Raw genomic sequence first — 57044 nt, forward strand, 5'->3', positions numbered from 1 at the left:
ACTGAAGCAGACTACAGCAGAACATATGGCACTGGGACCTAAACTACTCGAAAAGCTTGACAAACTGTATGCGCCCGACAGCAAACTTGACCAGCACTACAATGGCAAGGACCTCACGTTCATCACTAATGAAAATGGCGAAGCTGTTACCTTATTCATCGGTAAGCGTTTGGAAGATGGTGCGATCTCTGGGGAGCGCTATGTTCGTAAAATTGTGCGCGACAACAAAACCGGCAAGGTAGTGCGCAGCCACTGGGACCTGAAGGGAAAAGTCACCAGAAGTAACTGACACTATAGTTCCTGCATGTCAAAATCTTTGCCGCGGCCATACCTGATCAGATCGTTCAGCATAAACACGTCCAGCGTATGCAGATCTTTCACCAGAAAGCTGCCTTCTTCGGGCATATCCAGCACCTGAAACTCAAAGCGCTCACCGTAATTCTCCATCACATACTTTTTCCCTTTCCTCAGGTTGTCAAACGATATGGCCATGCTGTGTATTCTTCTTGAATATTTTCGGCAAGTATAGGCAGGTTTCAGTTCAGTTCTTACCAGATAGGCTATCTTTGCCGAAAAATAATTTTAGGTGTTAGAGATCATATACGAGGACGAAAGCTATGTAGCAGTGAACAAACCAAATGGTTTGCTGGTGCACCGCACGCGCATTGCAGAAGAGAAAAAAGAGTTCGCCCTCCAAATGCTGCGCGACCAGCTAGGCTATCAGGTATACGCAGCTCACCGGCTCGATCGCGGCACATCAGGCGTGTTGCTCTTTGCTAAAAACCCGGAAGCAGTTACACCGATAGTAAAGGCCTTTGAAGAAAAGCAGGTAGACAAGGCATACTACGCCATCGTACGCGGCTATACTCCTGAAAAGGATATGATCGACAGTCCCATCCGCCCTGATAAAGACCACAAGCACAAGGCGCCGCAGGATGCCGTGACCCGCTACGAGCGCTTGGCAAAAGTAGAGCTGCCTATACCTGTCGGACGCTACAGCACAGCCCGCTACTCGCTGGTGAAAGTGGAGCCCGAAACGGGGCGCATGCACCAGATCCGGAAGCATTTTGCGCACATCAGGCATTACATTGTGGGCGATAAGCGACATGGCGACTGGCGGCACAACCAGATGTTCCGGGAACAATTCGAGTCACCGATCATGCTGTTGCACTCAGCCTCGCTGGCATTTGCCCATCCTTTCCAGGATAGTATTATTGAAATAAAAGCGCCTCTCCCACAACACTTTGAACGCTTGAGTCTGCAGTTCGGCTGGAAGGAGGCTTTGCTAAAAGAAGGGTTTGCACACGTACAAGCTACTGATTCAGGTATGGCGTAGCATCTGGTTTACCATTTCGAGTTGTAGTTGGGCTACAGAGGCATTGCGGGAATCCGCGTTCAGGGCGGTGAGTAAATAGGCCATGCGGGACAGGCGCCAATCCTGCACCACTTCTCCATTTCGTGACCGGTAGACGACTTTAAAATTCTCCTGGAGCGGTACATGCATACAATTACACACCTCGGTGGCGCGCTTTACCGCCTCACTCAGTTCCTGTAGGCTGTTGCAGCCTTGGTGCTCGAGCAGGTCGCTGGCGTAGCAGGTCAGGTTACTATCGGCCAAGCTGTCTACAAAGCTATCGATCGGGCTATGGATACTGAAATGGTCGATGGTCATTAACATGGCATTTGGCTTAAAATTCTACTTCGCTTTTTATACGCTGGCTGTCTTACGCTGATGCAGATCCCTGAGTCGCTCCATCAGGCCCCGCTCCTCTTCCGAGAGATGTACAGGCAGCTGCACTTCTATCTTTACGTACAAATCGCCGTGCTGGTCTGCTTTGCCGTACACTGGCATCCCTTTTCCGCGCAGGCGCAGGGTCTTGCCATTTTGTGTGCCGGCTGGTATTTTAAGCTTCAGCTTGCCGGTCAGTGTATTTACGTGCTCCTCCCCTCCCAGTATGGCGGTATACATGTCGAGGTTCAGTTTCGTGTGCAGATCGTCGCCCTGCCGTTCAAAGTCCGGTAAAGACTGCACCTGCACCCGTATATACAGATCTCCGGCCGTACCACCCGCCCCCGCCGGACCACCTTTGCCTTTGATCTTGAGCACCTGGCCATCCGACACGCCAGGCTTCGTGGTAATCCGCAGCTGCTGACTGTTGACAGTTAATAAACGGGAGGTCCCACTGTAAGCTTCCTGCAACGTGATGAGCATCTCGGCTTCGTAGTCCTGGCCTTTGGGTGCGCGCCTGCCTGCCCGGAAGCCACCACCCTGTTGCGAGAAACCTCCTCCGAAGAATTGCTCGAAGAAGTCAGAAAAGCCGCTTCCTCCTCCAAACATATCGCCCATATCGCCTTCGTAGTAAGTGCCTCCTGCGCCGGGCCTGCCCTGGTACTGGCCGCCCTGCTGCTGGAATTGTCGCCAGTTGGCACCTAGTTCGTCGTACTGCTTTCGCTTCTGTTCGTCTCCCAATACTTCGTAAGCCTCACTGACGTCCTTGAACTTCTCTTCGGCCGCTTTGTCGCCTTTGGTCTTGTCCGGATGATACTTTTTGGCTAAAGCACGGTAGGCCTTTTTGATATCGGCTTGGGAGGCAGATTTCTCAATGCCCAGAATCTTATAATAGTCCTTGTAGTCCATGCTTGTATAGGTATAAAGGTCAGTTACAGGTATAAAACGCAATCCTGCACCGGGGGTTAACAGGTATAAAACAAAAAGCACCGCCCCGGAGGACAGTGCTTTTGAGGCTTGAGGAAAGCCTGGACTTTAGATGGTGTCAGTCACGACAAGTAGCGCGTAGATCACACCCGGAATCCAGAAGAGGAGCGTCAGGATGAGGCTGATCCAGAACTGAGTGCCTATACCTACGTGCAGGAACACAGCCAGTGGAGGAAGCAGTACAGCCAGAATAATTTTGATGATACTCAAATCACCGCCACGGTCTTGCTTCAGCGCTTCGCGAATCTCTCTCTTAAATTCTTTTTTCTCAGCTTTTGTCATACTGGCAAGGCGCTCCTTCGCCATGGCTACTGCCTCAGCTTCTGTCACCGTCACCTTTTCAGCAGTAACAGGGGCGATCGGGGCAACTTTTGGAGCAGGCGCAACAGGAGCGGCAGGTTTAGCAGCACTCGCTTCCAGCACAGGTTCGGCTACTGCTTTTTCTGTAGCTTTTTCTTCAGCTGCAGCCATAGCGACTTCACTCAGAGAAATCTCAGGGGCTACCTCCTGCTTTGGCGCAGGCTTTTTCATGTCGTTATAAGGCGCCTGCTTATGGCCGGCAAATTCATAGTATTTGGCTGAGCTACAGGCAAACATCAGTTGCGCGGCTACAAGAACAAATACCAGGTTAAGTAAATTTCTGATCTTCATAGTTTTAGATTTTAATTTATTAAAAATAAAAAGAGTGATCCCTGTTTGGGTATTAGCTAATGAAAGAGATAGTGCTAAAGTTATATGCAAAACTCTTCATATATAACATTAGTACTGTATTACAACATATTTTGTTCTCTAAATAGTATGCTTCGAAAACAAAGCACCGTTTCGGTTAACCAGTTCCTGAAGCGTACGGGCCAACAGCATCTGTAATTCCTGCCAGCGAGCACCGCCTTGCTGCGGGAATTTCTGGTTTACTTCGAGTTCGATGCCTACATACTCATTGGCTGTGAATTTACGCCGCAGGTATGTCGGAAAGCCATCAGCTATACCTAGGTATGGGTAGTTGAAGCGGACCAGCAGGTCTTTGTCTGCTTTGTTGAGGGCGGCTTTCCATTCTTTGCTGAAAGTCTGTTCGTACTTGCGTTTCGGGTCATAGAGCAGTCCAATGTCAGCCTGGCGCTCCTCTCCGTTCAGCACCGGTGTAAAGGTATGCACAGCCACATGCAGCACGCCCCTTCCCGCCGATACAAAATCCGATACCATTTGCTCTACCTGCTCCCGGTAGGGTTTGTAGTGTTTTTCAAGCAGCCGCTCCTTTTCAGCAGGCGGCAGTACCTGGGTATAAGTTGAGAAAAGCTTGGCATGATGGAGGGAACGGTTCAGTTCCACCAGCAGCCGGCTGGTTTCAGCATAGAAACCAACATCAGCAATGGGTCTCAGGGTATTGTACAGTTCCAGTGCACCGATGTCGGAGCCCTGGTGTGTTTCCAGTATTTCCTCGTGCCTCTGAAAGAGTGGTGCATAGGCAGCTGGAATCAGATTTCCTCCGTGTTCACAAGTCAGTAGTAATCTCAGCATGGCTTTTCAGGTATAAAAACGCTGCCTTGTTCCAGGCAACGTGCAAGGCTCAGGTATACCCGCCGGATATCTTGCTCACCGGGGTTTTCGCCCATTGCCTCTACGATGCGCTTGGAAAGGCAGCCGCGCGACAAAATCACATTAAGGGCATAGGCCACACAGGGCTGTTCTTCAAGGTTGAGCGTTTCGGCTACAATGTGCTTCCACAGTTCGCCTACCGTGCAGTTGTCTTTACAGTCGAAGCCAAAGCAATCGATAAAGTCACGGTCGTTGATGACAACCTCCTGTCCTTTGCGTACCACCTGCAGGAAGAGGTCCGACAACCGGTCTTCATCCCACTGTTTTAGTTTCTCTATGCCCACCCAACGCTCGGCTACCAAAGCTTGTATGGCAGCCACCACAGCTTGCAGCACGGCCAGATCAGCGACCGGACTCTCCTGAATGTCGATGATGCGGATCTCGATGGCACTGCGGTCGAAGCGGGCGATGGCTCCGCGCGAGTTCAGGAATTCTTCCTGCAGCACGTTATCCGGATCGAAAGGCGCTACGGCCTCATACATCCTGTTCAGGATCTGCTCCTCATAATCTTTTTGGGTGAACACAGCCTCGGGCACTACCTTGCCGGCAATATTCGGAATCTTGCTCTGGTTTTGGCGGTATACCTCCAGGCGAGTGTCCAGCATGCCAGAGACTTTACCGTCTAGCACAGGTGAGGAGGCGGCCAGGGCAGGTATAAGCGGCAGCACCATCCGGATGGCAGCGTGCAGTTTGCCAAACTCTTCGTCACTACCAAACGGTAGGTTCAGGTGTGTGCTTTGCAAATTGGCCCAGCCGTGTCCGCGACAGTCAAAAATTCTATTGTAGGCTTCGTACACCGCATTGTGCTCGTGCGGCCAGAGTTTGGTTTCCTTAAAAGGGTCCATGAGCGGGTGGGCACCTGTGGGCAGCAGCATGGCGTTGTGCTTTTCGAGCAGCTGGTTGATCTTCCGGACATGCTCCTGAAAATCATTTTCCAGTCCTTCTAGGGTATGGGCGGGCGACTGTGTTTTCAGTTCCACTACGTGCAGAACCAGTTCATTGGACCAGGCCATTTTGCCAAACTCCACATCCGACACATAGGCACCTACCTCATCATAGATCAGCTGGTCGGTGATGGGCCGTACCTGCAGGGTGTCCCGGTCCACGATCATGTATTCCATCTCCACACCATAGCCTTCAAACAGGCGCAGTGTCGCGGGTTTAGTACTCATCTGTTCTAACGTTCTTGTAGTCATCTATGCGTTTCTTTATGGATTTAAGGATAGCGGTATAAAGCTCTTTTTTGAGTATCTGATCTTCGCAACCGGCGTCGATGCTAGGGTTATCATTCACTTCAATCACATAGGCTTTTCCGTCAATCTCCTTTATATCCACTCCATACAGCCCGTTGCCGATCAGGTTCGCCGCCTTAATGGCCGTGTGCAGCACTGCGAAGGGCACCTCCTCAAACGGTACCGTTTCGTGTTCACCTTCGGTATCGTTCTTTTTTCCACTCCAGTTATAGATCTGCCAGTGTCCCTTGGCCATGAAGTACTTGCAGGCATAAAGCGGCTGCTTGTCCATAATACCAATGCGCCAATCAAAATCCGTTGGTGTAAATTCCTGCCCGATGATCAGCTCAGAATCTACCAGCATTTCGTCCAGTTCCCGCTGCAGTCCTTCGCTGTCTTTGGCCTTCACAACACCCTGCGAAAAAGAGCTGTCTGGTTTCTTGAGCACGCAAGGTATACCCAACTCCTGCTCCACCAGATCGCGGTTGTCTTTGTGGATGATCATCGTTTTAGGTATAGGCACTTTGGCTTTGGTGAGCAATTCGGCCAGGTATACCTTGTTGGTGCAGCGTAGGATTGAGATCGGATCATCGATCACCACCAGCCCGTCGGCATACGCTTTACGGGCGAATTTGTAAGTATGGTGGTTCACCGAAGTAGTCTCGCGGATAAAGAGTGCATCAAACTCAGCCAATCTGCGGTAGTCGTCTTTCGTGATCATCTCAACATAGAAGCCCATGCTCTCACCAGCCTCTACAAAATGCTGCAAAGCTTTCTTATTGGACGGCGGTTCCTTTTCATCCGGATCAACCAGTATGGCCAGGTCGTATATTTTGTTGCGCCCGATTTTAGCGCCAGAAAAGCGGTGCCTCGCAAAATAGGACTTCGCAAAACGCAGCAGGTAGCGCCAGTGATGCTCCGGGACGTCGTTGATAGGTATAGCCGAAATACTTTGTAGCACCCATTCATCTTTATAGACGAACTGCGCCCGCAGGAGCGGCGCCTGGAACAGGTCGTGCAATTGCTTGCAGAGCTTCTCGTACTTTTGCGCCACATTCTGCCCGAAGTAAATGCTCAGGGTAAAAGACTTGGACCGCAGACTACCCAGCGTTTTATGGATCAGGTCGTTGAGCTCCACGGTAATGGCCCGCACAATGGTCGGGCTTTTGAGGTCCTGCATGGTGGCCACGCTAGGTATAGGCTTGTGTCCTCTGGCCTCGGCTAACAAGGACACGTAATAACCGGCACTCTGGTATTTGTAAGAGCGGCACAGGTTAAAAATTCGGGCATTCTTTATGTCCGTATAGGCGGTATCTGTCAGGTAGGTTTGCACATCCACCACTTCCACGTCTTCAATCGCCACATCCCAGTCTTTGGGATAATCCACTACAACTATTTTTCGCATGGTTTATTCGTCGATGGGTTCAGAGTCCACTGGCTTGATAGCCAGCAGGTTAGCATCAAAAGTAGCCATGCCCAGCATGATAGAGTTGAGCAGGCGCGATGCTTTCACCTCGTAGTAATTGTTTTGAAAAAAAGGATTCTCCTGATAAGGATCTGCTACCACAATCTGTCTCTGATCATCGGCAAAGCCACACAGCACCACAAAATGCCCCATCGGGTAGCCGCGCACATCGTCGTAAATGGAGTTGCCGGCTTCATCGCTCGTTTCCCGGGAACTTTGGTACAGGTAAGTGGCACTGAGTCCTGTGAGCAGCGGAATACCTTTTTCAAAATACTCCCGCAGCAGCCCTTTGGTCAGGTCAGTGCAGCGCAGCTCACCGCCCCTTTGCAGAAAATCAATGTAAGCCAGGGTAGCCCGTTTAAATTTGCCGCCTTTTTTAAAGGCCAGTTGCTCCTCCAGTCTCACGATGATCTCCTCATTGGTGAGCAGAAACCAGGTAGGATCAAAAATATGCAGGTTGTAGGTATAGATGCGGGCCTTATAGCCCCGCTTGAGGGCATGGCAGGCCAGCAATACCTCCAGTGTGCCGCCTTCGTCCAGGTATGGCACTTCTTTGATGACCTCGCTCAGCGAGATGGGGTCTTTGAAATAACGATACACCGCATGCAAACTGGTAGGTCCGCAAGTGGAGTCATCAGGTTGCGTATGGATCTTGATCGGAATCACAGGCAGCTATTTTGTGTTGCACTTAATATCAGTGTGCCTGTTATACGCGGACTATGAAAGAAGTTATCTGTATTTTAGAAAGAAGAAGTAACAGTATGCCGCAGAATCAGTGCCATTTCTCCACTCAATAAATCAGGTTTAAATTGGGGAATATAAGTCGAAAACGTATCTTGTCTTTTACATAACGCTTATTTAGTATGAACTGGGCCTATCGGATTACAAAACGTGATAAAGTGGCATTTGCGCTGGGTTCAGTGTTTGCTATCATTATTCTGGCGAACTGGTTTGCCAGCTACAGCATTGGACGGGTGAGTAACCAGTTCAGCGAGGTATACCACGACCGGCTGGTGCCTTCACTGGTTATTTCGGATGTGATGGAACGCTACTACCAAAACCGCCTCACCCTGGAGGATCATATTCTTTCAGGCTCTGCCTCAGAACATGACAGTCTGCACCAGCTTGTGGTGGCAAATACAGTAGAGATCGACGCGCTGATCGATCAGTTTGAAAAAACATACCTGATCGAGCGGGAAAGTGCCGGGTTGGCTACTTACAAAAAGGAGTTTGGAAAGCTTGTGGCTGTACAGGACCGTATCCTGAAACTAAGCAGTGAAGGGGAAAAAGCACAGGCGGAACACCTATACCGGACAGAAGGGCATCAGGCATTTTTGCACCTGCTGGAGCCACTGCACGAACTGATCAAATTGCAGGGGGAAGTGGGAAAGGAATTGTACCAGTCTGCTGACCGTCAGGTGAAAACGCTGAAAGTGCTCTCATACCTGGTCATCGGTATGTCGGTGTTCATCGCGCTGTTGGTCGGCACGCTCCTGCAGGCTACCCGGAAACTGAACAACATCAAGCCGCAGAATTATCATCTGAACTGAGGAAGTTTGAGAGTTAAAGAGTTTAGGAGTTTAAGAAAATAGGGCTTAGTCCATACTAAAAACATCAAAGGCTTGCATAGTAGCAGGCCTTTGATGTTTTCAAGGTATAAGAAATTGAATAAGCAGAGCACTAGCCTTCCAAAAGTTTTTCTAATTCATCATTCCTCAACACTCGAACTCTTCAACTCTTAAACTTATTTCACCAGCTCGCTCAACGCCTGCTCTGCCCTTTCGAATTGGAAGCCGCCGATGGCCTGTTCCATCAACACGGCAATTTCCCCATTGCAAAGATTGCCGATACTGCCTTCGTGGGTATGGGTGACAGTTTCGGGAACGGTGAAGGTGCCTGCTTCAATTTGTTCGCCCACTACTTTATAGGCATCCCGGAACGGCATTCCCGCCAGCACCTCTGCATTGACTGCATCTACACTGAATGCATACTTATACTTCTCTTCCTCCATGATCTGATCGCGTACCTGCAGTTGCGGCAACATAAAAGTCATCATCTGCAGGCAGTTTTTCAGCTCGGTGATAGCCGGGAAAAGCGATTCTTTGAGCAATTGCAGCTCCCGGTGGTAGCCGGACGGCAGATTAACAAGCAGCATCGAGATTTCGGTTGGCAGCGCCTGCATCCTGTTGCATTTGCCGCGCATGATCTCAAACACATCCGGATTCTTCTTGTGCGGCATGATGCTGGAGCCGGTTGTGAGGTTGTCTGGCAGGCTCACAAAAGCAAGGTTCTGGCTCATGTACAGGCACATATCCATGGACATCCGCGCCAGCGTAGCCGCCACCGAAGCCATGGCCGTGCTCACCACACGCTCCGTTTTACCGCGGCCCATCTGTGCATACACCACATTGTAATTCAGGGTGCCAAAGCCGAGCAAGTCCGTCGTTAGCTGGCGTTTGAGCGGGAATGAAGAGCCGTAGCCAGCCGCAGAGCCCAGCGGGTTTTTATCGGTAATTTTATAAGCCGCTTGCAGCAGCAGCACGTCATCTACCAGACTTTCGGCATAGGCGCCAAACCACAGTCCAAAGGACGAAGGCATTGCTACCTGCAGGTGGGTGTAGCCGGGTAGCAGTTTGTCTTTGTGACGCTCGCTTTGCTCCTGCAGCACATCAAACAAGGCTTTTACTTCCAGTACAAGTTGCTGCAGTTCGTAGCGCAGGTATAGCTTCAGGTCCACCAGCACCTGGTCGTTACGTGAGCGGCCGCTGTGAATTTTCTTACCGGCTTCACCCAACTTACGCGTCAGCTCCAACTCTACCTGCGAGTGGATGTCTTCCACGCCTGACTCAATCTCAAAATCTCCCGCCACGATGCGATGATAAATGGCTTTCATCTCATGCTGTAAAGCTTCCAGATCGTCCTTCTCCAGCAAACCCACCTGCTCCAGCATACGTGTATGCGCCAGAGAGCCCAATACATCGAAAGCGGCCAACTGCATGTCAAATTCCGGATCGCGACCCACCGTAAATTGTTCGATCTCCTTTTTAACGTCGGTGTTCTTTTGCCAGAGTTTCATATTTTGATTGAGTGAGTTAGTGATTGAGTGAATGAGTGATTTTTTTCTGTCATTTCGAACTTAGTGAGAAATCTGATAGGTCTACTTGCCAAACTTTATCAGATTTCTCATTGCATTCGAAATGACAGGTAGCAGGTTCGATTCCCGCCCTGTTACTACTTTACTACCTTTTCGAGGATATCAATATAGAGCGCTATACCTTGCTCTATCTCGCGCAGGTAAATAAATTCGTCTGCCATGTGCGATCGGGCGGAGTCACCGGGTCCGAGTTTGAGCGAAGGTATAGAGAGCAGCGCCTGATCGGATGTCGTCGGAGAGCCATAAGTGCTACGGCCGAGCGCTATACCTGCTTTTACCAGGGGATGCTGCAAAGGTATAGAGGAGGGCTTGAGTCGCATGGAACGTGGCGTTACTTCTGCTTTTACGTTTTGGCGAATCACCTCCAACACTTCGTCCATGGAGTAGGCATCGGTCAGGCGCACGTCTACTGTAAATTGACATTGATCGGGCACTACGTTGTGCTGCGTGCCTGCCTGTATTATGGTCACCGACATCTTTACCGGGCCCAGGTGCTCGGAAACTTCCGGGAAACGGAAATTCTGGAACCACATGATATCCGGCAGCGACTCATAAATCGCATTCAATCCTTCTTCGCGGGCCGCATGCCCGGATCGGCCTTTAGCAACACAGTCAAGCACCAGCAAGCCTTTCTCAGCTACTGCCAGTTGCATAAGCGTTGGTTCACCCACAATAGCTGCCTCTAATTCGCCTAGTTCAGGTAAGATCAACTCCAGCCCATTTTTACCTGAAATTTCTTCTTCAGCCGTAGCTGCAAAAACCAGGTTATACCTGAGTCCGGTCTGCTCATAAAAGTAAAGAAAAGTTGCGAGCAGCGACACCAGGCAACCTCCTGCATCATTACTTCCCAGTCCATAGAGTTTACCATCTGCTACTGTAGCGGCAAAGGGGTCGCGGGTATAGCCGGTGTTGGGTTTGACAGTATCATGGTGCGAGTTGAGCAACAGCGTGGGCAGCAACGGGTCATAATGCCTGTTAAACGCCCAAACATTGTTCAGTTTGCGCTCTATTTTCACCCCTTTACTCTCCAGAAAACCAGCCAACAGATCAGCTGTTTTGTCTTCCTGCTTGCTAAAGGAAGGTATAGCGATGAGTTGCTTTAGCAGTTCCAGCGCCTCCAGGTATAAGTTTTCCTTATGCATGACTGAGCGTGATGGTAGTGCCTGAAAATTGACCGGAATTAGCCAGAGAAGGCAGCCCCTCCGCTTCCCCGATCAGCACAGCGCTCACGCCCTGCCGTAGTGCCGCAAATGCATTGTCCAGCTTGGGGATCATCCCATCCTTCACGACTCCATCTGCTTTCAGGACGCTATACCTGTGCTGATCAATATGCGGTATAACAGCATCATCATCTTCCGCATCTGCTAACACGCCTTTCTTTTCGAAACAGTACACCAGCTGTACCTGGTAATGTGGTGCCAGTGCGGTCGCTAAAACCGATGCAATAGTGTCGGCATTGGTATTGAGCAGGTTGCCATTTCCATCATGAGTGAGCGGAGCAAAAACGGGGGTAAGTCCGGCATCGAGCAGCGCACGTATGGCGGTGGCATTAATGGTTTCGGGACCAGCAATATCACCGGCAAAACCATAATCGACCGTTGTGACCGGGCGTTTAGTGGCAGGTATAGCATTGGCATCAGCGCCGGTCATCCCGATGGCATTGCAACCGAGCGCCTGTAGTTGTGCCACCACATTTTTGTTGATGAGTCCGGCGTATACCATCGTCACAAGGCGCAGTGTTTCAGCGTCGGTCAGGCGGCGACCTTCTACATAAGCTGGCTGTATACCTAACTGCAGACCAATGGTAGAGGCTATTTTGCCGCCGCCATGCACCAGCAGTTTCGGACCAGGCAGTTGTGCGAAATCCTCCAAAAACCGCTGCAAGCGTTCCGGGTTGTCTAAAATATTGCCGCCTATTTTAACGATGTACATGTTTTTTAATGAGTGAATGAGTGCGTTAGTGAATGAGCAATTCAGTTATTCTCTAGCATTCGCTTCAACACGGCCTGCGCAGCATATAGTCGGTTATTCGCTTGTTCGATAACCAGTGAGTTTGGCCCGTCCAGCACCTCGTGGCTCAGTTCCAGACCGCGGCGCACCGGGAGGCAGTGCATAACTTTGGCGTTGTTGGTCAGGGCCAGCTTTTCGTTAGTGATCATCCAGCCCTCACCGTCTGTCAGCACTTTGCCATATTGCTCGTAGCTCGACCAGTTCTTTACATACACAAAGTCAGCATCCTGCAAAGCCTCGTCCTGGTTGTGCAGTACCTGCGCACCTATCGTAAACTCTTCTGCCAAGTCGTAGCCTTCCGGGTTGGTGATAACGAGCTCCACATCCGCCTGCTGCATCCACTCAGCAAATGAATTGGCCACGCAATGCGGGATCGGTTTGATATGCGGTGCCCAGCTCAACACGACTTTTGGTCGCTTACCTGCAGCCGCCTGCTCTTTGATTGTTACAAGATCAGCCAAGCTTTGGAGCGGATGGCGTGTCGCTGATTCCAGGCTTACAATTGGAACGCCGGTCAGCGCAATGAATTTGTTCAGAAGGTCTTCGCTATAATCTTCTTCTCTGTCCTGCAGTTTCGGGAAAGAGCGGATGCCGATGATGTCGCAGTATTGTCCCATCACGGCAGCAGCCTCACGGATGTGCTCCACGGTGGTGCCGTCCATGATCACGCCATCGCGGGTTTCCAGTGCCCAGCCTTCTTTGTCAAGGTTCATCACCATCACGTTCATACCCAGGTTCATACCTGCTTTTTGTGTGCTCAGACGGGTACGCAGACTAGGGTTCATGAAGATCAGGCCAAGGGTTTTATCCTGCCCGAGCGATTTATGCGCGTAAGGGTTGTTTTTTAGTTCGAGTGCTTCGTTCACCAGAGCGGCTACGTCCTGCACATCGTGTACGGAAGTGAATTGCTTCATCAGGCAGTTACTTTTTTGGTAAGAATGGATGAAAAGGCTTTCAAAAACTGATCTATTTCCACTTTGCTGATTGTGAGAGCGGGTAATAGACGTAATGTGTTTTTGTTGGAAGAACTTCCCGTAAAGATACCATACTGGTTCAGTAGTTCTTTGCGGATGGCTGCGCAGGGTTCGTGGAGTTCTATACCTATCATCAAACCCTGTCCGCGTACTTCTTTTATACCTGGCATTCCTTCGAGCTGCTCTCTCAGGTAGTGCCCCATGATGGTGGCGTTTTCCAGCAGATTCTCTTTCTCTATAACCTCCAATACAGCCAGCGACGCAGCGCAGGCCAAGTAGTTGCCTCCAAAGGTTGTACCCAGCATACCATGACGTGCTTCTATTTCCGGACTGATCAGCACACCACCTACCGGGAAGCCGTTGCCCATACCTTTGGCAACCGTAATCAGATCTGGCTGTATGCCTGCATGCTGGTGCGCAAAGAATTTACCGGAGCGACCATAACCTGACTGCACTTCATCTAATATCAATAATGCACCAACTTTTTTACAGCCACCTTCCAGTGCTTTCAGGAAATCAACTGTCGGTATGTTTACCCCTCCTACACCCTGTATACCTTCTACGATGACAGCGGCTAATTCCTGTCCATGCTCCAGCAGCGCCTCTTCAAAAGAGGTTACGTCGTTAAACGGCAGGAAAATAATGTTATCGGTCTGGTTGATGGGCGCCACAATGCTCGGGTCGTCAGTGGCAGCGACAGCAGCTGAAGTACGGCCATGGAAAGAGGCCTTAAAGGAAATGACCTTTTTACGACCCGTCTGGAAAGAAGCCAGTTTCAGGGCGTTCTCGTTGGCCTCGGCGCCGGAGTTGCACAGGAAAAAGTTGTAGGCTTCATAGCCACTGAGTTTGCCCAGCTTTTCGGCCAGTTCCAGTTGCATCGGCATTTGCACGGCGTTGGAATAGAAGCCGATGTCGTATAGCTGACGCGCGATGCGCTTCACGTAGTGTGGGTGAGAGTGACCGATCGAGATAACGGCGTGGCCGCCGTAGAGGTCGAGGTATTTTCTGCCTTCCTTGTCCCAAACAGACAGACCGGCTGCTCTTACAGGTTCGATATCGAAGAGCGGGTATACATCAAAGAGGTTCATGGCTATGGAATTAGATGTAAGAGGTTAGAAAATAGGTATAGAACAGAGTTCTTGGGTATGTGAGCATTGTGGAATTGCTGGTTGTTGATTGTAATTTGTCTGAATTATGGCGCGAGCGTCCTCGCTCGTGACTTGCTATCGTGGGGCCTCCGGCCCCTTGTGCTAAACTGAGAAAACATACAACTGGGCCAGAGGCCCCTCTATACTAAACACGAGCGAGGAAGCTCGCGCTATAAAACTTTTAAAACGCTGCAGCTTTCATCTTTAAGCCTGTCGTTTCGTCCAAACCAAAAACCAGGTTCATGTTCTGGACTGCCTGTCCGGCAGCCCCTTTCAGTAAGTTGTCGATCAGGCTGGTGATCACGAGCATGTTGCCAAGCTTCTGCAAGTATAGCACGCACTTGTTTGTGTTCACCACCTGCTTCAGGTCCGGGTTTTGATCGGTCACCAGGGTAAAAGGGTGTCCTTTGTAATAGTCCTTGTACATGGCTTGGGCCTCTTCCAACGAAAGGTCCGACTGCAGGTATGCGGTAATAAAGATTCCGCGCGCAAATGGACCGCGGTAAGGTATAAAGTGAATGTCCGGCTGACCTTCAGACTGCAGGCTTTTCAGACTGTGCTTGATCTCGCGCAGGTGCTGGTGCTCCATCACTTTGTAGGTCGAAACGTTCTCAGTGCGCCAGCTGAAATGCGAAGTCGCGCTCAGGCTTTGGCCGGCCCCTGTAGAACCCGTGATACCACTTACATGCACATCGGTATTCAACAGATTTTGCTTGGCCAGCGGCAGCAAAGCCAACTGTATACCTGTAGCGAAGCAACCCGGGTTGGCAATGTGCTCCGCCTGCTGTATCTGCTCTCGTTGCAACTCCGGCAAGCCGTACACAAAGCTACGGCCATCGGCATTTACGTTGGCAGTAGCCGTACTTTCATTCCAGCGGAAATCCTGGCTCAGGTCAATGATCTTTGTCTCAGCCGATACTTCGTTTTCTGCCAGAAATTTGGCCGCCTCCCCATGTCCGGCGCATAGAAAAAGGACATCCACAGGTATAGCTGCATCAGCTGAAAACAGTATTTCAGTTTCTCCCAGCAGATCAGGGTGCGTGGCATAGACAGGTTTACCTGCCTGGCTGCGGCTCTGTACAAAAGCCAGTTCTACATTTGGGTGAAGCAGTAGTAAACGCAGCAGCTCACCACCGGCATATCCTGCTCCGCCTACTATACCTGCTTTTATACTTGTTGCCATTATAGTTCGGTATTGTTGATCTTGTGATACATCATGGCCTGGTTGCCGAAAATCTTCGAGAAGCCTTTCACATCCTCACCCGACCAGGCATTGTTCATTTCACCGTAGCTGCCAAACTTCGACGACATCAAATCATGCTCCGACTCGATACCCTCTACCTGGAAACGGTAAGGCGCCAGCAGCACGTGTACCTTGCCGGTCACATTCTCCTGCGTCTCCTGCAGGAAGGTCTCGATGTTGCGCATGGTTGGGTCGATGAACTGTCCTTCGTGCAGCCAGTTGCCGTACCAGGTTGCCAGTTGGTCTTTCCAATAAAGTTGCCATTTGGTAAGCACGTGTTTCTCCAAAGTATGGTGCGCCTTGATGATCACCATCGGGGCAGCTGCCTCAAAGCCAACGCGGCCCTTGATGCCGATGATCGTATCGCCCACGTGGATGTCACGGCCAATGGCAAACGGACCCGCTATACCTTGCAAGGCCTGAATAGCCTGTACCGGACTATCGTATACCTGGTCGTTTATACCTGTCAGTTCACCTTTTACAAAGTGCAATGTTACGCGCTCTGGTTGCTCTTTGGTTAGTTGCGTTGGGTAGGCTGATTCCGGCAGCGGCTGATGCGAGGTCAATGTTTCTTTGCCACCCACAGAGGTACCCCAGATGCCCTTGTTGATCGAATACTGCGCTTTTACGAAGTCGTATTCCACACCGTGCTGCTTCAGGTATTCAATTTCTTCTTCACGCGACAGTTTCATGTCACGGATCGGCGTGATGATCTCGATATCCGGAATCATCACATGGAAGATCATGTCAAAGCGCACCTGATCGTTACCAGCTCCGGTGCTTCCGTGGGCCACATAGTCAGCACCCAGGGCTTTAGCGTGGCGCGCGATGGCCATGGCCTGCGTCACGCGCTCGGCACTCACTGACAAGGGATAGGTGTTGTTCTTCAGCACGTTTCCGAATATCAGGTATTTGATGCAGCTCTGGTAGTAGTATTCTGTTTCGTCCAGATTGGTGTGCTGCGTCACGCCCAGGTCGTAGGCACGCTGCTCGGTCTGCTGCAGTTCCTCTGCTGAGAATCCGCCGGTGTTTACAAGCACAGAGTGCACTTCCAGTCCCTTTTCTTCTTTCAGGTACTTTACACAGTAAGAGGTATCCAGGCCGCCGCTGAAGGCTAAAACAACTTTCTTCTTCATAATATGGGTTAGATGCTTGTCGGGTTAGTGTTTTGGTTTCCGTGGCTTTGCGCAAAGGTGCCATAGCCCACTGGTATAGACGGTTCTTCCACAGGAGTCAGGATTTGGAGCTGCTCACGGGCAATCGGTTTCTGCTCACGTGCCGGATCGTAGAGCATGGCGGTGCAGAGGCAGTTGCTGCGGTTCTTCATCACCAGAATCTCATAGTTCACGCAGCTCTTGCAACCGTTCCAGAAAGCGTCGTCGTCGGTAAGCTCGGAATAAGTAACCGGGCGGTAACCCAGGTCAGAGTTGATCTTCATCACGGCCAAACCAGTGGTGAGGCCGAAGATCTTTGAATCCGGGTATTTGGTGCGCGACAGTTCAAAAATTTTGTTCTTGATCAGTTTGGCCAGACCGCTTTTACGAAGTTCCGGCGACACAATAAGACCTGAGTTAGCCACGTACTTTCCATGGCTCCAGGTTTCGATGTAGCAGAAGCCAGCCCAAACGCCGTTCACGTCCAGGGCAATCACGGCCTTACCTTCCAGCATTTTCTGGGCAATGTACTCAGGGGTACGCTTGGCTATACCTGTACCTCTGGCCTTGGCCGAAGACTCCATTTCGTCGCAGATCTGCTGCGCATAGCTGGTGTGTTGCGCAGTGGCAACGGTAATGATAAAAGGAGATGGATTCATTATAGAAATTATATACCAGGCTATGCTTGCACATAACCAGCTGATACAGAATTAGAAATAATTGAAACAATGCTCTGAAACGGATATACGGCTGCGCATACCTTCATCAGGCAACAATCACTCATAAAAAAATTGGGGAAGAATGACTACCACATGGGTAGTCGGGAAGCACGTCGGCCTAGGGCCTGTAACGGACCACGGCATTAATAGCCCTCAAAACTATCCTGGCAGACAGAATAGAAAAAGACGCACCCTTCAGAGAAAGGTGATTTACCATCGCAGATGATAAAGTCGGCTTTTTTTTCATTTCAATTTGTTGGTTCAAATTTTATAAAAACAGGTCTTTGCCTGTTCCAGAAAGCAAAGGTTTGCAATTAATATCGGTATCTACAACAATTAGTTGTAGATTATGATAAAATTTACACCTTACTACAAAATGTTACAACATATAGTTTAAAATATCTCTGTTTCTTTGAAATTAGCATCTAAATGCTGTGCTGGTAACAAAGCGCACTACTCAAAATTTTAGCGGCTTTGCGTATCTTGCAGCGCAATGAAGAATTTATCACTCAGCGTTATCATCGGCCTTATCTTTTCCGCCATCGGCACGGCCTCCCTGTTCCTGACTCGTGACCCACTCATGGCGGCCATTTGGCTGAGCTTCGGCAACGGCCTTATCCTATCCAACCTGCGCTTCAGCAAACCCGATGCGGCCGGCAATTTGGTGGCTGCCCCTATACCTAAAGTAAGGTTCTATGTCGGCATAGGCCTGATTGTAATGGCGGTGATTTTATTGGGGGCGCAGGTATACACGGATATGCAGCAGGCCTAAGTTAGATCCGGCTCTGTAAAACCATCTCTACGTTTACCAATTTGGAGTCGCGCTTCAGCTTTAGTCTTACCTTTCGGCCCGGCTTGCTTTCGAAGAGCTCCAGCAGCTCGTCCAGCGCCAGTTCTGTGCAATCGCGGCCGTTGATGTTGATGAGCTGGTCGCCGGGCAGCAGTCCGCTCGCTTTGGCAGGTGAATCCTCTATGACATGCGACACGATATAAAAATTGGCTCCGGGCAGTGGCGTGCTGATCTCAAAACCGGTCATGTTATAGTAAAACGGTTCGCTGTATTTGCTGTTGGGCATTAGCACCATGCGCTCGTGCGGATAGTCAAAGATCACGGTGAAACGCTTCAAAATATCCGAGCCTATGTTACCGTTGCGATTCGCCAGGTTGAGCGCCGCTTTGATTGACTCCTCATCCGGATAAGATGCCGGCAGATCGCGCAGCTCGTACCTGCCCAGCGAAAAACTGTTGATGCGACCGATCTTGCCATTGATATCCCCGCTCAAACCCCGACCCAGGTAGGCTTCCATCACTTTAGGCGGTAATTGCAGACGCTCATCAGTTGGCAGGTATAGCGATATCGAGTGGCTCGCGCCGGTATCGATCACCAGCTTCACTTTAATGGAATCCCCGTTATGCTGCCGTACATCCGCCTCCACGTAGGCTTTGGTGTTCTCAATGTGGAGCGGATATACCTCACCCTTTTTCGGAACCTTGAGTTTCGTGTCTGGTCGGTAAAGCGTGAGAGTTTTACTGCTGTAGTTTATCTTGACGATGAAATTCCGGAAGATGTCGTAGCCGATGATGCCGTGTATGGCCATCCCCATGCGGGTAGAAAGGTTAAAAACATCTTCCATCAGCACGTATACCTGGTGATTGACGCCTACTATACCTGGCATGCGCATAACGTTGCCTCTCGAGTAGATCGCCTCCATTTCATGCCCGCTGCCCAGCCCCTGTATGCTAATGCGACCGGCCTCGTTCAGACTGAGCGAATCAGAATAATTCAGGCGGGTGATCAGCGTGTTTTTCACACCGGAGTCCAGAATGAAATTCAAGGGTTGCGAGTCGTTGATCTGCACCGGGATGATGATCAGGTTATGGACCAGCTTGAAAGGAAAAGTGATGCTTTTGCGCTTGGAGGTGAAGTAGACAGTATCGCTGGCAAACGCCTGCCCCATCGCTTCGGAAAATGACAGACAGAAGCAAAGACAAAGCAGTAGAAAGGCAGAAAACCTTGTCATGGGAAGACCTACGTAAGACACAGAGAATCAGTCTTATCTATATACGTAGATTTTAAGACAAGATAGTATCGATACTGAATATTGTTGTTTTAGTGCAAAAGAAACAGGCCTGACGCTGTGGCTCGCAAACTTCAGACACGCAGCAGACGTCCGGAAGGTATAAGTTCAGCTCCATACCTGCTGAACTTATACCTTCCCGAAGTATTCATCGGCAGCCCAAGGCAACTCTTCCTATCCGCCTTTAAAAAGGGAAAACTGTCTTTATGTCCTATACCCGTTATCTCTACCTCTGATTAAAGTTAAGCAGCGTCGCTATACCTATTCTGAAGCCTATTTCCTGGAAGCTGCGGTCGTGGAAAGAAGCTGCCGTTTCGATGCGGAACACCCGGAACACATTGTCGAGTGAGTAACCTACTTCATAGTAGTGTGGCGAGTGCTGCGTTTTGAGGTAGTTGAGGAAAACGTTTTCCTTTATACCTGTGAAGCGCACTTCCGGAATCTGGGTGAGCAGGAACTTGCGGAACTGGTAGTGCGTGTGTGCAGAGAAATAACTGCCGTTGGTGCTGTACTGGTAGTAGTCGAGCAGGCGGAACGAACCGGCCGGTTTCAGGCTACTCAAAATAGTGCGGTTGCCGTCGAAGTGGTTGTAGTCCATGAAGTACATGCGCTTGCTATTCAGGAAAGTGCCGCCGCGCAGTTCAAACTCCAGCTTGCCCCGCACCCCAAACGCCAGCGCATGGTTGATGCCCAGCTGCACCTGATCGAAGTTCACATCACTCCCCAGTACACCTGAAATACCTTTGCGGTACATGAAAAGCAACTCCGGCGAGCGCTCCATGATCGGAATTTTGCGGCCGTTGTATAGTCGATAGCGTTGCACAGGGCGGTAACTCAGGTTAGCCTGAAGCACTAGCGCCTCGTGTTTCGGAAACTCGGTGCTTTCCATCTCTACATTGTCCGGCGTGCTGGGGCTAAAGGTCCTGTCTTCATCAGTGTAGAAGAAGCTGCGGTCGGTGTTGTTGTAAAGCTGGTTGCGCTGCGACCACTCCATATTTCCGCTCACTTTCAACCAAACCGATGGCTTATACTCGAAGCCGGTCTCCACAAAACTCTTCTCATAGATCTTCATGTAGTTGCGGCGGAACAGCAATGTGCTGAGCGTGTTGATGTGCGGATGGATTGGGTTTTCGCTATTGAACTGCTCCACAAACTTACCTCCTTCCAGGTATAGCAAATGCGATTTTCCTTTGCTCCTCACTGAATGCGCCATGCGAGTCTTGGCATAAAACGTTTCGCTATCGAAGCCATATCGGAACGTAGGTGCTACTTCAAAACTGCGGCGCAGACTGTCGTACTGGTGGCGCAGCTTGCCGCTCAGGTTCACGTTCCAACCTTCTACCGTGTTGTAGTATACATTCGTGAAAGTCGGATCGATGTTCACGCGTGTGCGTGGTGAAAGTCTGTAACCCGCGCCCATCACCAGGTCTTGTGGCTTGAATTTTCTCTTTTTGATAACCTTAGTGGAGTCTTTGCCTGTCAGCTCAGCCGATTTGATCTGCGCCAGAGAGTCATCGCGTTGGTAGCCTTTGAGTTCTTTGTCACTAAGCGGCACAGGGCGCACCGAATCCCAGTAGGCAGAGTCGCGTTTGGTGGCCAGTTTGTCTACCGTATACCTGCGCTCCGACACTACTTCCGGATCTTTCTGTTCTTTCAGGGCTTCTTTTTCCTGCTGCACAATGAGTTGCCGGAATTGCTTGCGCGTCAGTTTATCCTGGTTGGCCAGCACCTCCAGGTTGGGGTTTTTATTGCTCGACTTGATAGCGGCTATGGCTTCGGGTACTTCTTCTACTTTCTCATCGATAATTTCTTTCGGGGCCACCAGCTTTTTGTTGAGCACCACCTGGTAATCAGAGCTGGAAGCCAGGTAGCGGAACTCACCACCAAAGCCCATCACTTTGCCAGAAAAATGAAACTGGTGCGTAGTCGGCATCCAGACAGTTGGCGCTACTTCGGCATAATTCTGCTTCACCTTGATCGGGAAGCCCATCATGCTGGTTCTAAGGTCGAGGCTGTGGATGGCCCAGTAGCCTTCTATGATGTAGATGTAGCCTTCAAACACATTATCGCCGCGGGAGCGTGGGGTCACCTTGATCTTGTTCACGTCGATGTTGCCTTCCTGAAAACTGCCCTCATATTGGAATTTGTAATAGGCAAAAGCAGAACGTGAAAGCGGCGACACCATCTCCACTACTTTATCATTGTAGAAACTTGCGCTCACAAAAGTCATCGGTGAAATACTGCCTTTGTTATCGCCCGAAGTGCGGATGGAGATCACCTTCTCCTCAAACTTGTTGGGTTGCGCAAACTTGATCTCGCTCACCGATTCGAGCGTATAGGCTTCGTTCAGCTTCACCCCTTCTTCTTTGAGTTTGTTTTTAAGAAAGAAAGGCGCATCGGTCAGTTCGCCGGTTCCTTTCACGTATACCTTCATCTTGTAGCTGTCGTACTGTAGCAGGTGGTATTTCTTTTTGGCAATAGCCTTGCGCATAATGGTATAAGCTGGGTCCTCCCCTTTGCCCTTCACCTGCACCTCTTTTAGGGCAAAGGACTGCTCTCCCAATCGGAAATCCTGCTGCACCCAACTATCTGTGATCTCGACCTGCACCTGCTGCGCTTCATAGCCGATGTATTTCACCACCACCGTGTGCTTTCCGGCTGGCAGCTTTATTTCAAAGTCACCGTTCGCGTTGCTCGACGAGCCGTTGTTGAGGTTCGTGATGTAAACCGAGGCAAATGGCAGCGCTTCACCTTTCTGGTTTTTGATGCTCCCGCGTATACCTTGCGCAGAAAGTGAGAACTGAAACAGGACAAATAAAAAGGTAAGCAGACAGGAAAATAAACGCATAGGAATATCTGGCTAATTAGTAAGCTTGAATGTCAGGAAGTAGTAAGGGGCTTAACTTTGTGAACTGGAACAGGGGTAGGTTTGAACACAGGCAAGGGAATGCGTATAGCACAGAAAGGACGCTAAATTAGTTTTCATAAAAAGGGATTAAGGTAGAAGCAGCAAGCAATAGAATTCTTACCGCAATATATAGTTAAGATGCAATTTAACATCTATCCGTTGCATGATATTTCAAAAAAATAAGGAAAAACCCGAAAAAAGAAACAGCTGCTATACCTGAGGACTTCCTACAGGTATAGCAGCTGTTATGAATTGCGTAAAGTTGGGCTATTCCTTCGGCAGGTATAGCGTCAGACTGCCCGGTTTGAATGCAGCTTCATCCAAGTGACCCATTTTAGAACGGTCATTTGTGATCAGGTGCAGGTGCATGAAAGTGTCGTGGTGGGTGAACACGGCTTTGTGCTCGGTCGAGAAGAAACCTAAAATGTCAACTGCCTCATTGCCCAGCGCATAATTCACCTGCCCTTGGTGAGCCTCTCCGGGATTACTGACCTTGGAGCCAGCCGGCAGATTGACAATGTGGATGGTTGCCTGCTCGATTTCGCCGCTCACCTTAAATGGAAATGGCCGTTTGCTATTTTGGGTTTCGCCATCCAGGTATAGCTCCAGTTGCTGCATGGTTCGGATGGAGTCTGGTAAAGTGCGCTCCTGCCAGGCGGGCACCCGGGCATAAACAAAAAATGGGGCTTTGGCCGCAAAAGTCTCTTTTACCTGCATGGTCGTGTCGCTCACCACCACCGATTTATAGGACTTCCCATCCATGATCAGCAACTCGCCCGCCAGGTATTCCACCGGTCCTAAACCATACAACTGCTCTTTCCCCGCAATCGAATCCAGATCGATCGTACCGGCCAGTTCGCCTTTCCACATCACGTTACGCATCGCTCCCACTACCTGCACTTCGCTGGCAGCAGTAGCCGCGGCCTGATCGGTATCTGTGGTGCAGCCGCTCAACAGAAGAGCAGTCATAAGACTGAAAGAGACAAGTGAAAAGTGTTTCATTTTTTGTTTTGTAAATGCGACCCCCACATGAGGCATCAGACAAATATAGCTTTAGTTTAAAACTTTGGCTCCGGACTCTACTTTCTTGAGATATGCAATGGCTTCGTCAGAGAAAATAAAGGGCTTCGATTTGTCTTTGCGGGCAGCTTTGTTGTAGAGGTGGATGATTTGGAACGGATTGTCCATATTCGAAACCAGCTTCTTGTTCAGCCCGTTTCGCTCAATCACATCGGTCATGTAGAAGCCGGGCACGTGACCACTCATACCTATCACCTGGTTTCTTATTTCTTTGCTGGAGTACTGCTTCTCGCCGGAGGCTATCTCTTTGATAGCGGCATCAACTTTGGGAAGGTGCTGTTTGCCCAGATCCAGCAAGTAGGTTCCCCACTGCATATCGCCCGGCATGTGGGGTGCAACCGCATATTTCTTGTCGATCAGATCAGGTACGCCTTCGTTCATCAGCAGTTCCAGCATCAACAGAAGACTCTTATCTTTTTCGGCCACATCATAGCGCTTTGGTTTGTTGAGCGTATGGTGCAACTCATGACCTCCCACCGCGCCGGGCTTCACCTGGTTGAACTTGTACTCGAGCCAAACATTAAGCACTATGTTTCCTTTATGAGCCACCGCATCGTTGCCCAGCGCGATTAGGTATACACCGGTTTCAGGGTTCTTGCTGTGCATGCGTTTTGGCAGCATACTGTAGCAGGTTTGGTACATTGTGTTCACATAACCCTCTTTATCGGCAGCCAATTGCGCCAGGTATTGCCGAAGCTCCGTTTCATGCGCTTTGTAGACGTGAATGCTGTAGGTCATGTAGTTCGCCTGCCGGTCCTGTAACCGGACTTGCAGGAGGCTGTCATGCTCAGGCATGTAAACCACTTCCATCGTCTTGCGAAAGTTATTCAGATAAGCTTCTTTGTAATTCTGGTTTTCGATGTACTGTTGGTTGCCTTCCATAGCCAGAAACTGCTGCCAGGTAGCATCGTGCAGTCGCTTACCTGATTTCAGGGTATCCACCAGTTCAAAGTAACGTTCGGCCGCCGATACATCCACCACCTGCGCTTGCGCAGCATATCCGGAAGCAGCTAAAAGCAAAAGGGTAAAAAGTTTTTTCATGTAGGTAAAAGTTTGTTTAGTTGATCAATCTGAATTGATACTGACTGGTGCAAGGTATAGCTTAGTTAGCTAAAGATGCTCAGACCCGCAGCGAGCCGCGGAATGCCCGGTTACTGTAGTAGGATTGCGCTCCGTTGTGGTACACAAACACATGGCCGTAGCGGAAATCAGCAAACAACGCTCCTCCGAGTTCTCTGATGTCGGCTGGTGTCTGGATCCAGCTCGAGGTTTTCTGATCGAACTTGCCAAGCTTCTGCAGCTCCCGATATTCCGTTTCTGATAAAATCTCAATACCCATTTCAGCAGCCATATCCAGCGCATTATTTTCCGGTCGGTGCTCTTTCCTGGACTCAAGTCCTTCGCGGTCGTAGCACACACTTTTGCGCCCTTTAGGACTTTCCGCTGCGCAATCGAAGAAAATGAATTCGCCGGTTTTTGTGTCTTGCCCGACCACATCCGGCTCTCCTCCTGTTGTCTCCATTTCGTACAGCGACCACAGTTTAGCAGGGTTCGCTTCCAGTCTGGCTTGCACATCCGCCCATGCTATACCTGTGTGGCGTTGCATGTTTTTCTCAAAGCGGGATTTGAGAGTGTCGAGAAGTGTTTTACTTTGCTCCGGCGTAATTCCTTTTGTATTTCCCATGGTGATCTCTATGTTTAAAATAGCTATTCCACACTAACGCTAAACTTGTCCTGCGTGCCGTACTTCTCTGGTTTTCCCAGCGAGACCAGCCACCTGTCGTAAGTTGCTTTGGCCAGCCATTGCACCACGTAATTATCCTTTAGTTCGCTTACCGCAGCAGCTTCTCCAGCCAGCTTTTGAGCAATCTCATAGAGTTCACTTTTCTTGCTGTGATGGAACACAAAAGCGGCATAAAACTTATCGATCGGTAGGCTGATTTGTTCGTCGTGGTAGAGTTGGGTGACTTGCATGAGTCTTATGCTGTCTCGCTCCGCCATGCTGTCTTCGAACAGGCCAAGGTATGCGCCAACGGTCATGCGGTCTGCCTGGTCTGTTTCATAAGCATACACTAATTTATCACTCGCATCACCTACGTTCACCACCGCAGGATCTAAGGGACGCAGCAGGCCAACCAACACACCCAAAGCGCAGATAGCTGTTATAGTTAAAGGCAGTGTCAGCCATTTTTGATCGAGGCTTGGGCGAAAAATCTTTGCTATACCTACTACCAACAAAGCTGTCAGGCACAGGGCAATGACTGCAAGCAACAGAAAGCTCGTCAGGCTATAGACATAAGAGAGTATGCCAACAGGTATAAGGAAAAGTAGCGGGGTAAAATACTTTTTCATTTCAGCTTAGGTTAACTGTGGCTTTTTAGTTTTCAGTTATTGAGAGAGTTTATCCAGCGCTTCTTTAAGAGAACTCACAAAATTGATTTGTTTGCCTTTATTGCTTTCATAAATGAAGTCTTGCACACTCTGGCGGGTATATTTTGAGAAGTCGCCTACTATAGCCAAACGGACGCGAAAATTGGAAAACTTTTGCAGTATTTCGCCTGCCATTCCGTTCTTCAGTTCAAAGAAGTCAGGTGTGATGTTCTTCTCGTGTATTATAATTCGATCAAATCCCTGATAGTAAATGCTTCCTAATAAATCCACTCCGTCTTCGATACTATTGATTATCCTGTCTTCCGAAGTCACTTCGGCTATTTTAGTGTCGTTTATAGAATGTGTTTCTATTTTCATGTTGTATGTTGGTTTGCGAGGGGCTGCTATTGCAATCCTCCTAACGTACTGGGCTTTGCGGTGGCGTAGCTGCCGTAAAGGTGTGGTTGTACAAATTTGTTCTTATACTTCTGCTAGTCTGTTTTGATAACCTAATGACTTAATCCTGCTTTGTATTTCGTTATCTATTTTCACTTTTGAGGTATAAAAGCCGAATGTTTTCAGTGATTTCGGAAGTGGCTTCACGAATAAGGTATCAAAGTCAAGCCCAGTCTTGTAAATCCATAGCCTTCTGAGTCTTTCTAATTTCTCTAATCCGTCCAAGAGGGATAAGGACTTACAATTCAGAATAATTACCTCTTCAAGGTGATGAAGCGTCTTGTCAAACACCAGTTCAGTTAGCTGGATCTGGTCTTCTATTTGGAGCTTTTTTAGCTTTCTAAAACAGGCAAGGTTCTTTAACTCATTAAAGCCTCTTACTCGTATGATTTCTAGCTCTTCTATATCATTGTCTTCTATTTCATTGATGTCGCTTCTGCTTCCCAATATCAATTTTAGAGTCTTCAACTTTTTTAAGTTGTTTATAAAGCTGATAGGTGCTTTGCTTATTGAGTTCAGTGATAGGTATTCCAAGTTGTTAAGCTCACCAAGTGCCTCTATGTTTTTTGTGTGACTGCAACAAATCAAGTACTTAAGTTTCTGATACTCTCTAAGGTACTCCAGGTTTAGAGCCTTTGTCCTTGTGTCGCAAAGCAACAGCTTATGCAGCGACTTCAAGTTTTCAGAATTCAGGATTTCAGTCTTTTTTAGCTCAAAGAAACCAAGGCTAAGGGTATGAAGGTGCTTCAGATTTGTTAGGAAAGACAGGTTCTTAGCATGGTAAAGGCAATCTACAAACAGGGACTTCACATCTGGCAGCCTTTCAAGAATTTGGCAGTCAAAGTATCCATTATCTTCATAATGCCCATAGAACCTAATCTCGAGTAACTCGCTGTTTCTTGCGCACAGCGCATTAAGCTCAGCAAGAATCTTGTCATCATAGACTCTTTCTGAAAACTGAATGACAACAGTTTTACCATCACTCAAGTCAGATTCTATTGAGTTAGTATCTAAAGAGGCTGGATTATGTATTCTGTTAAAGAGTATCATTCAATTTTGTACAACGTTTTGTACAGGCTGCGAATGAGGCATTGGCCGAACATGCTGCCTGTGCCTTGTTACTGACAGGCTTTCTTAACCATGTATAATTTGCAAATCGTATCCATGTTCATCTGCATAGATTGCAAGTTTTTCGATATTTTCTAACTCAGGTATTATTGAGTCATAAAACCTTATTTTTTTTAGATGATAATTTAGTCGTTCCCCTCTAACTTTTTCTTGACCATTATATATCAATTCATATAAAATAGGTTTCTCCTTTGTCAAATCTATACTTCCTCCCCATTTTTGATTTTCGTCATCATACCATTGAAAACTCGCTTTATCTTCCCATGCATTTAAATGCCCCCACCTTTCTGTTTTTTTCCTCCAAAAGAACCTTCCTTCTTCGAATTCTATAAATGCTTGACTTAATTGGTTACCATTCTCGTTGAAGATTCCTTCGTATGTGATTGGCCTAACAAATTCCCTTTCTCTTTTTTGAAAGGCAACTTTAATTGAATTGACACATCTAAGCACTTCTTCTGGTGAGAATGATGTATTCACATTTGCATTATTTCCATATGAATAGTCATTGGGCTTTGTAAGAAATGATAAATCAAGTTCCCTGTCGGCAATTTCCAAAAGGCTATTTTTTAATTTATCAAGGAAAATCAAGTCATTCAAAGCATTAATTGGATTCGATTGAGGCATTCCTTCTTCTTTAACTTCTATTACCTTTCCATTTTCTTTTCGGACGATAGTTGGTGTAACGTAAACTCCCATTTTATTCTCTATATATTTTGCTTGTCAGTAACTAGAGTATAGCAGGAGCACCTACTCCTGCTATCTGCACCATACCTAGCTGAACTTCATTCTTCAACTATTGTACTTATATAGCACCCTTACAATATAAGCATTTATCTAAATTTTCAACCCAATATTCATAATAATTTAACCTAGAACTCCTCCTTTTCAAAACCAATCTACCGGGCTAAATAACCCGTTTCATTGGTTCTGTCTAAATATTATTATCCTAACAAAACCTGCCCTTCAACCCTCTTTTTCGCCCGCTACCAGTGGCTGCATGTTTTCACCCGATTTGTATAAAAGCCACACACCATTTTAGCTAATCCTCACCTCTAAGAGCACTTTTCAAGACTAAAACGGGCTTTTTAGCAGAATTTTGAGTATATTCAAAATACCCGATACTATTAACCTTTACACAAACTTATACTATTCTAATACATGCACATTATTGACCTTACCATCTTCGTGCTCTATATGCTGGCTATGCTGTGCGTTGGTTTTTACTTTCTCAAAAAGAACCAGGGTGCAGACGATTATTATGTAGGAGGCCGGAACATGGGAAGCAGTCACATTGGTCTCTCAGTAGTGGCAACGGATGTAGGCGGTGGCTTTTCGATTGGTCTGGGCGGGCTCGGCTTCGTGATGGGACTCTCGGGTGCCTGGATGCTCTTTACCGGTTTGCTCGGTGCCTGGCTGGCAGCGGTCTTTCTTATACCCAAGGTCAAGCGCAATCCGGCTTTCGACAAGTTCCTCACCTTCCCCCAGATCTTCGGTCACTACTTTAACGCTCGGGTGGCGCTGCTGGCGGGCATCATCTCGGCCATCGGCTATACCGGCTTTACCAGCTCCCAGATTCTGGCGGGTGCCAAACTGGCCAGCGGCACCTTCATGAACCTCGACCTCAATACTGCTCTTCTCATCATGGGCATCATTGCGGTGGTTTATACCGTGATGGGTGGTATGAAAGCCGTTATCTATACCGACACCATACAATGGGCTATCCTGATGGGCGGACTCATCTTCATTGGTATACCTGTTTCATTTCTGGCAGTGGGAGGCGGTGTGGAGCAGATCAGCTTTGGCCAGCTCACGGACTTTGCCTGGCTTTCGGCGCAGTCCGGTCGCAGCATGGAGGCGATTCGCAGCACCTTACCGGCCGAGTTTCTCACGCTCACCAATATCACCTGGCAGCAAATCGTGAACTGGGCTATCACCATCATTCCAATCTGGTTTGTAGGTATGACGCTCTACCAGCGCATCTACGCCTGTCGAGATGAGAGAACGGCTAAACGGGCCTGGTACCTGGCCGGTTTATTTGAGTGGCCGATCATGGCATTTATGGGTGTGAGCTTAGGTATACTGGCCCGGGTGGCTGCTGAGCAAGGTATGTTCGACGCACTCGGAATGGGCGCCGCAGTAGACCCTGAATCGGGGCTGCCGATGCTGCTGCGCTCGGTGCTGCCGGTCGGGTTAATGGGCCTGATGCTCTCTGCCTATTTCTCGGCTATACTTTCTACTGCCGACAGTTGTCTGATGGCTTCGTCGGGCAATATTGTAACGGATGTGATTGGGCATTTCACTAATACCGACCCGGATTCGCCCAGGATGCTGCGCTTGTCGCAATTGATCACACTCCTTGTCGGAGCCTTTGCGCTTTGGCTGGCTACCAACATGACCAACGTGCTCGACCTGATGCTATACTCTTATGCTTTTATGGTGTCCGGCCTATTTGTGCCCATTATTGGTGCGCTGTTCTGGAAGCGACGCAGCAGCGTGGCAGCTTTCTGGGCTATGCTCGTGGGTGGCGCTACTACTATTCTGCTGCAGGTAACCATGAACACCGAAGGTCTCGTAAACATGCCGTGGTTCAATCTAAGCTTTAACTTGCCCTACGGCCTCGACCCTAATTTATTTGGTCTCACCGCTGCCCTAGTGCTTTACATTACGTTAACAATACTTTACCCCAATAAAACAGAAAAAGAGAAATGGCAGAAAACAACTCCGTCCAATACGAGATCCATACCCCAACCAATCACCAGCAACTAAACCGCGATGAGGTCCTTGATTTCCTGTTCCATCACCTGGACCAGTACGGCGACGCCCGCGAGGACATTGCCAAGTGCATGGACTATGCGCTGTCGGATGCAGAGGGCAAAGGCGGCTCAGTGATCGTGGCTCGGGAAGATGACAAGGTAGTGGGTGCGCTCATCCTGAACAATACAGGTATGAGTGGGTACATACCGGAGAACATACTCGTATACGTAGCTGTGCATGGCAACCAGCGCGGCAAAGGCGTTGGCAAAAAACTGGTGCAACTGGCAGCTGAGACAAGTGAAGGCAGCATCGCCCTGCACGTAGAACCTGACAACCCGGCCCGCCACCTGTACGAGAAAATGGGCTTCACCAACAAATATTTAGAATACAGACTTATCCGATAACAGCATGGCCGTCTTAAAACTGTGCCGCAAAAAACTCAGACACAACTATAACCACCTCGACCGGATTTTTCGTGAAAAGAACATCGACTGGGGCATTGTCACCAAACTGCTTTGCGGCGAAGAAACTTTCCTGAAGGAAGTGCTCGATCTGGGAGTAAAGGAGGTACACGATTCCCGCGTGTCTAACCTGATCGCCATCAAGAAAATGGCACCCGATGTGCAAACCGTTTACATCAAACCCGCCCCGAAACAAAGCATACCGGACATTATCCGCTACGCCGACGTCAGTTTTGAAACCGAGCTCGACATCATCCGGCTTTTGTCAGCAGAGGCCGTCAGGCAAAACACAACGCATAAGATCATCATCATGATTGAGATGGGCGATCTGCGGGAAGGCGTAATGGGCGATGATCTGGTGGACTTCTATGCCCAGATCTTTAAGCTACCCGGTATCTCCGTGATCGGTCTTGGTGCCAACTTCAACTGTCTGCACGGCGTGATGCCCACGCAGGACAAACTGATTCAGCTCAGCCTATACAAGCAGATCATCGACGCCAAGTTCAACATCGAAATCCCCTGGGTGTCGGGGGGCACCTCTGTAACGATCCCGCTGCTCTTCAACCACCTCATGCCGCGAGGTGTCAACCATTTCCGGATTGGCGAGGCGCTTTATTTCGGACTCAACCTGTTCACTGGCGAGACCTTTGAAGGTATGTACGACGATGTGTTTGAATTTTGTGCCGAGATCATCGAGCTCAACGAGAAACCCATGATCCCGATCGGGATGCTGGCCGAAAACCCCAGCGGCGAGAGCTTCGAAATAGACGAAAGCCTCTACGGCAAAACATCACACCGCGCCATTCTGGATGTCGGGCTACTGGACATCAACCCGAAATACCTGCTTCCCAAAGATCATGGTCTGAGTGTAGTAGGTGCCAGTTCCGACATGCTGGTAGTAGAATTGGGTGATAACGAGCAGAACTACAAGGTGGGTGATGTGATCAGCTTCAACCTCCGGTACATGGGTGCGCTCAGCATCATGAATTCCCGCTACATCGACAAACAGGTGGTGGAATGATGAATTCCTGAACTAAGCTAAATGAGCTATACCTGACGCCCTCCCTCCAATACATACCGGAGGGAGGGCGTTGCTGCTTTTAAATGGTTTTCGCTAATAGGTATAGCCGGGCCAAAACTTTTCAGGGCTAGCTACGTCTCTATGGTGAATCTGAATATGGCTATCTCTTTATACCTTGGCTGCTAAACCGACTTTGATCCATCGTATCGTTTACTCCTTCGAAAGTTTCGAACAGGTGCTGGCACGTGGAGGTACGTTTACTATGGTGGTCGCTTTGCTGGCCCTTTCGTGGCTCAACTCTCCCTGGGGTGCTTCCTGGCTATACCTGTGGGAAAACCCGCTGACCGTTACGTTGGGGACCTACAGCGTTCCAAAACCGATCGGCTTTTGGGTGCAGCAGGTTTTGCTAGCGCTCTTCTACCTGACTTTGGGAATGGAACTGAAACGCGTACTGCGCGTGGGTGAGCTGAAGGAATGGCCTGATAGAATGTTTGCTGTAGCTGCGGCTTCAGGAGGTATGGCTATACCTGCGGCGCTATACCTATACCTGGCTCCGGCAGCTGCGCAGGCCGGCTGGTCTGTAGTGGCCACGGCTGATGCAGCGGCCGTACTTGCGCTGCTGGCACTGGCCAGTAATTCCCTGCCGTTTTCGCTGCGCGTGTTCCTGTCTTCGACTGCCATCATGCAAGGTATAGCCAGTTTGCTGCTCAGCGTGATCCTCTATACCTCTATCCAAAACCTGCTGGCGCTTTCGGTTGCTACGGGTGTGTTTGGTTTGCTGGTAGTGTTGCGGGCGCTGCGCAACCGTACCATGTGGCTATACCTGTTGCTGGGCCTGGTGATGCTAGTCTGCTTTCTGCTGGCAGGTGTGCAGGGTGCCGTGGCGGGTGTGTTACTGGCACTTGTCATTCCGATTCATTCGAGGGTGATGGAAGAAGATTTTGTGACGACCACCGATACCATAATGGGACAGCTCCACGCCCTGCGCATGATGAAGCGCCCCGAGCCCGGCGAAGAAATAGAAGAGGATTTCCAGGCCGCTGCCTATACCCTGCGGGTTAATAGCACGAAGGCCCTGTCCCCGTTGCGGCGCTTGCAGCGAAGGCTTTTGCCCTGGGCAGCTTACCTCTCCCTGCCCCTTTTCGCACTGGCTTTTGTGCCCTTTACCTACAACAGCTTTGCCTGGCGTGACCTGCTTGGGCCTGTCCCGATGGGTATATTCTTGGCACTAGTGCTCGGCAAACCCATCGGCATGCTGCTATTTGCCTGGCTGGCCTCGCTGACAGGTATAGCGCGTATACCTGCCACCGTGCACTGGGGACAACTGACGGGCGGTATGTTGCTGTTGGGAGCCGGCTTTATGCTGTCGCTCTTTCAGGCGCAGCAGGTGTTTCCTGCCATCGAGCAGCTTACCCTCGTTAAAATCAGCATTTACGCAGCCTCTGCTGTGGCCGGCTTGCTCGGCCTGCTGGTGCTGGCGGTGGCTGGAAAAACAAAAGACCTGCCACACACGCAGGTATAGCAGGCCTTTTAATTAATAATGAATAATGAGCAATCACTAGTTATAATTCATTACTAATTAATCATTAGTCATTACCCAGCAAGGCGTCCAGAAAGCCGATCTCTTCTTTCTCTTTCTTGTACACGATCATCGGAACGTCGTCGTTGTAACGCAGGATCTTTTCGGTTGTGCTACCCAGCACAAACAGCGCGGCAGCCGATTTGCCCTTGGCGCCGATCACGAGCATGTCTGCTTTGGCACGCTTGGCCTCCACCATAATCAATTCGCCTACATCATCCTCGTTTTCCTGTTTTACAAGTCGGAGGGTTGCACGGTCTTTCAACGCAGGGAATCGGTCCAGCACTTGCTCAAACTTGTTGCGGGCGAAACCTTGCATGCGTTCATCAAAGTCTTTATAACTGATGCCCAGTGTGATGTAACCGGTAGGCACCTGGTAAACGTGCAGGCACGTGATGCGCACATCAGGTCTCAGGAGCGTTGAATTGAGCATACGCTCAAGCGCCATGAGGGAATAATCCGAAAAATCGACGCTGACCATAATGTGACTTAGAACGGTATCTTCATTTTCCGGCACAAACAGCACACTCACACGGCCGTTGCGCAGAATCTTCTGGGCCAGCACGCCGCTTCCGCGCATGCGGAATTTGCGTCCTACCACCACCAGGTCGATTTGGTTATCTTTAGACAGGTGCAGTAATTCTTTCAGTGGCGAGCCTTCCACTACCTGCACTTCTACCTGCACCCGGCTATCGGGTCCGAAGTAATGTCCAACTTTCTCAACAAGCGCAGTGCGCAGTTTTTCGTCGGCCGGCATCTCGTTTGGCATGCTTTCAAGCACCTCGTCAGGTATATCCAGGCTTTTTTCGGCATGGATGAAGTACACATGCTCTATTTCAGATATGGAGCAGAGAAAAGCCGTGTAGCGGATGAGTGTATCGTCCATCTCCGTCAGGTCGAGCCCCACCATAATACGTTTCAGCGAGTTCATGATAATGTTTGGGTTTATGGGTTAACATATGCTGCGCTGCTCTTTTTCGTACTCACCCCCTCTATTTCGCTCCCGACGTAACATTAAATGCGCAGATTGGTACTAATTGTTGTATCAGCTACGAATTTAATACGGATACATTTACAAACTAAGCATTTTTGATGTTTTTAGCTATACTCGCAGGTTTCCTGTTGGCATTTGCCGCGCCTCTGCTTCACCGCTGGCTAGGCAAGTGGGTATTAGTGCCTATGGCGACGTTGCCCTTTTCCATCTTCGTATACCTGCTCACGCTTACCCCCGCCGTGCTTGGCGGCGACAAATTAGGCGAACTGCATGATTGGGCTCCCTCTCTCAACATCAACCTGCACTTTTTCCTGGACGGACTCAGCCTGCTCTTCGCTTTGCTCATCACGGGTTTTGGCACCCTCATCATGCTGTATGCGGGCGGCTACCTCAAAGGTCATCCTTTGCTGGGACGGTTCTATTTATACCTGACGCTGTTCATGACGGCGATGCTCGGGCTTGTGCTGGCGGGCAACATTATTTCCATTTTTGTATTCTGGGAGCTCACCAGTATTAGCTCATACCTGCTCATCGGCTTTAACCAGGACAAGGAAAAATCGCGCAACTCCGCCCTGCAGGCACTGCTCGTCACCGGACTCGGCGGCTTGGCCCTGATGGGCGGTCTGATTCTGCTGGGCATGGCAGGCGGTAGCTATACCTTGAGCGAGCTGCTGGAGCGGGGCGATCTCGTAACAAACCATGCGCTATACCTGCCTGCACTCGTGCTGATCCTGCTGGGTGCTTTCACCAAGTCAGCACAATTCCCCTTTCACTTCTGGCTGCCCAACGCCATGGAAGCACCAACGCCCGTCAGCGCCTACCTGCACTCAGCCACTATGGTAAAGGCCGGTGTATACCTGCTGGCCCGGCTAACTCCCGTAATGGGCGGCACCGACGAGTGGCAGTATACCCTGATGCTGGTGGGTGGCATCACCACTGTTCTGGGTGCTTTGCTTGCCATGCAGCACGTCGACCTGAAAGCCATACTGGCCTATACCACCATTAGCGCGCTGGGGCTGCTCGTGACCATGACAGGTATAGGAACTGCTCCGGCTATGGAGGCGATGGTAGTTTTCCTGCTGGCGCACGCCCTTTATAAAGGCACCTTGTTTTTAGTGGCTGGCAACGTGGACCACGCCACCGGCACCCGCGACCTGACACAGCTCACAGGCTTGTCCGGCTCCATGCGCTACACGGCCATTGCGGCGCTGCTGGCAGGTATGTCCATGGCGGGTTTGCTTCCTTTTTTCGGATTCATTGGCAAAGAATTGCTATACGAAGCCACCCTCGAGGAAAGCTCCTTCCGGTGGATGCTTTTTGCAGTGAGTTTCTTCTCGGGAATGGTGTTCGTGGCCGTGGCCATCGCGCTGGGTTTTGGCGTCTTCTGGCGCCGCAGTACGAAGCCAACTCCCCTGCAACACCCCGACAAGCTCTTGCTATACCTGCCACCTGTTGTGCTGGCCTCCGCAGGACTTGTGTTTGGTCTGCTGCCGGGCTTTTTTGTGACGCCGCTGCTGCGCCGCGCAGCGGAATCCATGCTGGGTGTAGAGCAGGTGTTTGAACTGGCCCTTTGGCACGGATTTAACCTGGTATTGGGCTTGAGTCTGTTAACCATGGCGCTTGGCTACGTGGTGTACCGTTACGCTAACCGACTGCTGAGCTACGCCAGTAGATTAAACAAACTTTACCTTCTCGGGCCGGCCAATCTGTACCAACTCACGCTCAAGGGCTTTCTGATCGGAGCAACCAAAATTACCGCTACGATTCAGAACGGCTATCTGCGCAGCTACATTGCGGCCATTGTTACGGCACAGATTTCCCTGGTTGTGCTCGCGCTCTGGGACGATGGGCCGCGGCTGGAACTTGGCAACCGCCTGCATGAGCTCTCTCAACTGCGCCTGTACGAAGTGGTGCTGCTGCTCATGATCGTGTCGGCGCTCGTCTTCCTGTTTAAGTCGCAGTCCCGCCTCACATCCATCGCCATTATGGGTATAGTCGGTTACTCGGCAGCGCTCCTTTACATCTTGTTTGGTGCGCCGGATGTGGCTGCCACCCAATTGCTCATCGAAACACTTACGGTCGTGATCTTTGTGTTGATTCTGCACAAGCTCCCAACCTTCAAATACCTTTCGCACGCCACGGAGCGCTACAAATACGTGCTGATCTCGCTTACTTTCGGGGCTGTGATGACGTACGTCATCCTGATCGTCAAACAGTATCCGCTCGACTCGCAGTTAAAAGCCTATTACGGCCAAAACAGTTACCTGCTCGCGCATGGGCGCAACATCGTCAACGTGATCCTGGTAGATTTCAGGGCTTTTGACACACTCGGCGAGATCGTGGTGCTGGCCGTAGCAGCCATCGGGATTATGGCCATGCTGAAACTACGTATGCAAAAAGGAGACAAGCCATGAAAACCATCATACTCGCGACTGCCATTCGCATCCTCATTCCGCTGTTTATCATCTTCTCGGTCTATACCTTGTTTCGGGGCCACAACCACCCGGGCGGGGGCTTTATCGGAGGCCTCATCGGGTCCATCGCTTTCGTATTCCATACCATGACGCACGGCCCGCAACACACCGTGGACACTTTCCTGAAACTGAACCTTTACGGCTACCCGCGGCAGCCTAACCAAAGCCGCTCGCTCTACCTGATGCGGATGATGCGCGTGAATGTGTGGCGACGCAGGAAAATGGCCCGCCATCCGGACATAAAGCACCACATGGTCCGCATCGAATCTGTCTACATTATCGCTACGGGTTTGTTTCTGGCCGCCACCAGCGGTGTATTCGGTTTACTTTCCGGTCAGCCTTTTATGCACGCCTATTGGAGTGATTTTTACATACCTGTGCTGGGTAAACCGGGTACGCCGATAATGTTTGATTTAGGGGTATACCTGCTGGTAATCGGGGTGGTGCTCAAAATAACCTTTGTGATGTCAGAAGAATAAGCCATGGAACTCATACTGCCTTTTATTATCGGAATTCTTTATTCTGCGAGCATCTACCTGATCCTGCACCGGCACTTCTTCAAGCTAATACTTGGTCTGATCCTCTCCGGTCTGGCCACCAACCTCTTCCTGTTCGTCATCGGGCGCCTGACTCGCGGGGGCTCGGCCATTATCGGGCCGGACGAAAATGTAGCGGTAGAGCCTTTTGCCGACCCGGTGCCACAGGCGCTGCTGCTCACTGCCATCGTGATCGGCTTCGGCATTCAGTCCTTTACCATTGTGCTCATCAAGCGGGTATACCAGTCGTTCGGCACTACCGACCTCGACGACATGAGCACCACCGACCAGATAGAAGAACACCACTAAGCGCCCTCTATGAACCACCTGCTCATCATGTTGCCTATACTCATTCCGCTGTATGGGGCTATCCTGAGCCTCTTTTTCTGGCGGTCTGTGCGCGCGCAACAGTTTGTCGGCATCCTGGCCCAGGTTTGTCTGCTGATTGCTTCCTTTATGCTGCTCTTCGATATAAATGAAAACGGCATCCGCACCACCCAGGTCGGAAGCTGGCCTGCTCCCTATGGCATTACGTTGGTGGCGGACTTATTCAGTGCCATGATTGTGATCAGCGGTTCCATCACAGGCATGGCCGTTTACCTTTTTTCTATCAAGGGGCTGGATAGGGCGCGGCAGACGTTCGGCTACTACCCGGTGCTCCTTGTCCTGCAACTGGGCGTGTCGGGTGCCTGCCTGACGGGCGATTTGTTCAACCTCTTTGTTTGGTTCGAAGTGCTCCTGATCTGCTGTTTTGTGTTGATTGCGCTGGGCGGTACCAAACCGCAGTTGGAAGGAGCGATCAAGTATGTGACCATCAACTTTCTGGCTACCAATTTTCTGCTGGCAGGTATAGGAGTGGTGTACGGCACGCTGGGTTCGCTCAACCTGGCTGAGCTAGCTGTGCTCGTGCGCACGCCGGCTGCACATCCGGCCCTTATTAATATGGCAGGCATGTTTTTCCTGATCGCATTCGGTATAAAGGCTGCCATTTTTCCGCTGTTTTTCTGGCTTCCGGCCTCATACCATACCCCGCCAATTGCCATCTCCGCTTTTATAGCAGGCATCATCACCAAGGTAGGGATGTATGCGCTTATCCGTCTTTTCACGCTGATCTTTGTGACCGACCAGGATCTGACTATTCCGCTTTTCACGGTGCTGGCAGGTTTTACCATGGTGCTCGGGGTGCTGGGCGCCGCATCGCAGAACGATTTCCGCAAGATCCTGTCCTTCCATATTGTCAGCCAGATCGGGTATATGCTCATGGGACTGGCGCTGTTTACGCCCCTGGCCATAGCGGGGAGCATCTACTTCATCATCCACAACATCCTGGTCAAGACCAATCTCTTCTTGATCAGTGGTGTGGTGGCGCACCGCCATGGCACCTTCGCGCTCAAAAAACTCGGCGGCGTATACCTGCAGCAACCCTTACTGTCGGTGTTGTTTTTTATATCGGCCTTCTCGTTGGCAGGTATACCGCCCTTCTCCGGATTCTGGGGCAAGTTTATGTTGGCCAAAGCCGGCTTTGAGATCGACAGTTTTGTCATTGTGCTTGTTTCACTGGCCGTCAGCCTGATGACCATTTTCTCGATGACCAAAATCTGGAATGAGGTATTCTGGAAAAAGAAACCAGAGTCGGACCCTTTGCTGGAAGTGATGACGGAGCAGAAGCAGCTCCATAACCGCCTGCTATACCTGCCGGTCGTTATCATGACGGTGTTTATTCTCTTTATCGGGCTTTATGCCGAGCCGGTGGTGGCGATGGCACAATTGGCGGCCGAGCAGCTTCTGAACAGCGAATTATACATTAACGCCGTATTGAAAAGATAGTATGAAAACATTTATCGTCCATTTTCTGATCGCCTTCATTGGCAGCTACCTTTACTTCAAGTATGGTGATCCCCTTTTACCTTACAATGCGGTCTGGGCGGTGTTGGTGGCATCCTTTATCATGTTTCTGCTCTGGCTGACCACACCTTCTTACCACCGCTCCTACTTTCATAAACTGCCGCGGGCGATCAGTTTGATTGCCTTTTTCCTGAAAGAGTTAGTGGTGGCCAATTTCAGGGTTGCCTACGACATCCTGACGCCCAATTACCGCATGAAGCCTGCTGTGCTGGCTGTTCCGCTTTCTGTCACGACCGACCTGGAAATTACGATGCTGGCCACTATGATCACTGTGACACCGGGCTCGCTGATGATCGATGTAAGCGCTGACCGCAAGTTTATCTATATGCACACACTTTATGTAAAAGACAATGATGTGGAAGCCGCCAAGCAGGAAGTTAAAGACGGATTTGAACGACGTATATTGAACCTGACCCGATGAGCCTATTTTCCTTCACTCTCATATTTGCCATGGCTGCCCTCAGCATTTGCCTGGTATTGATCGGTATACGGTTTGCGCTGGGTCCTACGCTGCCGGATCGCATCACGTGCTTTGATATGTTTGTGTCCAACATCATTGGTATTGTGGCGATCTACACGGAGCTCACCGGCAACCACGACTTTATTGACGTAGCCATTATCCTGTCCCTGTTCGGTTTTCTTGGCTCGATCTCTTTTGCCTATTATCTCATGAAATCAACCCGATAGCCTATGTTCGAAAACATAAACTTTCTGCTCATCCGCGAAATCATCAGTTCGGTGCTCATCATCATGGGGGTGATCTTTATGTTGATCGCTGCCATCGGGCTTTTGCGCTTCCCGGACTTCTACATCCGCATGTCAGCTATCACCAAGGGGTCGACGCTGGGGGTTGGTCTCATTCTGACAGGGATGGGAACGTACTTTAATGAGCCCGACATACTATTAAAAGTGTTGCTGATTATTGGCTTTACACTCCTGACATCCCCGGTGGCAGCACACGTGATCGGGCGTACTGCTGTGCGCAACAAGATCCCGTTTTGGGAGCGTACCGACCTGGAGGAGTTTAAAGATTACCTGCACAAAGAGCACAGCACGCACCGCGACCACGAGCGGGACAACAAGCATTTGTAGCAGCAGGTATAGCAGGCTTAATGTGTGGGATGATGTAAAAAGGGCCGGATGGAGTCGGCATAAGTGTCGAAAGCTTCGACTGTGGTCAGGATGTGGTCGGGATACGTCAGGGCTGTTAGCTTGCCTCCGAATACGCAACCTGTGTCGATGTTGATGGTGTTGTTCTTCCAGCGCGGCTCCCGTACTGGCGTGTGCCCATATACCACTACCGCCACGCCGGAGTATTCTGCGGCCCAGTCGAGGCGAACCGGCAGGCCATGGGCATCCGTTTCCCCGGTGGTAGGCCCATACAGGCATAGGTCGCGCACCGATTTGCTGTGCCGCCCGTGCAAGCGCTCTTCCAGACCGGCATGTGCCACTACCAGGCGACCTTCATCCAGGATAATGTGGTGCGGCAAATGGCCCAGGAACTCCCGCACCCTTAAGATAAAAGCCTGGTCATAATTTTCGAGTTGGGCCATGGTTAGCTCCAGACCATGGCGGACCTGTACGTTGCGCCCCATCAGCTTGCGGTAGAGTTTGTCGTCGTGGTTGCCGCTGACGCAAAGGGCTACCTCCTGCTCTGCCATGTCCATGACCAGGCGCAGCACTTCCGGCGAGTTCGGACCACGGTCCACCAGATCGCCTACAAATACGGCCATGCAACCTTCGGGCGGTGTCACGCGGTACCTGCCTGCTGATTTGTCATCATATACCTCATATCCAAGCTTTTGGAGCAGCGCCAGTAGCTCATCAAAACAGCCGTGCACATCTCCAATGACATGGAAATGGCCGCGCAGGTCTTTCAGTATCAGGTTTCCACTTCTGTCTGGCTCGTGGTGCATAGGTCTTTATTGTATTGATTCTGGTTCGGTCTTAACCAATATAATAACTAAGAAATGGCCCTACAGGTTAGATTTCCAGTGTTATTTTTTTTCATAGCCGCCAGATTTTATACTTTTAGGACCGCAGATTTTTGTTCCAAACTTTAAGTGGTCTTTTTTTGTAAACCCGGCTGATCTTTCCCGTATAGTCCCACATGCCACAGCTCCGCAAGTATAAATTACCTCTCCTTTGGCTTCGCCGACATACCTCCACCCGCAATTTCATTCTGATTTCCAGTGTATTGGTTGGCCTTACAGCCGGACTTGCTGCCGTAATCCTTAAAACACTGGTGCACTACATTCAGCAGTTGCTGGCCTATGGCAACCGGTTGCTGGAGGAGCCGGTGTGGCTGGTGGTGTTCCCACTTGTGGGCATTTTACTGGTGGTGTTTCTTGTAAGGGTCATGTTTAAGGGGCAACTGGGTCGCGGCACAGCCAGTATTCTGCATGCTATTTCTCAAAAGTCGAGTTTGGTGGAGTCGCACAAAATGTACTCGCATGTGCTCACTAGTGGTATCACAGCTGGCTTTGGGGGTTCGGCTGGTTTGGAGTCGCCTATTGTGGTGACAGGCTCAGCCATCGGTTCTAACTTTGGCCGGGAATACCACCTCAACTACCGCGACCGTACGCTGCTGCTGGCCTGTGGCGCGGCCGCAGGTATAGCAGCTGTGTTCAATGCGCCTATTGCGGGTGTGCTCTTCGCTATCGAAGTACTCCTTGCCGACATTAGTATCGCTGCGTTTATACCTCTGATCATGTCATCTGTAGTGGGGGCCCTCTGTTCGCGCATTATCCTAAAAGAAGAGCAGCTATTCTTTGCTGATCAGTTAGGTTTCTTTGCCGCATCGCATGTGCCATTTTACATCTTGCTAGGTATACTCACCGGACTAATGTCAGTTTATTATAGCCGGGCAGCCTGGCGCATTGAAGCACTCTTTGAGCCCTTTCAGGACCAGCCTTACCGCCGTGCGCTCGTGGGCGGTGTACTGCTCGGCTTGTTGATTATGCTGTTTCCGCCGCTCTTTGGCGAAGGGTATGGAGCTGTTAAGCTATTGGAGAGTGGTAAACCTGAAGCACTACTGCAAGATAGCTGGCTTTCGTTTTTCGGGACGAATGAATGGTTGGTGCTGGGCTTTGTCGGGATGCTGGCGTTAGTGAAAGTTGCGGCTACGACCTTCACAATTGCAGGGGGCGGCAATGGCGGTAACTTTGCACCTGCTATGTTTGTGGGAGCCCACATTGGTTTCTTTTTGAGCCGCCTCACCAATATGCTGCAAATTCACAAATTGCCTGAAGGTAGCTTTACAATGGTCGGGATGGCGGGCATCCTGAGTGGCGTTATGCACGCTCCGCTTACCGCCGTCTTTCTGATCGCTGAAATATCCGGCGGCTATACCTTGATGATTCCGCTGATGATCGTGTCGGCTTCCGCTTATGCCATGGTAAAGTATTTCGAACCATTCTCACTCGACACGAAGAAACTGGCCCAGAAAGGAGAACTACTTACAGCGAACAAGGATCGCACTGTGCTTCACATCATGCAGATCCGTCACTTAGTAGAAACTGATTTTCACCCTGTCAGGTATACAGCCACACTGCGCGAACTGGTGGACGTGATTGCTCAGAGCCGCCGCAACCTATACCCGGTGGTGGACGAACAGCAAAAACTACGAGGCATCATTCTGCTCGAAGATGTGCGCGAAATCATGTTTAAACAGGAGAAGTATGACAAGGTACTGGTGACGGCACTGATGTCGGCGCCCCCTACCGTAGTGCGCCACAACGATACCATGGCCGACGTGATGAAGAAATTCGATGAAACCGGCGCCTGGAACCTGCCCGTTCTCCAGGACGAGCTATACCTTGGCTTTGTCTCCAAGTCAAGTATTTTTACCAAATACCGAAAGCTTTTGATCAAAACAACAGGCCACTAACACCTCAGCCTTATCTATTGGGGTCTTTAAGATCAGCGCCTATACCTTCGATGCCTGCCGCAGTTCGGAAACCACTGACAAGGCAGTCTTTCCAGTAGTTGAAAACGGAACGGTTTCTGGCGCGTACCACGTCAATTTCACCAGCACGGAGTGCTTCCCCTTCTTCTGGATTATCGGACTTGATAACAACTTTGTTGGCCACTTTAGAAAGGAGCTTCTTGGCCAAAGACTGGCGCTTGTCTTCGTCCTTAGTCAGCACATCTACTTTAAAATTTTGATAACGCACATTGAGGTTGCCGCTGGCTTTGTTGCGATACAGTTCCATCTTAAAATCGCTTTTCTGCAGACTGCCTTCTTTCACGCTGATAAACGTAGTCGGCTCCAAAATCGGATTAAGCACCGCCGGATCGGTGGGCCCGGCTGTACCCTGTATGGTATGGTAGCCATCCGGATCCAATAAGTTCAGCCTGATGGTGACGGCAAGTGGAGCTTTTCCATATACCTCCGTTTTTGCCTCTACCACAGCCGGAGACTTGGCGGACATCCGGTTTTTATCGTTGGTCACGTTGCTGATCGTTGCGTAAAGGTTTTCAAAGGTGATGATGCCTTTCTCTGTCGCCTCTTCCGCATGCTCTTCGTAACGAATGTGCATCCCCTTGACCTCTATTTTTTGGATGGTCAACCTAGTTTTCAGCTCTTGAATGATGTCGTGCGGGAGTGGTTTATTTCCCTTCACTGCAAAATTCTTCCTGTCCATGTACGCACTCAAAGATGGATTTTTGATCACCATATTTTTGGCTGCCAGGTTATTGTATCGGGAATGCACTTTGTAATCTACGCCACTCAGGTTTATTTCCGGCACCTCGAGTCGGATCGTCGAAACGGCTTTCCCTTTTAAACGTGCGAGGGCTGCGTTCTCCAATAGCGGAATCAGTTTCAGATTGCCGATGTTGAGCGTCCCGTCTTCCGTATTGGCTTTGAGCGCTGTTGCCTGAAGTTTATAAGTGCTATCTGGCAACCTGAATTCGGCCATGCCCGATTCCAGGGCAATGCGGCGGGTGTAGTAAGCGCGTTCTTCATCCAGAAAGGCGGTACTGTCGAGGTTGAAGTCTTTCACTGTCATCTTTAGATCTTCGAGTACGATCCGATCTGTTTTCGCATCCTGACCTTCCCGAATACGCAGAGAAGCCTCCGTTACTTCGATGCTCCCGATCTGCAGGTTTTTCATGATCCCATCTACGGCTTTGTGCAGCGGTTCATGACTTTCAGTAGTGTCCTGGCGCATTTCCGTGATCAGGATAGCGGGCTGATATACCTGCAGTTTGCTCAGATCGAGTGGTTTCCCGCGCAAAATCCCAAGGAAATTTATACCTGCCAGCACCAGCTTGTTTGTTTTAAGATCGATCAGGGTGCGGGGCGCCTTTACTTGTGTGGTGTCGCGCTGATTTGCTTCGTGGTGCTGATCCCATACCTCAAAGTCGGGCACCAGGTGGATGGAGTCCGCTATGATGCGTCCGCTTAGTAATGACGAATCGAGGCCATGCAGGTATAAGGTATAAAGCCCGTTCGATTCTGTTTTTACCCGCGACTCCAGTTCTTCCTGTAGCCAGGGGTTAAAATATAGTGATGTGATAAAGCCAATGAGGATGAAGAGTAGCGCAAGAATGAGGAGTAGCCATACCCACCATTTACGGAAGAGCGTTTTTATTTCCACGTTTCGGATTAGTTTCAGTTGAATACGAACACAGACATGATGTGTTCACAACCTTTCAGCCTGGCTTATGTTTTTGAATACAGCAACTACTGAAGTCGAGTGATGTAAATATGGAGTCAGTGAATATGCGAGCACCAGGAATGGTCGTTATGGATAGATCAAACCAACTAAATGCACAACTTTAGTTATGAACGAACGTTCAATCATTGTATATTTGAGCAAATGTTCAGGATACAATGCCCCGGTTTCAGGAAAAAAGAGAATACAGCATTAATAAATTGGTTGAAATAGCCTTAAGGCTATTCGCATCAAAGGGTTATGAAGCGACTTCGATCCGCAACATCGCCAGCCAAGCAGGCATGTCACTCGGCCTGCTCTACAATTATTTCAAAAGCAAAGACGAGTTGCTGGAAGAGATCTTTCGGCGCAGCGTGGAAGACATACACGCCTCCTTTGTACAAACTCCTGAACAAGGTGGCTCTGGTATAGAGCAACATATCCGGCAAACTGTGAAGCTACTGAAGGAGAAACAGGATTTCTGGAAGCTGCTGCACGGCATCCGGATACAGTCAGAAGTAGTCAGGAAATTGATGGACGGCATGCAAGAGCAAACAGCCTACATTGAAGACCGTATCCGGCAAAACCTGATCGAGGCAGGCATCCCCTTCCCTGACCTCGAAGCCAAGCTCCTCTTTGCCACCATCGACGGTATGGCAAGCCATTTTTTACTCTACGACAACTACCCCATCGATGACGTGGCTTCCCTCCTGATTATGAAGTATAAGAAGTGATTGTTGATTGATTTAAAGAACAATATGAAATCACCTAACTGGCTTGACCGCATTCTGTACCCTTTTGCGCATCATACGATAGAACTCCAAAGCGGACAATTGCATTATGTGGACGAAGGACGGGGCGAACCCATTGTGTTTGTGCACGGCACGCCTACCTGGTCGTTTGTCTGGCGACAGCAGATCAAGGCGCTAAGCCGAACCCACCGCTGCATAGCCCCCGACCATCTGGGTTTTGGACTGTCCGACAAACCAGTGGACTTTTCCTATACCCCCGAAGCACACGCACAAAACTTGGAGCAACTGATCGATCAGCTTCAACTGAAAGACATTACCCTGGTGGTACACGATTTTGGCGGACCAATCAGTCTAAATTACGCCCTCAGGCATCCGGAGAATGTCAAACGTTTGGTCATTTTGAATACCTGGATGTGGTCGCTGGAAAACGAAAAGCAGATGATGAAAATCAGTAGTTTTCTCAATGGACGCCTTGGGCAGTTCCTCTACCTGAACCTGGGCTTTTCGCCGCGTATGCTCCTGCCCAAAGGCTACCATCAGAAACGACACCTCAGCAAAGACGTGCACCAACATTACTTAAAACCGCTCAATAATAGCCGTAACCGAATGGGTACCTGGCACTTTGCGGTTGCGCTTAAAGAGTCAGGACCATGGTTTGCCAGCCTTTGGAAGCAGCGTGAAAAGCTTCGTGCTATACCTAAACTGATTCTTTGGGGAGAGAAGGACAATCTTCTACCGCTGCATCTACTTGATAAATGGAAACAAGCATTTCCGGAAGCGGAAGTAAAGCGTTTAGAGGCCGGTCACTTTGTGCAGGAGGAAAAAGGAGGAGAAATCGCTGATATGATTAAACATTTTATATAAAGAATATGTAATATTTATTGCAGATATAGTATTCTTTTTCATACCTTTATAGTCAAATTAAAACTATGAAAAAGATCATACCTTCAACATGGCTTTTAGTCATTGCATTTTTTACATTTTCATGTGACCAGAAAGATGATGAGAGCACCACGATCGTACCGAAAGTGGAGGCTAACATGGAAAGGACATTTAATTATCTGGAATCTGAGGAGGAAGAAAAAGCAGTCTACAGCCTTAGCTTGAGGGAGATGCAACTCTTGTCGGATGAAGAAAAACTACAGATAGATTTCGCGCCGTCCCGTCCGAATGGCAATGATGCCGTGGTATTTAATATCAAGCAAGCGGACCTTTTGAATGGCTATATCGGCACCTATCCAATCCGTTCACTTTCCAACAACAAAAAGGGACGTGCCGATATTACCTACTACCACTACTACAACAAAACAAGCAAAAGCGCTTTGTTCAGCAGTGGTAACCGGATGGAAGGCATGATTGAGATCACGGCATACAATGCCACGACTGGCCTGGCGAGCGGCAGTTTTGAAGTGATGATCAGCAATGTGACAGATCCTACCTCTTACGAGAGCAACCCGACTAAACCCCGCAAGTGCAACATTACGTTAAAGGGCAGTTTCAATAACCTGAAATTGGTAAACGCTCACTAAACAAATTTGCTTCTATATAAGGTATAAACCAGCCGCAAACGCGACTGGTTTTTATTTTTTATGACGCTCCTGCAGCACAGCCACCACATCGGCTAACTCCAGTCCGGTAGCTGCCAGCAGCACCAGTAAGTGGTAGAGCAGATCGGCCGCCTCCCCTTTCATGGTGTCCAGTTTGCCGGCCACGGCATCGATCACGGTTTCCACAGCCTCCTCGCCTACTTTTTGGGCAATCTTGTTCACGCCCTTGTCGAACAGGAAATTGGTATAGGACGCTTCCGTCGGGTTCGCCTTGCGTTGTTGTATCACCTCTTCGAGTCTGGCAATAAACTGGATAGCCGCCATGCGTTTAGCGGATGCATCTTCCCCAAAGCAACTGGTATCGCCGGTATGGCAGGTTGGTCCGTTGGGTTTTACCTTAATTAAGAGCGAGTCGTTGTCGCAATCTTCGGCGATATTAACCACCGTTAAGGTATGGCCGGAGGTTTCACCCTTGGTCCAGAGGCGGTTTTTCGAGCGGGAGAAAAACGTCACCAGCCCCTCTTTTTGCGTCTTATCAAATGCCTCCTGGTTCATGTAGCCCAGCATCAGCACCTGACTCGAATCAGCATCCTGTATCACGGCAGGTATAAGCCCGCCCATTTTATTGAAATCTAACATAGTTAGAAAGTTTAAAAGTTAGAAAGTCTAGGAGTTTTAAATGGTTAAATTGTTGTTTTGTGCATAATTAAGAAAGATTTCACTGCTTGATTATCAGTGCACGATGGACGGGCCGTGACCTGCTCGAATCGTGCATAAAAAACAATCAACAATTTAACCATTTAACAATTCAACAATCACTCATCCACTCCATCACTCAATCAAAAATCACACTCTCACGGCTATACCTTCGGCTTTAAGAAACCGCTTCAGATCAGGTATATCCAGTTCACGGAAATGGAAGAGACTGGCGGCGAGGGCAGCATCGGCATGGGCTACTTGGAAAGCGTCGGCGAAATGCTGCATGGTGCCGGCGCCTCCTGAGGCGATAACAGGCACGGAAACAGATTCTGAAACGGCCTTTGTGATGTCGAGTGCAAAACCGGCTTTGGTGCCATCGTTATTCATGCTGGTGAGTAAAATTTCTCCGGCACCGAGCTCCACCACCTTCCTGGCCCAATCCACGGTGGCATGTTCGGTTTCTACGGTGCCGGCGCGGGCGTATACCTTCCAACCAGTGGCTTCGGTATACTTGGTGTCGATGGCCACGGTTACGCACTGGCTGCCAAATCGAAGTGCCAAATCCTCCACCAATTGCGGATTGCGAATGGCAGCGGAGTTGATCGACACTTTATCGGCACCCGCCATTAAGAGCACCTCCACATCAGCCACAGCACTGATGCCGCCACCCACCGTGAAAGGAATATCGATGTGGCGGGCAATGTCGCGCACAAGCTCTGCAAAGGTCTTGCGCTCTTCGTTGGTGGCTGTGATGTCCAGAAACACCAGTTCGTCTGCACCCTGTTCAGCATACCATTTGGCTAGTTCCACCGGGTCACCGGCATCGCGGATGTTCTCAAAACGGACACCCTTTACGGTGCGACCGTTCTTGATATCCAGACAAGGTATAATGCGTTTGGTTAACATAAAAATCGCGCTAAGTCCTTTAATGTGATTGTTCCTTCGTAGATCGCTTTGCCAATAATAGCGCCTTTTACGCCGATCTCCTGCAGCTCTTCCAGATCCTGCACTGTCGTGACGCCACCACTGGCAATTACCTGGGCATCAGGCAAAGTGAGTTTCAGGTGACGGTAGGTGTTGGTGGATGGTCCCTGCAGTTTGCCGTCTTTGCTCACGTCGGTGCAGATGAACAGTTTGGCACCGGTTTTCAGGTAACCTGACATAAAATCCTGCAGCGGGTATTTGCTTTCTTCGGTCCAGGCGCTGATGGCGATGTTAGTGCCTTTGAAATCCGCTCCGATGATGATCTTGTCTGCGCCATACTGCAAGAGCCAGTTTTTTACCTTCTCCGGCTCCCGTACCGCTATGCTCCCGGCTGTAATCTGCGCAGCACCCGCATCAAAAGCCTGTTTCACCGCCTCGTCTGACTGCAAGCCACCACCAAAGTCGATAACAAGGTTGGTGTTGGCAGCAATGCTTTCCAAAACAGACAAGTTTACCGGTTTGCGGGCGCGGGCACCATCGAGGTCCACCAGGTGCAGGCGCTTGATACCACTGGCTTCAAAGCGTTTGGCTACTTCCAGCGGATTGCTGTCGTAGGTGGTTTGCTGGTCGAAGTCACCCTCGGTGAGGCGCACGCACTGACCACCGATCAGGTCAATGGCAGGTATAATCTCCATCATAAGGCAAGGAAGTTTTTGATGATCTGAGAACCGGCAGGACCGCTTTTTTCGGGGTGAAACTGCGCGGCGTAGAAGTTTTTATATTGTAAGGCAGCCGAGAAGGGCTCCGGATAAGAAGTCTGAGCAATGGTATACGCACTCAGCGGTACATAAAAACTGTGTACATAATAGGCGTATTCACCTTCGGCTATACCTGTAAATAAAGGCGATTGCAGCTTCTCAAGCTGGTTCCACCCCATGTGTGGCACTTTCAGGTCTGTTTGAAATCGCTTGACAGGCAAAGGGATGATGCCCAACATGTCCGTATCGCCCTCTTCAGAATGCTCGCAGAGCAACTGCATACCTAAACACACCCCGAAAAAGGGTTGCTCGAGTGTTGGCAGTAACTTATCCAGATTGCGTGCCCGCAGCTGCGCCATGGCCGAAGAAGCCTCTCCCACTCCCGGAAAGATCACTTTATCTGCCGCCTTGATCGTTTCAAAATCAGAGCTTAGCGTAGCCTGCACCTCCAGCCGCTCCAGTGCAAACAGCACCGACTGCACATTACCAGCTTTGTAATCAACTATAACGAGGTTCATTTATTTGATGACTAATAAATTAGTGACTAATGAATAATAGATAAAATAGAACGTGTTTAAAGCACCTGCAACCTTAGGCTTGCTTCAGTTTACGTTTCAGAATGGTTCGCAAAACGAAACAGAGAGAACACCTAATAGTTTTCAAGCAACTCCAATCCTGTCAATTCTTAAATCCTGATTCAGATAAACAAAAAAAGCCTGACTCGGTTCGGAGTCAGGCTTTTGGAAATATGTATTTAATACATTAAATCAAATCCATAGGCTAGCGGCTCCGAAACTTTTGTTTCGTGCATGATGATGGTGCAGATGTGCCAGTGTGCCTTTCATTGCTACAAATATAGGGTACGCCCAACGTAATACCATGCCTATACCTGATTCTTTTTTCTTGGCAAGCTCAATTACCTTTTCAGAATGTCAGGTTTTAGGTATTTTTGGAATATGAAAAAGATAATGATACTGGCTGGTGTGTTTGCCGTGACAATGGCGCAGGCACAACAGCGCATGACCCCGGAACTGCTTTGGAAGCTGGGTCGGGTTTCTGCAGAAACCATAACTCCCGACGGTAAATCCGTGATCTATGGCATCAGTTACCCCAATGTGGAGGAAAACAACAGCGAGCGCAACCTGTATGCTATACCTGTTACGGGCGGACAAGCAACGCAGCTGACCTCTACCAAGGGCGGCGAGAGCGTGGTGCACATAGATAAGGCTACCGACAACATCGTATACCTGCACAAAGGCCAGTTGTGGCAGTTAGCAGGTGGCAAGGGCGAGCCAAAACAACTGACCAACGTGGAAGGTGGACTAAGCAACGTGCGTTTCTCTCCGGATGGAAAACACATGTTGTTCTCCCGAGAAGTGGAAGTGAAAAAGATGCACAGTACCGACATCTACCCGGAGCTGAAGAAATCGGATGTCTATGTATACGATGACCTGAACTACCGCCACTGGGATACCTGGGAAGACGGTAAATTTCAGCACATCTTCTTCGCTAGCTACAACAACGGCCAGCTGGGCACGCCGGTCGACCTGATGAAGGGAGAGCCATTCGATGCGCCACAATTGCCTTTCGGAGGCAAAGAAGACGTGATCTGGAGCCCGGACAGCAAGGCCATTCTTTACGTGAGCAAGAAAAAGTTCGGTAAGGCCTACGCCGTAAGCACCAACACCGACATCTACCGCTACGATATCGCCAGCGGCAAAACTACTAACCTCACCGAGAGTAACCTGGGCTACGACACCCATCCTATCTACAGCGCTGATGGTTCTAAACTGGCCTGGCTGGCCATGGACGAAGACGGCAACGAAGCCGACCAGAACGAGCTAATCGTGCTGGACACAAAGTCGGGTAAAAAACACAACCTGACCAAGGATTGGGACGAGACGATCAACGGGTTTGAATGGAGCAATGATGGCAGCAAGATCTGGTTTGTGGCCCCAACCAAAGGCACGATACAGGTATATGAGATCGCGCTCACTAAGAACCTCGACAAATTCACTACTAAAGGTATACGCCAGGTAACGAAAGGACAGTTCGATGTGAACGGTATCGTGGGGCAGACTGGCAATAACCTGATCGTGTCGCGCAACGACATGAACCGTGCTCCGGAACTATACCGCCTGGAAACCAAGTCAGGCAAGCTGACGCAGCTGACCACAGTGAATGACGAGGTATACGGCAAGCTGGCGAAGAGCAAAGTGGAGCCACGCACGACCAAAGCCAGCGATGGCAAAGACCTCTTCTCATGGGTTGTATACCCACCGGACTTCGATCCGAATAAGAAATATCCAACGCTACTTTATTGCCAGGGCGGTCCGCAGTCGGCTCTCACACAGTTTTACTCTTACCGCTGGAACCTGCAGCTGATCGCAGCGCAGGGTTACATCGTGGTGGCACCAAACCGTCGCGGTATGCCGGGCCATGGTGATGAGTGGAACCGACAGATCAGCGGTGACTGGGGTGGTCAACCTATCCGAGACTACCTGTCTGCTATCGATGATGTGGCCAAAGAATCTTATGTGGACAAAGACCGATTGGGTGCAATTGGTGCGAGCTACGGCGGTTATTCCGTATTTATGCTGGCTGGTCTCCACGAAGGTCGTTTCAAGACTTTCATCGCCCACGACGGATTGTTTGACATGCGCAGCTGGTATGGTACTACCGAGGAGATGTTCTTCGCCAACAACGAACTGAAGGGTCCTTACTGGGAGACCAAATCACCTCAAAGCTATAAGGAGTACAACCCGATCGAGCTCGCCAACAAGTGGGATACGCCTATTTTGATTGTGCAAGGTGGTCAGGATTTCCGTGTAGGTATAGAGCAGGGTCTGCAGGCTTTCCAGCTAGCGCAACTCAAAGGCATCAAGAGCCGCTTGCTATACCTGCCTGACGAAAATCACTGGGTACTGCAGCCGCAGAATGCCATGGTGTGGCAGCGTGAGTTCTTCAAGTGGTTAAATGAAACGCTCGAGAAAAAAGCAAACTAAAACAGAAAGCCCGGTACCATTCAGTACTGGGCTTTTTTGTGCTTATATGGAGACTGTCCCCTCGAGGGGACTACAGGGGTGTTGGCTCCTGTATGAATTAACATCCACCTCCCCCTTCAAATGGGGACTTTTATATACGAATCTAAAAACTTTCCCGCAACTCATACGCCTGCCGCATCCGCTTAATCAAACGCTCCGATTCCTGAAAATTCACCGTCTGCTGTCCGTCTGAGAAAGCTTCCTCCGGCTTCTGATGTGTTTCGTAGATCACACCATCGGCTCCTGCCATGACGGCAGCCAGCGACATCGGTTCTACATGATCCCGCAGGCCGATGCCGTGTGATGGGTCCACAATCACCGGCAAGTGCGTTTTGGCTTTCAGCACGGGCACAGCATTCAGATCCAGCACGTTACGGTAGGAATTTTCGTAAGAGCGTATACCGCGCTCGCACAGCATGATTTTTTCATTGCCGTTCGAGAAGATGTACTCAGCGGCCTGCAGCAATTCTTCTATTGTTCCGGAAATGCCCCGCTTCAGCAACACGGGTTTCTGTGCTTCACCCAGTGCGTCCAGCAAATTGAAGTTCTGACTGTTACGGGCACCCACTTGAAACACATCCACATAGTCGACCATGTCCTCAATCTGTGATACCTGCATGACTTCGGTGATGATCTTGATGCCGTTCTGGCTGCAAAGCTGGTGAAACATGCGCAATCCCTCGAGTCCCATACCTCTGAAAGCATAAGGCGAACTGCGCGGCTTGAACACGCCGCCCCGCATGATCTTCACATTGTTTGCCTTCAGGTGCTCCACTACCAACTCAATCTGCCGCTCACTCTCAATGGAGCACGGACCGGCCATGATGCTGAAGTTGCCTTCTCCGATCACCACGCCATCGGCTAAATCGATTAACGTAGGATTGACGCGCCACTTGCGGGAGATCAGTTTGTACTCGTCTGACACGCGGTGAATGTCCGCCACACCCGGCAGCTGCCCAAGTGTACGGATGTCAAAATCTTTCTTGCCGATACCGACAATGTAGTGCGCTTCCTGTGTTCTTACTTCATTGGCATTAAAGCCGATACCTTTCACTTCCTGCAGTATAGCTTCCAGTAGTTCGGCAGGTATACCTTGCTGCAATTGTATGATCATACTGTTTCTTTCTGTCTGATGCTCTGAATAAATGTGCTGATGTTTTCGCTGAGGCTGCCCTCTTTAGCTATGGCCTTAATAAAAGCACTGCCAATAATGGCGCCGCTGGCATGGTGGCAGGCCTGGGCAAATGTTTCCTGGTTGTGTATGCCAAATCCGATGATGCACGGGTTGCATAAGCCCATCCCTTTCACCCGCTCAAAATAAGTAGTGTTAACCACCGACTGCCTCGAAGTACCACCCGTCACCGAAGCCGAGGATACCATATAAATAAAACCATTGGTGTGGGTGTCGATTTCACGGATGCGCTGCTCCGGCGTCTGCGGTGTTATCAGGAAAATGTTACTGAGTTTATACCTTTCGAATACCTCCTTGTACTCCCGCACATAGTCCGAAAGTGGCAGGTCCGGCAAAATCAACCCGTCTATACCTAGTTCGCTGGCTTTCTGCAGAAAGCGTTCCACGCCATATTGCATCACCGGGTTCAGGTAGCCCATCAGCACCAGCGGTATCTGGGTATGCTGCCGGATATCCTGCAATTGTGCAAATAACTTAGGTATGGTCATGCCGTTTCGGATCGCTACTTCGGAGCTTTGCTGTATGGTCGGGCCGTCAGCCAGCGGGTCCGAAAAGGGCATGCCGATCTCGATCAGGTCTACCCCGTTTTTCTCCAGTTCCAGTATAATAGGCACCGTATCTTCTAAATTTGGGAAGCCGGCCGTGAAGTAAACCGAAAGCAAGCCTTTTGGTTTTTGGGCGAATAATTGCTGCAATCTATTTTCCATCGAAGTTGAATCTGTCTAAGTAAGTTGCCAAATCTTTGTCGCCGCGTCCGGAAAGGTTAATTACCACCACTTCATCCGGCTTCGCGCCCAGTCTGCCGATTACTGCCAAGGCGTGAGCTGTTTCCAGCGCAGGTATAATGCCTTCGAGTCGGGTCAGTTCCAGCACGGCCTGCAGTGCTTCCTCATCGGTAATGCTTTCAAAAATCGCACGGCCTGACTGATGCAAATGCGCATGCAGCGGACCCACACCTGGGTAGTCCAGGCCTGCGGAAATGGAGTAAGGCTCTGTCACCTGCCCGTCTTCGGTCTGCATTAGTAAAGTGCGGCTGCCGTGGATGATGCCTTCTTTGCCCAGCACCGAGGTAGCGGCAGATTCACCGGAGTCTATACCTAAGCCAGCCGCTTCCACCGCGACAAGTTTCACTTCAGGCGTATCTAGGTAGTGGTAAAAAGCACCAGCTGCGTTGCTGCCGCCGCCTACACAGGCCACAACATAATTCGGATTCCCGCTGCCGGTTTTCTCCAGCAACTGCGCTTTCATTTCTTCTGAAATCACTGACTGAAAACGCGCCACCATGTCCGGGTACGGGTGCGGACCCACCACCGAGCCGATAATATAATAGGTGTCTTCCGGGTTGTTGATCCAATCGCGAATCGCTTCGTTGGTCGCATCTTTAAGCGTGCGGCTGCCGCTGGTGGCGGGCACTACAGTAGCACCTAACATTTTCATACGGGCTACATTAGGCGCCTGTCGTTCAATATCTACTTCACCCATATACACGATGCACTCGAGGTTCATCAGCGCACAAACCGTAGCCGTGGCCACGCCATGCTGACCAGCACCTGTCTCGGCTATGATGCGGGTTTTGCCCAGCCGCTTAGCCAGCAAAATCTGCCCGATAGTATTGTTGATCTTATGCGCACCGGTATGGTTCAGGTCCTCCCGCTTCAGGTAGATGTTCGTGTTATATTTTTCGGAAAGCCGCTTGGCCAGGTATAGCGGCGTCGGGCGGCCTACATAATCCCGTAGCAAACTCTGCATTTCCTCCTGAAAATCCGGCTCCGCCATGATGGTCAGGTAATTCTGCCGCAGTTCCTCCACATTGGGGTATAGCATTTCGGGAACATACGCGCCGCCAAACCTGCCGTAAAATCCGTTTTCGTCTAATGAGTATTTCATGTGATATTTTTATTTTGTCATTTCGGACAGCGGGAGAAATCTGATAGCTTTGGATCTGGATCGCTCCTGTCGTCGAGATGACAGTTAATTTAGTCTCTTTCCTTTATTAATGTGACTAACTCTTTCAGCTTCTCCACATCCTTCAGCCCTGGCTCCAGCTCAAAACCACTGTTCACGTCAATGGCGAATGGCTTTGGTCGCAGCTTCTCGAACTCTTTGCTCTGCAGGTTTTCCAGATTCAGACCCCCGCTCAGGAAGTAAGGTATAGGTGAGAAGTAGCCTTTGAGCATTTCCCAATCGAAGACCGTACCGTTGCCGCCAAAGTTGTTGCCACGCGTGTCGAAAAGAAAGAACTCGCAGTAACGTTCGTAGAGCAAGGTGTTCTCGAAGGAAAAACGATCATCTACCGAAAAGGCCTTGATCAGGCGTATACCTGTCTCCTGCAATTCCCGACATTGCCCCGGCGTTTCATGGCCATGTAGTTGCACCAGATCCAGTCCATACTTTTTAATAGTATCCTGTATAACCTCGGTCGCTTCATTCACAAATACCCCCACTTTGTGTATACCTGCCGGAAGCTCGGCTAAGATTTCCTGGGTGATATGGCCTTCGCAGTAACGCTTAGAGCCTTTATAAAAGATAAAGCCCATGTAGTCGGGTTGTAGTGCAGCGACCTGCCGGATATTATCCGGGTCGAGCATACCGCAAACTTTTATTTTCAGGTCTTTCATTCTGCCGATCGTTTGAATAGTGTTATGTGTAATTCGAGTTTACGCCTGCGCCTGCACTAGCGAATCGTGCTGTTGCAGCTGGCGCAGCTCCCGGATGAACTCAGCAGCGGCACGTTCCGGTCTGCCGTCAGTCATAAAGGTCTCCCCGATCAGGAAGCCATTATAACCCACCTGCTGTAGCTCCACCAATGTCTCAGGTGACTTCAATCCGCTTTCCGACACCTTAGTCATACGTGCCGGAATATGCTGCGACAGTTCCAGGGACAAGGCAACATCGGTCTGGAAAGTCTGGAGGTTGCGGTTGTTTACTCCCACAATAGTCACATCATCACACAGTGAAACTTCCAGTTCCTGTTGAGAATGCACCTCCAGTAAAACCTCCAGTCCGAAAGAGCGGGCAAAAGCGGCCAGTTGTTTTAGTCTGTCAGGTTCCAAAGCAGCCGCAATTAGCAAGATGGCGTCGGCTCCGATAGACTTGGCCTCCACGATTTGGTATTCGTCTACTGTAAAGTCTTTGCGCAGAATCGGGCAGAAGTTGTACTTGCGGGCGATCATCAGGTCTTCGTTCTTGCCCCCGAAATAGTGTGAGTCCGTCAGGATAGACAATGCCGATGCACCTGCCTGCATGTAGCCAATTGAGGTGCGTTCCACCGAAACGTATGGGTTGATATCGCCTTTGGAAGGAGACTTTCGCTTGA

At 49.9% G+C, this 57044-nt stretch carries 57 protein-coding genes (1 of these 57 cut by a window edge); 20 read left to right on the forward strand and 37 right to left on the reverse strand.

From position 1 onward, the window contains the following. Positions 1–25 precede the first annotated feature (25 nt). Positions 26–289, forward strand: coding sequence for a hypothetical protein (locus AC4QZR_RS08205; protein ID WP_494480474.1), 264 nt, complete (start codon positions 26–28; stop codon positions 287–289). A 2-nt stretch (positions 290–291) separates the two neighbouring features. Here the strand turns inward: AC4QZR_RS08205 and AC4QZR_RS08210 are convergent, their stop codons facing one another. After that, complete coding sequence (locus AC4QZR_RS08210) at positions 292–492, reverse strand: hypothetical protein (RefSeq protein ID WP_494480475.1); 201 nt, start codon at positions 490–492, stop codon at positions 292–294. A gap of 94 nt (positions 493–586) precedes the next feature. On the opposite strand from AC4QZR_RS08210, the gene AC4QZR_RS08215 reads away from it, so the two are divergent. Then, complete coding sequence (locus tag AC4QZR_RS08215) at positions 587–1336, forward strand: pseudouridine synthase (protein WP_494480476.1); 750 nt, start codon at positions 587–589, stop codon at positions 1334–1336. Here the strand turns inward: AC4QZR_RS08215 and AC4QZR_RS08220 are convergent. From AC4QZR_RS08220 to AC4QZR_RS08250, 7 genes are all read right to left on the reverse strand, one after another. Further along, complete coding sequence (locus tag AC4QZR_RS08220; protein WP_494480477.1) at positions 1322–1678, reverse strand: hypothetical protein; 357 nt, start codon at positions 1676–1678, stop codon at positions 1322–1324. The genes AC4QZR_RS08215 and AC4QZR_RS08220 overlap by 15 nt on opposite strands. A gap of 30 nt (positions 1679–1708) precedes the next feature. Next, complete coding sequence (locus AC4QZR_RS08225; protein ID WP_494480478.1) at positions 1709–2638, reverse strand: DnaJ C-terminal domain-containing protein; 930 nt, start codon at positions 2636–2638, stop codon at positions 1709–1711. Between the two features lie 126 nt (positions 2639–2764). Next, positions 2765–3367 carry a YqaE/Pmp3 family membrane protein gene (locus AC4QZR_RS08230; RefSeq protein ID WP_494480479.1) on the reverse strand — a complete coding sequence of 201 codons (603 nt, stop codon included), beginning with the start codon at positions 3365–3367 and terminating at the stop codon, positions 2765–2767. 138 nt (positions 3368–3505) lie between these two features. After that, positions 3506–4231 carry an N-formylglutamate amidohydrolase gene (locus AC4QZR_RS08235; RefSeq protein WP_494480480.1) on the reverse strand — a complete coding sequence of 242 codons (726 nt, stop codon included), beginning with the start codon at positions 4229–4231 and terminating at the stop codon, positions 3506–3508. After that, entirely contained in the window at positions 4225–5481 is a 1257-nt protein-coding gene (locus tag AC4QZR_RS08240) for a carboxylate-amine ligase (protein ID WP_494480481.1), read from the reverse strand. Before AC4QZR_RS08240 ends, AC4QZR_RS08235 begins: the two co-directional genes overlap by 7 nt. After that, entirely contained in the window at positions 5471–6946 is a 1476-nt protein-coding gene (locus AC4QZR_RS08245; protein ID WP_494480482.1) for a RimK family ATP-grasp domain-containing protein, read from the reverse strand. The genes AC4QZR_RS08240 and AC4QZR_RS08245 overlap by 11 nt, the downstream gene beginning before the upstream one ends. A 3-nt stretch (positions 6947–6949) precedes the next feature. Continuing rightward, on the reverse strand, positions 6950–7672 hold the full coding sequence (locus tag AC4QZR_RS08250; protein WP_253405747.1) for a C39 family peptidase: 723 nt from the start codon (positions 7670–7672) through the stop codon (positions 6950–6952). 197 nt (positions 7673–7869) lie between these two features. On the opposite strand from AC4QZR_RS08250, the gene AC4QZR_RS08255 reads away from it, so the two are divergent. Then, positions 7870–8556 (forward strand): MCP four helix bundle domain-containing protein, encoded by a 687-nt coding sequence (locus tag AC4QZR_RS08255; RefSeq protein WP_494480483.1) that lies wholly within the window; start codon positions 7870–7872, stop codon positions 8554–8556. A gap of 194 nt (positions 8557–8750) precedes the next feature. Here the strand turns inward: AC4QZR_RS08255 and argH are convergent, their stop codons facing one another. The 8 genes from argH to AC4QZR_RS08295 form a co-directional block, all read right to left on the reverse strand. Continuing rightward, on the reverse strand, positions 8751–10082 hold the full coding sequence (gene argH, locus AC4QZR_RS08260) for an argininosuccinate lyase (protein WP_494480484.1): 1332 nt from the start codon (positions 10080–10082) through the stop codon (positions 8751–8753). A gap of 155 nt (positions 10083–10237) precedes the next feature. Next, a complete protein-coding gene (locus AC4QZR_RS08265) occupies positions 10238–11302 on the reverse strand; it encodes a M20 family metallo-hydrolase (RefSeq protein WP_494480485.1) in 1065 nt (354 codons plus the stop codon). Further along, the gene (argB, locus tag AC4QZR_RS08270; RefSeq protein WP_494480486.1) at positions 11295–12092 is read right to left on the reverse strand and encodes an acetylglutamate kinase; all 798 of its coding nucleotides are present in this window, start codon (positions 12090–12092) and stop codon (positions 11295–11297) included. The genes AC4QZR_RS08265 and argB overlap by 8 nt, the downstream gene beginning before the upstream one ends. 41 nt (positions 12093–12133) lie before the next feature. Continuing rightward, positions 12134–13084 (reverse strand): Rossmann-fold NAD(P)-binding domain-containing protein, encoded by a 951-nt coding sequence (locus AC4QZR_RS08275; RefSeq protein ID WP_494480487.1) that lies wholly within the window; start codon positions 13082–13084, stop codon positions 12134–12136. Further along, positions 13084–14232: an aspartate aminotransferase family protein gene (locus AC4QZR_RS08280; protein ID WP_494480488.1), complete on the reverse strand. Its 1149-nt coding sequence runs from the start codon at positions 14230–14232 to the stop codon at positions 13084–13086. The genes AC4QZR_RS08275 and AC4QZR_RS08280 overlap by 1 nt, the downstream gene beginning before the upstream one ends. 241 nt (positions 14233–14473) lie before the next feature. After that, positions 14474–15475 (reverse strand): N-acetyl-gamma-glutamyl-phosphate reductase, encoded by a 1002-nt coding sequence (gene argC, locus AC4QZR_RS08285; protein WP_494480489.1) that lies wholly within the window; start codon positions 15473–15475, stop codon positions 14474–14476. Next, a complete protein-coding gene (locus AC4QZR_RS08290; RefSeq protein ID WP_494480490.1) occupies positions 15475–16671 on the reverse strand; it encodes an argininosuccinate synthase in 1197 nt (398 codons plus the stop codon). Before AC4QZR_RS08290 ends, argC begins: the two co-directional genes overlap by 1 nt. 8 nt (positions 16672–16679) lie before the next feature. After that, positions 16680–17348, reverse strand: coding sequence for a GNAT family N-acetyltransferase (locus tag AC4QZR_RS08295; RefSeq protein WP_253405769.1), 669 nt, complete (start codon positions 17346–17348; stop codon positions 16680–16682). 553 nt (positions 17349–17901) lie between these two features. Here AC4QZR_RS08295 and AC4QZR_RS08300 point away from each other — a divergent pair. After that, entirely contained in the window at positions 17902–18180 is a 279-nt protein-coding gene (locus AC4QZR_RS08300; protein ID WP_494480491.1) for a hypothetical protein, read from the forward strand. Between the two features lies 1 nt (position 18181). Here the strand turns inward: AC4QZR_RS08300 and AC4QZR_RS08305 are convergent, their stop codons facing one another. From AC4QZR_RS08305 to AC4QZR_RS08345, 9 genes are all read right to left on the reverse strand, one after another. Further along, complete coding sequence (locus AC4QZR_RS08305; RefSeq protein WP_494480492.1) at positions 18182–19429, reverse strand: aspartyl protease family protein; 1248 nt, start codon at positions 19427–19429, stop codon at positions 18182–18184. Positions 19430–19712: 283 nt separating this feature from the next. After that, positions 19713–22334, reverse strand: coding sequence for a DUF5686 and carboxypeptidase regulatory-like domain-containing protein (locus AC4QZR_RS08310; RefSeq protein ID WP_494480493.1), 2622 nt, complete (start codon positions 22332–22334; stop codon positions 19713–19715). A 327-nt stretch (positions 22335–22661) separates the two neighbouring features. Beyond that, positions 22662–23396, reverse strand: a complete 735-nt coding sequence (locus AC4QZR_RS08315; protein ID WP_494480494.1) for an acetolactate decarboxylase — start codon at positions 23394–23396, stop codon at positions 22662–22664. Between the two features lie 51 nt (positions 23397–23447). Beyond that, positions 23448–24515, reverse strand: a complete 1068-nt coding sequence (locus tag AC4QZR_RS08320; RefSeq protein ID WP_494480495.1) for a DUF5700 domain-containing putative Zn-dependent protease — start codon at positions 24513–24515, stop codon at positions 23448–23450. 79 nt (positions 24516–24594) lie between these two features. After that, positions 24595–25158, reverse strand: coding sequence for a DUF4256 domain-containing protein (locus tag AC4QZR_RS08325; RefSeq protein ID WP_494480496.1), 564 nt, complete (start codon positions 25156–25158; stop codon positions 24595–24597). A 23-nt stretch (positions 25159–25181) separates the two neighbouring features. Further along, a complete protein-coding gene (locus AC4QZR_RS08330) occupies positions 25182–25826 on the reverse strand; it encodes a hypothetical protein (RefSeq protein WP_494480497.1) in 645 nt (214 codons plus the stop codon). 36 nt (positions 25827–25862) lie between these two features. Beyond that, a complete protein-coding gene (locus AC4QZR_RS08335; protein ID WP_494480498.1) occupies positions 25863–26222 on the reverse strand; it encodes a DUF4180 domain-containing protein in 360 nt (119 codons plus the stop codon). A gap of 102 nt (positions 26223–26324) precedes the next feature. After that, positions 26325–27350, reverse strand: a complete 1026-nt coding sequence (locus AC4QZR_RS08340; protein WP_494480499.1) for a hypothetical protein — start codon at positions 27348–27350, stop codon at positions 26325–26327. A gap of 84 nt (positions 27351–27434) precedes the next feature. Beyond that, positions 27435–28124 (reverse strand): hypothetical protein, encoded by a 690-nt coding sequence (locus AC4QZR_RS08345; RefSeq protein ID WP_494480500.1) that lies wholly within the window; start codon positions 28122–28124, stop codon positions 27435–27437. 462 nt (positions 28125–28586) lie between these two features. Between AC4QZR_RS08345 and AC4QZR_RS08350 the strand changes: the two genes are divergently transcribed. The 4 genes from AC4QZR_RS08350 to AC4QZR_RS08365 all read left to right on the forward strand — a co-directional run bounded on the left by AC4QZR_RS08350 (position 28587) and on the right by AC4QZR_RS08365 (position 33186). Next, the gene (locus AC4QZR_RS08350) at positions 28587–30194 is read left to right on the forward strand and encodes a sodium:solute symporter family protein (protein WP_494480501.1); all 1608 of its coding nucleotides are present in this window, start codon (positions 28587–28589) and stop codon (positions 30192–30194) included. After that, positions 30134–30586, forward strand: a complete 453-nt coding sequence (locus AC4QZR_RS08355; protein WP_494480502.1) for a GNAT family N-acetyltransferase — start codon at positions 30134–30136, stop codon at positions 30584–30586. The genes AC4QZR_RS08350 and AC4QZR_RS08355 overlap by 61 nt, the downstream gene beginning before the upstream one ends. Positions 30587–30590: 4 nt before the next feature. Further along, positions 30591–31664, forward strand: coding sequence for an alanine racemase (locus tag AC4QZR_RS08360; protein ID WP_494480503.1), 1074 nt, complete (start codon positions 30591–30593; stop codon positions 31662–31664). A gap of 193 nt (positions 31665–31857) precedes the next feature. Further along, complete coding sequence (locus AC4QZR_RS08365) at positions 31858–33186, forward strand: Na+/H+ antiporter NhaA (RefSeq protein WP_494480504.1); 1329 nt, start codon at positions 31858–31860, stop codon at positions 33184–33186. 64 nt (positions 33187–33250) lie between these two features. On the opposite strand, the gene AC4QZR_RS08370 is transcribed toward AC4QZR_RS08365, so the two are convergent. Then, a complete protein-coding gene (locus AC4QZR_RS08370) occupies positions 33251–34174 on the reverse strand; it encodes a universal stress protein (RefSeq protein ID WP_494480505.1) in 924 nt (307 codons plus the stop codon). A gap of 161 nt (positions 34175–34335) precedes the next feature. Between AC4QZR_RS08370 and AC4QZR_RS08375 the strand changes: the two genes are divergently transcribed. From AC4QZR_RS08375 to mnhG, 7 genes are read left to right on the forward strand one after another with little or no spacing between them, the layout of a single operon-like run. Then, the gene (locus AC4QZR_RS08375) at positions 34336–36651 is read left to right on the forward strand and encodes a putative monovalent cation/H+ antiporter subunit A (protein ID WP_494480885.1); all 2316 of its coding nucleotides are present in this window, start codon (positions 34336–34338) and stop codon (positions 36649–36651) included. Then, positions 36648–37190, forward strand: a complete 543-nt coding sequence (locus tag AC4QZR_RS08380) for an MnhB domain-containing protein (protein ID WP_494480506.1) — start codon at positions 36648–36650, stop codon at positions 37188–37190. The genes AC4QZR_RS08375 and AC4QZR_RS08380 overlap by 4 nt, the downstream gene beginning before the upstream one ends. A 3-nt stretch (positions 37191–37193) precedes the next feature. Beyond that, a complete protein-coding gene (locus AC4QZR_RS08385; protein ID WP_253405792.1) occupies positions 37194–37556 on the forward strand; it encodes a Na+/H+ antiporter subunit C in 363 nt (120 codons plus the stop codon). A gap of 9 nt (positions 37557–37565) precedes the next feature. Continuing rightward, a complete protein-coding gene (locus AC4QZR_RS08390; protein ID WP_494480507.1) occupies positions 37566–39074 on the forward strand; it encodes a proton-conducting transporter transmembrane domain-containing protein in 1509 nt (502 codons plus the stop codon). A 1-nt stretch (position 39075) separates the two neighbouring features. Beyond that, positions 39076–39573: a Na+/H+ antiporter subunit E gene (locus tag AC4QZR_RS08395; RefSeq protein WP_494480508.1), complete on the forward strand. Its 498-nt coding sequence runs from the start codon at positions 39076–39078 to the stop codon at positions 39571–39573. Beyond that, complete coding sequence (locus AC4QZR_RS08400) at positions 39570–39839, forward strand: MrpF/PhaF family protein (protein ID WP_253405797.1); 270 nt, start codon at positions 39570–39572, stop codon at positions 39837–39839. Before AC4QZR_RS08395 ends, AC4QZR_RS08400 begins: the two co-directional genes overlap by 4 nt. A 3-nt stretch (positions 39840–39842) precedes the next feature. After that, entirely contained in the window at positions 39843–40244 is a 402-nt protein-coding gene (mnhG, locus tag AC4QZR_RS08405; RefSeq protein ID WP_253405799.1) for a monovalent cation/H(+) antiporter subunit G, read from the forward strand. A gap of 17 nt (positions 40245–40261) precedes the next feature. Here the strand turns inward: mnhG and prpE are convergent, their stop codons facing one another. Beyond that, entirely contained in the window at positions 40262–41068 is an 807-nt protein-coding gene (gene prpE / locus AC4QZR_RS08410) for a bis(5'-nucleosyl)-tetraphosphatase PrpE (RefSeq protein ID WP_494480509.1), read from the reverse strand. A gap of 194 nt (positions 41069–41262) precedes the next feature. On the opposite strand from prpE, the gene AC4QZR_RS08415 reads away from it, so the two are divergent. Continuing rightward, the gene (locus tag AC4QZR_RS08415) at positions 41263–43041 is read left to right on the forward strand and encodes a chloride channel protein (protein ID WP_494480510.1); all 1779 of its coding nucleotides are present in this window, start codon (positions 41263–41265) and stop codon (positions 43039–43041) included. 10 nt (positions 43042–43051) lie between these two features. Here the strand turns inward: AC4QZR_RS08415 and AC4QZR_RS08420 are convergent, their stop codons facing one another. Further along, the gene (locus AC4QZR_RS08420; RefSeq protein WP_494480511.1) at positions 43052–44755 is read right to left on the reverse strand and encodes a hypothetical protein; all 1704 of its coding nucleotides are present in this window, start codon (positions 44753–44755) and stop codon (positions 43052–43054) included. Positions 44756–45033: 278 nt separating this feature from the next. Between AC4QZR_RS08420 and AC4QZR_RS08425 the strand changes: the two genes are divergently transcribed. From AC4QZR_RS08425 to AC4QZR_RS08435, 3 genes are all read left to right on the forward strand, one after another. After that, entirely contained in the window at positions 45034–45546 is a 513-nt protein-coding gene (locus tag AC4QZR_RS08425) for a TetR/AcrR family transcriptional regulator (RefSeq protein ID WP_494480512.1), read from the forward strand. A gap of 24 nt (positions 45547–45570) precedes the next feature. Further along, positions 45571–46428 carry an alpha/beta fold hydrolase gene (locus AC4QZR_RS08430; protein WP_494480513.1) on the forward strand — a complete coding sequence of 286 codons (858 nt, stop codon included), beginning with the start codon at positions 45571–45573 and terminating at the stop codon, positions 46426–46428. 65 nt (positions 46429–46493) lie between these two features. Beyond that, entirely contained in the window at positions 46494–47093 is a 600-nt protein-coding gene (locus tag AC4QZR_RS08435; RefSeq protein WP_494480514.1) for a hypothetical protein, read from the forward strand. 51 nt (positions 47094–47144) lie between these two features. Here the strand turns inward: AC4QZR_RS08435 and hisIE are convergent, their stop codons facing one another. From hisIE to hisH, 4 genes are all read right to left on the reverse strand, one after another. Continuing rightward, entirely contained in the window at positions 47145–47750 is a 606-nt protein-coding gene (gene hisIE / locus AC4QZR_RS08440; protein WP_494480515.1) for a bifunctional phosphoribosyl-AMP cyclohydrolase/phosphoribosyl-ATP diphosphatase HisIE, read from the reverse strand. 207 nt (positions 47751–47957) lie between these two features. After that, positions 47958–48716 carry an imidazole glycerol phosphate synthase subunit HisF gene (gene hisF / locus AC4QZR_RS08445; RefSeq protein ID WP_494480516.1) on the reverse strand — a complete coding sequence of 253 codons (759 nt, stop codon included), beginning with the start codon at positions 48714–48716 and terminating at the stop codon, positions 47958–47960. Then, positions 48710–49432, reverse strand: a complete 723-nt coding sequence (gene hisA / locus AC4QZR_RS08450) for a 1-(5-phosphoribosyl)-5-[(5-phosphoribosylamino)methylideneamino]imidazole-4-carboxamide isomerase (RefSeq protein ID WP_494480517.1) — start codon at positions 49430–49432, stop codon at positions 48710–48712. The genes hisF and hisA overlap by 7 nt, the downstream gene beginning before the upstream one ends. Beyond that, positions 49429–50010, reverse strand: coding sequence for an imidazole glycerol phosphate synthase subunit HisH (gene hisH / locus AC4QZR_RS08455; protein WP_494480518.1), 582 nt, complete (start codon positions 50008–50010; stop codon positions 49429–49431). The genes hisA and hisH overlap by 4 nt, the downstream gene beginning before the upstream one ends. Positions 50011–50448: 438 nt before the next feature. Here hisH and AC4QZR_RS08460 point away from each other — a divergent pair, with 438 nt between their 5' ends. Beyond that, positions 50449–52497, forward strand: coding sequence for an alpha/beta hydrolase family protein (locus AC4QZR_RS08460; RefSeq protein WP_494480519.1), 2049 nt, complete (start codon positions 50449–50451; stop codon positions 52495–52497). Positions 52498–52639: 142 nt separating this feature from the next. Here AC4QZR_RS08460 and AC4QZR_RS08465 read toward each other — a convergent pair whose 3' ends face one another. The 5 genes from AC4QZR_RS08465 to trpC form a co-directional block, all read right to left on the reverse strand. After that, on the reverse strand, positions 52640–53650 hold the full coding sequence (locus AC4QZR_RS08465) for a bifunctional 3-deoxy-7-phosphoheptulonate synthase/chorismate mutase (RefSeq protein ID WP_494480520.1): 1011 nt from the start codon (positions 53648–53650) through the stop codon (positions 52640–52642). Further along, positions 53647–54435, reverse strand: a complete 789-nt coding sequence (gene trpA, locus AC4QZR_RS08470) for a tryptophan synthase subunit alpha (protein WP_494480521.1) — start codon at positions 54433–54435, stop codon at positions 53647–53649. Before trpA ends, AC4QZR_RS08465 begins: the two co-directional genes overlap by 4 nt. After that, positions 54425–55615, reverse strand: coding sequence for a tryptophan synthase subunit beta (gene trpB, locus AC4QZR_RS08475; protein ID WP_494480522.1), 1191 nt, complete (start codon positions 55613–55615; stop codon positions 54425–54427). Before trpB ends, trpA begins: the two co-directional genes overlap by 11 nt. 89 nt (positions 55616–55704) lie before the next feature. Further along, positions 55705–56346 (reverse strand): phosphoribosylanthranilate isomerase, encoded by a 642-nt coding sequence (locus tag AC4QZR_RS08480; RefSeq protein WP_494480523.1) that lies wholly within the window; start codon positions 56344–56346, stop codon positions 55705–55707. Between the two features lie 39 nt (positions 56347–56385). Further along, positions 56386–57044 carry the 3' portion of an indole-3-glycerol phosphate synthase TrpC gene (trpC, locus tag AC4QZR_RS08485; RefSeq protein WP_494480524.1) on the reverse strand. The gene runs 166 nt beyond the window's last position, so the window shows 659 of its 825 coding nt (coding positions 167–825); its start codon lies beyond the right edge, outside the window; its stop codon occupies positions 56386–56388.

The organism is Pontibacter sp. YIM B11418 (assembly GCF_059278805.1).

Excerpts from the sequence above, each read along its gene's own strand:
- AC4QZR_RS08235 (WP_494480480.1), bottom strand. The coding sequence starts at position 4,231 with ATGCTGAGATTACTACTGACTTGTGAACACGGAGGAAATCTGATTCCA.
- AC4QZR_RS08300 (WP_494480491.1), top strand. The coding sequence starts at position 17,902 with ATGAAGAATTTATCACTCAGCGTTATCATCGGCCTTATCTTTTCCGCC.
- AC4QZR_RS08315 (WP_494480494.1), bottom strand. The coding sequence starts at position 23,396 with ATGAAACACTTTTCACTTGTCTCTTTCAGTCTTATGACTGCTCTTCTG.
- hisH (WP_494480518.1), bottom strand. The coding sequence starts at position 50,010 with ATGAACCTCGTTATAGTTGATTACAAAGCTGGTAATGTGCAGTCGGTG.
- AC4QZR_RS08335 (WP_494480498.1), bottom strand. The coding sequence starts at position 26,222 with ATGAAAATAGAAACACATTCTATAAACGACACTAAAATAGCCGAAGTG.
- AC4QZR_RS08275 (WP_494480487.1), bottom strand. The coding sequence starts at position 13,084 with ATGAAGCAATTCACTTCCGTACACGATGTGCAGGACGTAGCCGCTCTG.
- AC4QZR_RS08480 (WP_494480523.1), bottom strand. The coding sequence starts at position 56,346 with ATGAAAGACCTGAAAATAAAAGTTTGCGGTATGCTCGACCCGGATAAT.
- AC4QZR_RS08220 (WP_494480477.1), bottom strand. The coding sequence starts at position 1,678 with ATGTTAATGACCATCGACCATTTCAGTATCCATAGCCCGATCGATAGC.
- AC4QZR_RS08350 (WP_494480501.1), top strand. The coding sequence starts at position 28,587 with ATGCACATTATTGACCTTACCATCTTCGTGCTCTATATGCTGGCTATG.
- AC4QZR_RS08325 (WP_494480496.1), bottom strand. The coding sequence starts at position 25,158 with ATGGGAAATACAAAAGGAATTACGCCGGAGCAAAGTAAAACACTTCTC.
- hisA (WP_494480517.1), bottom strand. The coding sequence starts at position 49,432 with ATGATGGAGATTATACCTGCCATTGACCTGATCGGTGGTCAGTGCGTG.
- AC4QZR_RS08465 (WP_494480520.1), bottom strand. The coding sequence starts at position 53,650 with ATGATCATACAATTGCAGCAAGGTATACCTGCCGAACTACTGGAAGCT.
- AC4QZR_RS08280 (WP_494480488.1), bottom strand. The coding sequence starts at position 14,232 with ATGAACCTCTTTGATGTATACCCGCTCTTCGATATCGAACCTGTAAGA.
- AC4QZR_RS08265 (WP_494480485.1), bottom strand. The coding sequence starts at position 11,302 with ATGCATAAGGAAAACTTATACCTGGAGGCGCTGGAACTGCTAAAGCAA.
- AC4QZR_RS08360 (WP_494480503.1), top strand. The coding sequence starts at position 30,591 with ATGGCCGTCTTAAAACTGTGCCGCAAAAAACTCAGACACAACTATAAC.
- AC4QZR_RS08375 (WP_494480885.1), top strand. The coding sequence starts at position 34,336 with ATGTTTTTAGCTATACTCGCAGGTTTCCTGTTGGCATTTGCCGCGCCT.
- trpB (WP_494480522.1), bottom strand. The coding sequence starts at position 55,615 with ATGAAATACTCATTAGACGAAAACGGATTTTACGGCAGGTTTGGCGGC.
- AC4QZR_RS08370 (WP_494480505.1), bottom strand. The coding sequence starts at position 34,174 with ATGAACTCGCTGAAACGTATTATGGTGGGGCTCGACCTGACGGAGATG.
- AC4QZR_RS08290 (WP_494480490.1), bottom strand. The coding sequence starts at position 16,671 with ATGAAGAAGAAAGTTGTTTTAGCCTTCAGCGGCGGCCTGGATACCTCT.
- prpE (WP_494480509.1), bottom strand. The coding sequence starts at position 41,068 with ATGCACCACGAGCCAGACAGAAGTGGAAACCTGATACTGAAAGACCTG.
- AC4QZR_RS08255 (WP_494480483.1), top strand. The coding sequence starts at position 7,870 with ATGAACTGGGCCTATCGGATTACAAAACGTGATAAAGTGGCATTTGCG.
- AC4QZR_RS08385 (WP_253405792.1), top strand. The coding sequence starts at position 37,194 with ATGGAACTCATACTGCCTTTTATTATCGGAATTCTTTATTCTGCGAGC.
- argB (WP_494480486.1), bottom strand. The coding sequence starts at position 12,092 with ATGTACATCGTTAAAATAGGCGGCAATATTTTAGACAACCCGGAACGC.
- AC4QZR_RS08395 (WP_494480508.1), top strand. The coding sequence starts at position 39,076 with ATGAAAACATTTATCGTCCATTTTCTGATCGCCTTCATTGGCAGCTAC.
- hisIE (WP_494480515.1), bottom strand. The coding sequence starts at position 47,750 with ATGTTAGATTTCAATAAAATGGGCGGGCTTATACCTGCCGTGATACAG.
- AC4QZR_RS08435 (WP_494480514.1), top strand. The coding sequence starts at position 46,494 with ATGAAAAAGATCATACCTTCAACATGGCTTTTAGTCATTGCATTTTTT.
- AC4QZR_RS08225 (WP_494480478.1), bottom strand. The coding sequence starts at position 2,638 with ATGGACTACAAGGACTATTATAAGATTCTGGGCATTGAGAAATCTGCC.
- AC4QZR_RS08390 (WP_494480507.1), top strand. The coding sequence starts at position 37,566 with ATGAACCACCTGCTCATCATGTTGCCTATACTCATTCCGCTGTATGGG.
- mnhG (WP_253405799.1), top strand. The coding sequence starts at position 39,843 with ATGTTCGAAAACATAAACTTTCTGCTCATCCGCGAAATCATCAGTTCG.
- AC4QZR_RS08380 (WP_494480506.1), top strand. The coding sequence starts at position 36,648 with ATGAAAACCATCATACTCGCGACTGCCATTCGCATCCTCATTCCGCTG.
- AC4QZR_RS08345 (WP_494480500.1), bottom strand. The coding sequence starts at position 28,124 with ATGGGAGTTTACGTTACACCAACTATCGTCCGAAAAGAAAATGGAAAG.
- AC4QZR_RS08400 (WP_253405797.1), top strand. The coding sequence starts at position 39,570 with ATGAGCCTATTTTCCTTCACTCTCATATTTGCCATGGCTGCCCTCAGC.
- AC4QZR_RS08355 (WP_494480502.1), top strand. The coding sequence starts at position 30,134 with ATGGCAGAAAACAACTCCGTCCAATACGAGATCCATACCCCAACCAAT.
- AC4QZR_RS08320 (WP_494480495.1), bottom strand. The coding sequence starts at position 24,515 with ATGAAAAAACTTTTTACCCTTTTGCTTTTAGCTGCTTCCGGATATGCT.
- AC4QZR_RS08340 (WP_494480499.1), bottom strand. The coding sequence starts at position 27,350 with ATGATACTCTTTAACAGAATACATAATCCAGCCTCTTTAGATACTAAC.
- hisF (WP_494480516.1), bottom strand. The coding sequence starts at position 48,716 with ATGTTAACCAAACGCATTATACCTTGTCTGGATATCAAGAACGGTCGC.
- AC4QZR_RS08305 (WP_494480492.1), bottom strand. The coding sequence starts at position 19,429 with ATGACAAGGTTTTCTGCCTTTCTACTGCTTTGTCTTTGCTTCTGTCTG.
- AC4QZR_RS08205 (WP_494480474.1), top strand. The coding sequence starts at position 26 with ATGGCACTGGGACCTAAACTACTCGAAAAGCTTGACAAACTGTATGCG.
- AC4QZR_RS08230 (WP_494480479.1), bottom strand. The coding sequence starts at position 3,367 with ATGAAGATCAGAAATTTACTTAACCTGGTATTTGTTCTTGTAGCCGCG.
- argH (WP_494480484.1), bottom strand. The coding sequence starts at position 10,082 with ATGAAACTCTGGCAAAAGAACACCGACGTTAAAAAGGAGATCGAACAA.
- trpA (WP_494480521.1), bottom strand. The coding sequence starts at position 54,435 with ATGGAAAATAGATTGCAGCAATTATTCGCCCAAAAACCAAAAGGCTTG.
- AC4QZR_RS08245 (WP_494480482.1), bottom strand. The coding sequence starts at position 6,946 with ATGCGAAAAATAGTTGTAGTGGATTATCCCAAAGACTGGGATGTGGCG.
- AC4QZR_RS08430 (WP_494480513.1), top strand. The coding sequence starts at position 45,571 with ATGAAATCACCTAACTGGCTTGACCGCATTCTGTACCCTTTTGCGCAT.
- AC4QZR_RS08460 (WP_494480519.1), top strand. The coding sequence starts at position 50,449 with ATGAAAAAGATAATGATACTGGCTGGTGTGTTTGCCGTGACAATGGCG.
- AC4QZR_RS08310 (WP_494480493.1), bottom strand. The coding sequence starts at position 22,334 with ATGCGTTTATTTTCCTGTCTGCTTACCTTTTTATTTGTCCTGTTTCAG.
- AC4QZR_RS08210 (WP_494480475.1), bottom strand. The coding sequence starts at position 492 with ATGGCCATATCGTTTGACAACCTGAGGAAAGGGAAAAAGTATGTGATG.
- AC4QZR_RS08295 (WP_253405769.1), bottom strand. The coding sequence starts at position 17,348 with ATGAATCCATCTCCTTTTATCATTACCGTTGCCACTGCGCAACACACC.
- AC4QZR_RS08415 (WP_494480510.1), top strand. The coding sequence starts at position 41,263 with ATGCCACAGCTCCGCAAGTATAAATTACCTCTCCTTTGGCTTCGCCGA.
- argC (WP_494480489.1), bottom strand. The coding sequence starts at position 15,475 with ATGGCAACAAGTATAAAAGCAGGTATAGTAGGCGGAGCAGGATATGCC.
- AC4QZR_RS08330 (WP_494480497.1), bottom strand. The coding sequence starts at position 25,826 with ATGAAAAAGTATTTTACCCCGCTACTTTTCCTTATACCTGTTGGCATA.
- AC4QZR_RS08240 (WP_494480481.1), bottom strand. The coding sequence starts at position 5,481 with ATGAGTACTAAACCCGCGACACTGCGCCTGTTTGAAGGCTATGGTGTG.